Raw genomic sequence first — 56,010 nt, forward strand, 5'->3', positions numbered from 1 at the left:
GGACCGTTCTGCTGGTGGCCGACAGCCACGGCGGAAAGTCGACCCTCGCTTTGCAGGGCCTGCTGCGCGGCCATGGGGTCCTCGACGACAACATGACCTGGTTCGACCGCCGCGACCGCGCGCTGTTCATCGGCCGCCCGATCATGCTGCGGCGCGACGGCTGGCGCCAGTTCCGCGCCGGCGCGCGCGACCCGAACCTCGGTCCGGATCTGGTCCCCGATCTGGACTTGCGCGTCTTCTCCTATTTCGACGGCGGCGTGCTTGTGCGGGCGCCGCGCGCCGCACCGCTTCTGAGCCCGCACCCGATCGACGTGATCGCCTTCCCCTGGCGCCATCCAATCGATGCCCGCGCGCAGCCGTTCGGCCGGACCGACGGCCGCACCCGCGCCGACGATCTCTATCGCGCCCGCATGCGCCGTCCGCCGGATGCGCGGCAGGCGGCCCTGCTCGACGCCATTTTCGCGCGCGCGGCGCAGGTCGTGGACCTCGTCTATGACGAAGCCGGCGCGGGCATGGCCGCCCTCGCCGCCGTGGTCGACGCCGAGACGGCCGGCCGGCCGTAGCGTGTCGTATCGGCTGCCGCGCCTCAGGGCCGCGGCGCGCCGCCGTCGATACCGGCCCGGATGCGCTCCAGCACATAGGGGAAGAACGGGTTCGACGACATGCGCACCAGCATGTCCACGTCGACGATCAGCGACGCGTATTCCCCCCGCGCGGCGATATCCCCCAGACGGATTCCGAACGCGTCGGCCGGGTCCGGCTCAAGCCCGTAAAGGCCGTCCGAGAGGGGAAACGGCAAGGCGACGTGGGACAGCGAATAGACCTCGTCGGGGAAGGTCAGGCCGAGCGGACGCCGCACGTCGTCGAGCGCGTTCGGCGCGGTGACGCGCACCTCGGTCGCGTCGGTCCCTGGGGCGGCATTGGTCACCACCGCGACCCGGAACGGCCGGGGCGGCGGCGGCAGGAGCCGCTCGATCGCGGTGTCCGCCTGCCGGGTCAGCAATTGCTCGAACGTGGTGTTGCGGTTGATGTCGAACAGAACGAGTTCGCTGCTCGCGTCCGGCAAATGCGCGTGCAGGCCCTCGATCACCGCGCGGGTGCTCACCGTATTGTCGAGCACCGACTGGAAGGTCAGGATCGGCGCCAGCCCCTCCAGCCGCCCGCCCCTCAGATGGCGGCGGATATTGTCCTGCAGCGCCTGGGTCAGGCGATAGGATTCGCGCGCGGCATTGACCGGGAAGGAATTGTATTTGAACGGGTTGAATTCCGGAATGAGGCTGAGCCACGCCGCCTTGGCAAAGGCCGGGATGAAGGCCGGCCACGCCGCGAGCCCGGCGAAGCGCGCGAATTCGGTCACCCCGACCATGGGCGAGAGCAGGACGATGCGGTCCGGCCGGCCCAGCGCGGGATCGTCGAGCGCGTCGAGCGCATGCATCAGGGCCAGCGCACCGCCATTGGAATAGCCGACGATGTGGAGCGGGCGATCCGGCCCGGCGCGGCGGCGGGCTTCGCGCATCGCGAGCCGCGTCGCCGCGCGCCAGTCCTCGTAATCGGCCGCGATCAGCGCGCCCGGGACCGTGCCGTGGCCGGGAAGCCGGATCGACAGCGCGACGAAGCCGTGCTCGGCATAGAGCCGCGCGACATGCCGCAGGCTGTAGGGCGAATCCGTCAGACCATGCAGCAGAACCACGGCGCCGGCCGGCGGGCCGGCCGGCGCCAGCACGAAGGAGCGGTTGAAATCCTGCGCGAACCGGCCGGGATAGATCGGGCTCGCCGCATAATACCGGTTGACCGGGACGTGCTGGCGCGGGGCGAGCTTGTCGGTCACGTCGCGCCGGACCTCGGCGAAGACGGCCGCCTCCGCCGCGAGATAGGCCGCCCAATCCGCGCGGTCGAGCGCCGCTTGGTCGAGTTCCTTCGGCACGAAGGTGTGCCAGAGTTCGAGCGGCGGGCCGCGCTGCGAATCCACCACCCGCACCACCATCACGGTGACGAGCACGACGACGAGCGCCGAAACGAGCCATTTCGCGAGTTTCAGAAGGCGTTTGAGGGCCACGGGCGGGGATCCGGGAAAGCAGGCTTTGCCGGCTCTACAACAAACCCGCGGGCCGGTCGACCGGCGTCCGCCTTGCCGCTGCCTTGCCGGGCGCGTAACCATTTCGCCAAAGGAGACCGCCGCGATGACCGTGAACGCCGCCGTCGACGACGCCGAAATCGCCCGCTTCGACGCGCTCGGCGAGGATTGGTGGGATCCCAAGGGCAAGATGGCGCCGCTGCACGCCATCAACCCGGTGCGGCTCGGCTTCGTGCGGGACGTGCTGGTCCGCCATTTCGGCCGCGACCCGCGCAGCCTGCGCCCGCTGAAGGGGCTGCGCCTGCTCGATATCGGCTGCGGCGGCGGGCTGATGAGCGAGCCGCTGGCGCGGATGGGCGGCGAGGTCACCGGCATCGACCCCGCGCCCGGCAATGTCGATGTCGCGCGCCGCCATGCCGCCGCGACGGGGCTCGCCGTCGATTATCGCGCGGTCACCGCCGGCGAGCTCGACGCCACCGGCGCGCGCTTCGACGTCGTCCTGGCGCTGGAAGTGGTGGAGCACGTGCCGGACGTCGCGGGCTTCGTGCGCGAAGCCGGCCGGCTGGTCGCGCCGGGCGGGGTGCTCGTCGTCTCGACCCTCAACCGCACCGCCAAGAGCTTCGCCCTCGTCATCGTGGGCGCGGAATATGTCCTGCGCTGGCTGCCGCGCGGCACCCACCGCTGGGACCGCTTCGTCACGCCCGACGAATTCGAGGCCGTCCTCGGCGCCGCCGGCTTTTCCCCGACCGAACGGATCGGCCTGGTCTTCGACCCGCTGGGCGGCGCCTGGAAGCTCTCGCCCGACCTCGACGTCAACTATTTCCTCGTCGCCACGCGGGCGGATTAGGACGGGGGAGCGGCCTATCGGGCGCGGAGCGCAGGGGCGATCCGCCAGACAGGAGCGCAGACCCGCCGGCCGCATCAAACGCGCACGGCCCGAATGGGCGAGGCCATGCGGGCCGGCGATCACCCGTTCGCCCCGGGGGGCGGCGGATTTCGGCTATTTGCGCGGCGAGGGATCGTGCGCGTCGCCGCCATGGGAATCGGCCGGGGACATGGTCGTGCCGGGCTGGGCGCTGCGCGCCGGCTTGGCGTTGGAACCGGCATCCTGGATCGCGTCCGCGGCGCTCTTCGCGCCTCCGGTGATGCCGCCGCCGACCGCGCCGATGGCGCCGCCGACCGCACCGCCCACCGGGCCGGCCGCATCGCTGCCGATGGCGGACCCCTTCGCCGCGCCCTGCTGGGCACCCCCGACCACGCCTTGCGCCGCAACCGGGCCGGCGGACACAGCGGCGACGCCGATCAAGGCGGCAAAAATCTGAGCCTTCATGCTGATTTCTCCCTTTGAGGAGAAGAACCGGGGCGCGGCGCAAAGGTTCCCCCGCGCGCCTTCGGCCCGCGCCAAGGTTTCGCCCGCGCGAACACCTTGAGGCGCGGCGCGGCGGGGCCGCACGATCCCGAAAAACCCTCCCCTCAGCCGAGAAAACCGATCCAGCGCCCGGCGAACACCGCGCCGGCCCAGAGGAGGAGCGAGACCAGGGCCGCCGCCTTCAGCCGCAGCGAGACCGCGCCGCGCGCCATGAGCCGCCGCCAGTCCGGCCCGAGGCGCAGCAGGAGCGCGTTCGCGATGCCGAGCCCGACGAGCGCCAGCTTGGCGAGGAAGGCCGGGTTCTGCGCATAGGCGACCGGCCGCACGGAGAACAGAGCGAAGCCCGTGAGCACGGCGAGCAGCAGCCCGGCCGCCGCCACCCGCACCAGCGGCGGGGCGAGCACCGCCGGGCTCGCCGCCGGAAACAGGCCGAGCAGGCGCAGGTCCAAAGTCGCGATGGCGCCGACCAGCAGCGCCAGAGCGAAGATGTGGGCGGCGTTCACCGCCGCATAGAGCGCCACCTCCTCCCGCAGCAGCACCGCCCCGGGCCAGTCCGACAGCGCCTCCAGCCCGGCCATGGTCACTTCTTCTGGATGCGCTCGGGATAGATGTCATAGACCTTGGCGCCGACCGTGAGGCGCACCGCCTTCAGGCGCTTCTCGGCCGCATCCTGCGACCGGTTGCCCAAAGCGGTGACCGTGTCGCCGACCTTGGCCGAGCCCTCGACGAAGCCGGCCCGGCGGGTCTGGCTGGGATTGCCGAGTTCCACCGTCCAGACGCCGTCGGCGGTTTCCAGCTTCAGCGTGGGATGGGGCGGGCCGATATAGAGGTCGGCGATGCGGCCCGTCAGCTCGATCTGGTCGGCCGCCGCCCAGGACCAGCCGTGATGCGCCGCCGCGCCGCCCGCCAGGCCGGTCACCCCCAGAAGCGCCGCGCCGAACGCGGCGGGCGCCGCGCGTGACATACGTGTCGTCATGGTCGATCTCCTCGCTGACCGCACGCCGGCGGCGCCGATCATCGCGCGTTCAACGCCGGAGCGCGCGGCGGGGATCACGGAACACGCAGGTTTGACCGCGGCCCGCGCCGGCCGCCGCGTGCGGCGCGATGCCGCCAATGCGCGCGGCCGGCCGGCCCGGTAAGTTGGCCGCCGTTTCGACCGGCGCGAAAACTTCTGTTTTCACCCGGCGCCCCGCCCTCTAGAAGGCCGTCATGGCGCTCATCGACCTCGCCAATCCGACCCGTTTCCTCGCCTGGTCCGGGCGCGTCCTGCCCTGGCTCGCCGGGACGGCGGCGCTCGGCCTCGCGGCGGGCCTCGCCCTCGCCTTCCTCGCCCCCGCCGACTACCAGCAGGGCGACACGGTCAAGATCATGTACATCCACGTGCCCTTCGCCTGGCTCGGCATGTTCGGCTATGCGATGATGGCGGCCTCCGCCCTCGGCATCCTGGTCTGGCGCCATCCTCTGGCGGACGTCGCGCACAAGGCGGCCGCGCCCATCGGTGCCACCTTCACCTTTCTCTGCCTCGTCACCGGCGCGCTCTGGGGCCGGCCGATGTGGGGCACCTATTGGGTGTGGGACGCGCGGCTGACCTCGGTCCTGGTCCTGCTCCTGCTCTATCTCGGCCTGATCGCGCTGCGCGCGGCGGTCGACGATCCCGGCCGCGCGGGGCGGGCGGCGGCGGTGCTGACCCTGGTCGGCGTGGTCAATCTGCCGATCGTGAAATTCTCGGTCGACTGGTGGAACACCCTGCACCAGCCGGCCTCGGTGTTCCGCATGGACGGGCCGACCATCGCGCCGTCTCTGCTCTGGCCGCTCCTGGTCTGCGCCTTCGGCTTCACCGCTCTGTTCCTGGCCCTGCACATGCTCGCCATGCGCACCGAGATCCTGCGCCGCCGGGTCGAGGTGCTCGAGGCGCGCGCCGCGGCGGAGGCGACCGCGTGATGGCGCACGCGCTCTTCATCGCCGCCGCCTACGGCATCGCCGCGCTCGGCCTGATCGTGCTGACGCTCTATCTGATCGCCGACAATCGCGCCCAGCGGCGGGCGCTGGCGGAGCTGGAGGCGCGCGGCGTGCGCCGGCGCTCGGAAGGCCGGGGCGCATGAGCGGTCCCTCCGCAGACCGGCCGTCGCGCCACCGGCTTCTCCTGCTCGTCCCGGTGATGGTGTTCGCCGCTCTGGCCAGCCTGTTTTTGGTGCGCCTGTTCGCCGGCGACCCCTCGCGCATTCCGTCCGCTCTGATCGGACGACCCGCGCCGCAGCTCGATCTGCCGCCGCTGGCGGGCCTGGCTGTGGACGGGCGCCCGGTGCCGGGCCTGTCGCCGGGCGCCTTCGCCGGCCGCGTCACCCTGGTCAATGTGTGGGCGTCGTGGTGCGCGCCATGCCGCGAGGAGCACCCGCTCCTGATGGCACTCGCACGCGATCCCCGGCTCGCGGTGGTCGGCATCAATTACAAGGATTCGCCGGACAATGCCCGGCGCTTTCTCGGCCAATACGGCCTGCCCTTCGCGGCGGTCGGGGTCGATCCAACCGGCCGCGCGGCCATCGATTGGGGCGTCTATGGCGTGCCCGAGAGCTTTCTGGTCGCCCCGGACGGCACGATCGCCCGCAAATTCGTCGGCCCGCTGACGCCCGAGAGCGTGAAGGACGTCCTGCTCCCGCTGGTGGCCACGCTCAGCGCGGCGCCTCCGGCGCGGTAGCTCCCGCCGCGGGTTCGGGGTCCTTCAATTCGTAGCGCGCCATCAGGGGCGCCTGCGCGAAGGCGAACAGGAAGGTCAGCGGCAGATAGCCGAAGGTCTTGAAGCTGACCCAGGTGTCGGTCGAGAAATTGCGCCACACGATCTCGTTCAGCACCGCCATCACCAGGAAGAACACCCCCCAGCGCAGGGTGAGGATCCGCCAGCCCTGCGCCGTCAGCCGCATCATGCCGTCGAACACGTAGGGCAGGAGCGGCTTGCGCAAAGCGAGGCCGCCGAGTAGCGCCACGCCGAACAGCGCGTTCACGAGGGTCGGCTTGAGCTTGATGAAATGGTCGTCCTGGAGCACCAAAGTCAGGGTGCCGAACACCATCACCACGAGAGCGGAAATCAGCGGCATGACGGCGATGCGCCGCGCCAGCACCCACATCGCGCCGAGCGCCACCACGGTCGCCACCATGAACAGCCCGGTGGCGAAATAGATGCCGCCATAGGAGTTTCCGGCGAAGAACAGGACCAAGGGGCCGAGTTCGAGGGCGATCTTGAGGCCCGGGCTCATCGTGCGCGCGCGGGCGGGAACATCATGCGTCATGGAACAACCTCTGCCCTCTTCTGCCGGTCCGGCGCGGCGCGATCAAGACCAATCAGCGCCCGAGGCGGAGACAGGCGACGATGTCCGGCCCCTCCGAAACGGTGCGCGCCTCCAGCCGGTTGGCGAGCCGCCGGAGCCCCGGACCGGGCCGGCCGGCATCGCGCCGATGCGGGTTCGGCAGCATCACCGCGAGCAGCGCCGCCTGGTCGGCATCGATCTGTCCGGGATCGATGCGGAACGCCCGGCGCGCCCCCGCCGCGATGCCGAACGTGCCGTCCGGCCCCCATTCCGCGATGTTGAGATAGATCTCCATCAGCCGCCTCTTGCTCAAGACGAGGTCGAGCCAGAGCGCGAGCGGCAGCTCCAGCCCCTTGCGGATGAAGGAGCGCGAATTCCACAGGAACAGATTCTTGGCGGTCTGCATCGGGATCGTCGAGGCGCCCCGCGCCTCCTCGATCTCGTCGTCGGCGCGGGCGATGGCCGCCTGGATCTCCTGCAGGTCGACGCCCCAATGGGAGCAGAAGCGGGCATCCTCGGAGGCGATCACCGTCCGCACGAGCACCGGGGACACGTCCTCGATCGGCACCCAGACCCGCTCCACCCGCTCGCCCGTCACCCAGCGCCACAGCATCAGCGTCGAGATCGGATTGACGACGAGATAAGCGATGGTGAGCGCGAACGGCAGCAGCGCCACCAGAACCACTCCTGCCGCAACGATCCTGAGGCGCCGCATTCCGCGTCCTTCCCGTTTGCCTGATAACGGCCCAGCCGAAGCTCCGGTTCCATGGCCGCACGCACTGCCCTTGACCCGCGCGGGCGCTTGGGGCACGCCCAAGGTCGGGCTCAACTCTTCGTGACGACGCCGTGACCGAACCCACTTTCTCCGCACAGATCGGCGCCGCCGCAACCTTGACGGAGGCCCGTCTCGCGCGCGCCCTCGCCGCCGCCCCGCTGGCGGGCGAGCGGCTGCGCCCTGAGCGGCTGCTCGACGCCATGCGCCATGGCAGCCTGGCCGGCGGCAAGCGCCTGCGCCCGTTTCTGGTGATCGAGACCGCCGGCCTGTTCGCGGTCGCACCGGACGCCGCCGCGACCGCCGCGGCAGCGATCGAATGCGTGCATTGCTATTCGCTGATCCACGACGATCTTCCCGCGATCGACAACGACCTCCTGCGGCGCGGCCGGCCGACCGTGCATGCCGCCTTCGACGAAGCCACCGCGATTCTTGCGGGGAACGCGCTTCTCACCCTCGCCTTCGATCTTCTGGCCAGCCCCGAAGCGCATCCCGATGCCGAGGTGCGGATCGCGCTCGTTCGGACACTGGCGCGGGCCGCGGGGGTCGGCGGCATGGTCGGCGGGCAGATGCTGGACCTCGCGGCGGAGGGGCGGTTCGCCGCCGGGGCGCCGCTCGCCCTCGCGCTGTCGGAAATCCGCGACCTCCAGGCGATGAAGACCGGCGCGCTGCTCGCGGCCGGGGTCGAGATGGGCGCGCTGCTCGGACGCGCCGAGCCGGAGGCGCACGACGCCCTCGCCGCCTATGGACGGGCGATCGGTGCGGCGTTCCAGATCGCCGACGATATCCTCGATCTCGAAGGCAGCGCCGAGGCGATGGGCAAGGCGGTGGGCAAGGATGCCGGCGCCGGCAAGGCCACGATCGTCGCGGCCCTGGGGCGCCAGGCGGCCGGCGAACTCCTCGCCGCCTTGGTCGACGCGGCAGAGACGGCGCTGGCGCCGTTCGGCCCGCGTGCCGCCGTGCTGGCCGAGGCGGCGCGGTTCGTCGCCGCGCGGCGGAACTGACCGCCGCTTCGCCCCGCCGGCACCGGCGTGCTAGGCTTTGCAGGTTGGAGCGGACCGGATTTCGCCCCAGCGCATTCGCCCTCCCGTCGAGGGGAGAGGACGCGCCGGCGCGATCTGGATCGCCGCGCCGCCGCTTCTCTCGGGACTGAACGCCTTGCCTGGTGCGCCGTGACCGATCGCATGCTTCGCCTCCCGCTGGACCGCCGCACCTTCCTCGCCGCCGCGGCGCTCGCTCCGCTCGGCGCCGGGCGGGCGCTCGGCCAGGTGCCCGCCTCCGGACAGGTCGATGTCGTGATCGTCGGCGCGGGCGCCGCCGGCATCGCCGCGGCGCGGCGGGTCGCAGCGGCGGGCCGGACCTATGCGCTGCTCGAAGCGTCGAGGCAGGTCGGCGGCCGTGCCGTCACCGACACGGCGCTGTTCGGCCGCCCGTTCGATCTCGGCGCCTTCCGCCTTTATAACCCGCTGACCAATCCCCTCGTCGAACTCGGCAGCGCCGCGGGCGCGGATCTGGCGCCCGCGCCGGATTCGGCGCGGCTGTATGTCAATGGCCGCGAGGCCCGCGAAGGCGATTACGAGGATTTCGTCGCCAGCGTCCGGCGCGGCGAGCGCGCCATCGTCGCGGCGGGCGATGCCGGACGCGACCTTCCGGCGGGGCGCGTTCTGCCCGATCTCGGCCCCTGGGCCGCCACCGCCGGCTTCGTCCTCGGCCCCTATCATTGCGCCAAGGAACTCGACCAGGTGTCGAGCGTCGACGTCTCCCGGGCCGAAGCCCGCGACGGCAGCGCGGTCGCCCGCGACGGGGTCGGGGCGCTGGTGGCGCGGCTCGCGGCGCCGCTCGCGGTGCGATACGAGACCGTGGCGAACGCGGTGGATCTCGGCGCCCGCCTCGCCCAGGTCGCCACCAACCGGGGCACGGTATCCGGACGGGTGGTGATCCTCGCCGTGCCGCCCTCGCTGATCGCGGCGGGCAAGCCGCGGGTCACACTGCCCGCGCGTGCCCGCGCCGCGGTGGAACGCATCACGCTCGGCGCCTTCGACCACATCGCCTTCACGCTGCCGGGCAATCCCCTGCGCCTGCCGGACGACGAACTCGTCTACGTGAAGGCGCAGGAGGCCCGCGGCTTCGCTCTGGTGGCGCGGCTCGGCGGCTCCGACATCCACATGCTGGAAATCGGGGGCGCCTTGGCCCAGCAGCTCGCGGCCGGCCCGCCGCAGACCGGCGCCGCCTTCCTCACCGAGGCGCTCACCCGCGAATTCGGCGCCAGCCTCGCCGCCAAGGTCGGCAAGGTGCATCAGACCCGCTGGACCAAGGCACCGTTCGCGCTCGGCGCCTTCTCCTGCGCGCTGCCCGGCGCCGGCAATCTGCGACGCGCCTTCACGGAAGTCGTCTCCGGCCGCCTCCTGTTCGCGGGCGAGCACGCCCACGAGACCCAATGGGGCACGCTCAACGGCGCCTGGGCCTCCGGCGAGCGCGCCGGCGCACAGGCGCTCCGCCTGCTCGGGGTCGGCAATGCGGCGCGCCTGTCCCCCTGATCAGCCGGCGGGCTGCAGCGTCTCCAGGAAGCGCACCGCTTCGCCGGCGGACGGACCGGTCAGTTCGCCCTCCCACATCACCTTGTGGCCGCGCACGAAGGTCCCGACCGGCCAGCCCGTGACCTCGGTCCCGTCATACGGCGTCCATTTCGACCGCGAGGCGATCCAGTCATGGGTGATGGTCGCGCGCCGCTTGAGGTCGACCACGGTGAAGTCCGCGTCGTAGCCGACCGCGATCCGTCCCTTGCAGGCGATGTTGAACAGGCGGGCCGGGCCGGCGCTGGACAGGTCGACGAAGCGCTGGAGCGACAGGCGGCCGTGCGCGACATGGTCGAGCATCAACGGCACCAAAGTCTGCACCCCGGTCATGCCGGACGGGCTCTCGGGATAGGGCTTGGCCTTTTCCTCCAGCGTATGCGGGGCATGGTCAGAGCCGAGCACGTCGACCACGCCCTGCGCGATCCCGTCCCACAGCGCCGCCTTGTGCCGGGCGTCGCGCACCGGCGGGTTCATCTGGGCGCAGGTGCCGAGCCGGTCGTAGCAATCGGGCGCGGTCAGCGTCAGATGATGCGGCGTCACCTCGAGCGAGGCCACGTCGCGATGCCCGGCGAGATAGGCGATCTCCTCGGCGGTCGTCACGTGCAGGACATGGACCCGGGCGCCCAGTTCGCGGGCGAGGGTGACGAGACGCCGCGTCGCGATGAGCGCGGCCTGTTCGTCGCGCCAGACCGGGTGCGAGGCGGCATCGCCGGGAACGCGGAGGCCCTTGCGCTCGGTGAGGCGCGGCTCGTCCTCGCAATGGAACGCCGCGCGACGGCGGATCACTTTCAGGATCGCGCGCACGCCGGGATCGTCGGCGACCAGGAGCGAGCCGGTCGAGGAGCCGATGAACACCTTGATTCCCGCAGCGCCCGGCAGGCGCTCCAGTTCGGCGAGGTCGGCGACATTCTCGTGGGTCCCGCCGACATAAAAGGCGAAGTCGCAATGCATCCGCCGCGTGCCGCGCGCCACCTTGTCGGCCAGCGCCTCGGCATTGGTGGTCTGGGGATTGGTGTTCGGCATCTCGAACACCGCCGTCACGCCGCCCATCACCGCGGCGCGCGAGCCGGTCTCGAGGTCTTCCTTATGCTCCAGGCCCGGCTCGCGGAAATGCACCTGGGTGTCGATGACGCCCGGCAGAACGTGCAGCCCGGTGCAGTCGACGGTCTGCCCCGCTTGGGCCGCCGACAGGCTGCCGATGGCGCGGATCTGGCCGCCCGCGACGCCGACGTCGCGCACCGCCGCGCCGTCCGGAGTGACGACGGTGCCGCCTTTCAAGAGAAGGTCGAAGGTATCCGTCATATCCGAAGGCTCACTTGAGAGGGACCTTCCGGGGCTTTAAGTCTCTGTCTGGCTTCTGACAAGGACCGGACCATGCCCATCGCCGTTCTCGCCGACCGCGCCGTGCTCCGGATCTCCGGGCCCGAGGCGCGGCATTTCCTCCACAATGTGGTGACCTGCGACGTCGCGGCCCTGCCCGAGGGCGGCGCCCGCTTCGGCGCGCTGCTGACGCCGCAGGGCAAGATCATCGGCGATTTCCTGCTCTATGGCGCCGGCGCCGATCTGTTTTTGATCGACGCGCCGCGCGCCCTCGCCGCCGACCTCCTCAAGCGGCTCACGCTCTACCGCCTGCGCTCCAAGGTCGATCTGGCGCCCGCCGACGAGCTTGCGGTCGCCGCAATCTGGGGCGACACGCCGCCGCCGGACGGCGCGCCGGCCTTCGCCGATCCGCGGCTCCCCGCTCTGGGCGCCCGGCTCGTCCTGCCGCGCGCGGAAGCGGCGGCGCTGGACGGCGACGCCGACGCCTACGAGGCGCACCGGATCGCGCTCGGCATCCCCAAGGGCGGCGCCGACTTCACTTATGGCGACGCCTTCCCCCACGAGACCGACATGGACCAGCTGGGGGGCGTCGATTTCCGCAAAGGGTGCTATGTCGGCCAGGAAGTGGTGAGCCGCATGCAGCACCGCGGCACCGCCCGGACCCGCGCCGTGATGGCGCTGTTCGACGCGGCGCCCGAGGGCGGCGCCGAGATCCTCGCCGGGGAAAAATCGGTCGGGCGGATCGGCTCCTCGGCCGGGGGCACGGGGATCGCGCTCGTCCGGCTCGACCGTGCCGCCGATGCGGCGGCGGCCGGCGTGCCGCTCGTCGCGGCGGGGATCGAGGTCACGCTGAAGAAGCCGGACTGGGCGAGCTTCGACCTCGTCCCGGCGGAAAAGAAGGGGCCGGGACCGCATTCGGTCTGACCGCCCCGAGACAGAGAAAGAAAAGAGACGCCGCGATGCGCCCCGCTTTGCTCCACCCCGACGGCCTGCACCGCTGCCCCTGGTGCGGCACCGACCCGCTCTATGTCGCCTATCACGACGAGGAATGGGGGGTGCCGGAGCGCGAGTCGCGGGCGCTGTTCGAAAAGCTGCTGCTCGACGGCTTCCAGGCCGGCCTCGCCTGGATCACCATCCTGCGCAAGCGCGACAATTTCCGCCGCGCCTTCGACGGGTTCGAACCCGAGCGGATCGCCCGCTACGGCCCCGACAAGGTCGCCGCCTTGATGGCGGACGCCGGCATCGTGCGCAACCGCGCCAAGATCGAGGGCACGGTGCTGTCCGCCCGGGCCTATCTCGACCTGCGGGAGAAGGGCGTCGACTTCTCGCATTTCATGTGGGAGAGCGTGGACGGAACGCCGCTGGTGCGCCGGCCCGCGGCCCTCTCGGACATCCCCGCGGAAACGCCGGCCTCGAAGGCCCTCTCGAAACGCCTGAAGGCCGCGGGCTTCAAATTCTGCGGGCCGACCATCGTCTATGCCGCGATGCAGGCCTGCGGCCTCGTCAACGACCATCTCGCCGACTGCCACCGGGCGCCGCCGGCATGATGCGGCCCGGCCCCCGGCCGCCCTGCGCTGGACGCGGGGCGGAATCTGTGCCGATGCTCGCCGCACTTCTCGGGGAGAAGTGGGAATGCTGATTTGCGTGCTGGGATCCCAATCGCCGTTCGCGGTGTTGGGCGTGCATATCGTGAGGACCATCGCGGCCTTCGTCCTCAACGATTTCCACTATGTCCACGCGACCACGATGGCGCAGCTCAACGAGGCCTGGCAGAGCCGCAACGATCGGCCCGTCGTGTTGTATTCCGACTATCTCGAGCCGCGGCTGGTGGACATCCTGGTCAAGTCCGGGGCGCCGATGGTCTGGTTCCTCGACGATCTTCAGGATTGCGCGCTCTATTGCGCCAAGGCCCGCGACGTCGAACTGCGCCTCGGCGTGGTGTTCACCATCCAGAGCCTGTGCAGCTTCGCGCGCTTCATTCCCCAGCCCTTCATCACGCGGCTGTGGCGCCCCGGCCCGCGGGCGACGCTCGGCCCCCTGGTGCGCAAGATCGCCGAAGGCTACCAGCTCGACGCGACCGACGATCTGGTGGCGCGGGTCTGCCAGCACCTCACCGGCGGCGCGGAAGAGGCGGAGGCGGCTTTGGTCGAGGACCAGATCCGCAAGATCGTCGCGACCGCTCTGCCGATCGGCGCCCATGCGAGCCTGCCGCGCAGTGAGCAGATGATGTTGAAGGACGTGCTGGGGGGTTATTCCGCCCTGTTCGGCGATCATCCGACGAAATTTCGCTGGCCGGTGTCCTTCTTCATCAGCGGATCGCCGCCCCACGCGCCCGTTCTCGGCCCCATCGACATGACCGGCCCGGCGCGCTGTCTGCTGTTCGGGCCGCAGCTCAGCCTGCCGGAAGGTCGCTGGGTCGCCCATGCGGCGTTCGCCGTGAGCGAGAATTATTCCGGCAACATATTGAAAGTCGACGTGGTTTCAGCTGGCAAGGTGGCGGCCGAAGCGGTCGGCGACCTGCCCGCGGACGGGCGCTTCGCGGTGTCCATCCCGTTCGAGAACGTCTCGAACATGTTCCCCGTCGATCTGCGAATCATGATGATGTCCGGCGCCATCGAAGGCACGTTCGAACTGCTCCACGCTTGGCTTGAACCCTTGGCGCTCGCCGATCCGGCCCATGCCGAACCGCCCCAGCCGGTACGATCGCGCCGCCCCCGCCGGCGCGCGGACGGGCGGCGCTTTTGACAAAAACCATCCATCCGTATCATCTGCCGGTGCTGCGGGCAGCGACCGGAATGCCTCCGGTGCGGCCCGCCGGTCCGCTTTCACGTGCCGGCCCCGGCCGGCATCAGCAGTTTCGGGCGCCCGACGCCCCCCGGCGAAACGGACCGTCCGATGAGATCCAACCTGTGGTCAAGCATGCTCCATAAAGCGCTCCTGGCCGATAGCGGCCGTGTCCTGGATGTTCGGGTGTCGCAAGATATCGACGTCTATGCCTGGCAGAACGCCATTCGTCGGCGGGCCAAGGCGGTCCATCTCGGCGGAACCACCATGCTCGCGCGGTCCCTCGGCCGCTATCTGATGTTTCTCGACGCCGAGGATGTCGGCTTCGCCCCGCACATCCTGATGGACGGTTTCTGGGAAAGCTGGATCACCCGCTTCATGGTCTCGCGGATCCAGCCCGGCATGGTGGTGGCGGATATCGGTGCCAATTTCGGCTATTACACGCTTCTCATGGCCGACCTCGCCGGCCCGGGCGGCAAGGTCCTGGCGTTCGAGCCCAACACAAAGGTGGTCGCCGCCCTCGCAAAGTCGGTGGCGGTGAACGGCTATTCGGCCACGGTGCAGATCGAGCAGGTTGCGGTCTCCGACCGGAGCGGAGAGACCTGCCTGTTCGTCGTCCCGCCGGGCGAACCCAAGAACGGCTATCTCGTCCCCGCGACCGCACGCACCCGCCACCCGGACGCCACCGAAGTTCCGGTCCGCAAGCTCGACGATTATATGGCGGCGCACCCGCGCCTCGACTTCATCAAGATCGATGCGGAAGGCGCCGAGGAGCGCATCTTCGCCGGCATGACCGCCTTGCTGGAACGCGACAGGCCCGAAATCCTGCTCGAATTCAACGCCCAGCGCAGCGCCGATGCCGCGCTCTTCCTCGACCTCCTCGCGGGCTATTATGGCCGGGAATTCCAGACCATCGACCATCTCGGCAACCTCAAGCCCGTCACGCGCGAACAATTGCTGACCGAACAATACGGGGTGGATTGGATGCTGTTCCTGAACCCGAAGGGCGCCTGAGGCGATCGCGCTTTGTCTCGCCGCCGCCCGCCTTTGTCGCCGATCTGAGAGGATTCATGGCCGCCCGACGCATCCTGCTCGAAACCGACAACCTGACTTTGCCGACCGGGACCGGCATCGCGACCTATGCCCTCAACCTCGCGACCACGCTGAAGACCCTGGGATATGTGCCGGACGCGCTGATCGGCGTGCGTCAGTCGCTCTCCTCCAAGGACCCGGTGCTCAACCGGATGAGCTTCTATGATCCCCGCGCCGGCGAAAAGCCGCCGCTGGCGACCAAGATCAAGACCTATTTCCGCTACCGCTTCGGCGAGCCCTTCGGCGTCGGGGCCGTGCCCTTGATGCGGGCGCCCGCGGTCATCGATCCCAATGCCAGCCGCTTCGAGCCGTTCGACCGGATCCACACCGTATCCCGCCTCTCCGACCGTGCCCGCGGCCATTTCAAGATTCACGGCCGCACGCTGCTGGTGAAGCCGGACACGGCGCCGGACGTGTTTCACGCGACCCAGGCGATGCCGGTCCACATTGCCGGCGTGCCGAACCTCTACACGATCCACGATTTGATCCCGATGCGGCTGCCCTACACGACGCTCGACAACAAGAAATACATGCTCAAGCTGCACCGGCACCTGGCGGCCAAGGCGGACCACATCGTCACGGTCTCCGAGAATTCCAAACGGGACATCGTCGAATTCCTCGACATTCCCGAGGATCGCGTCACCAACACCTACCAGGCCGTCTCGCTGCCCGACCATCTGGTCCAGCGGCCGATCGACGAAGTCGCGGACGATCTCGAAAGCCTCTACGGCCTCGCGCCCCAGGGCTATTATCTGTTCGTCGGCGCGATCGAGCCGAAGAAGAATGTCGGCCGGCTGGTCGACGCCTTCGCCGCGTCCGGGACGCGCCGCCCGCTGGTGATCGCCGGCAATGCCGCCTGGATGGCGGAGGACGACATCCGCAAGATCGACGACGAGCGCTTCCTGCAGCACGTCATGCACGAACGCCGCATCACGCCGACACGGCGGGTCCGCCGCCTGTCCTACGTGCCGTTCGAACATCTCATTTCCTTGATCCGCGGTGCGCGCGGGCTGATCTTTCCATCGCTCTACGAGGGCTTCGGCCTTCCCGTTCTGGAGGCGATGCTGCTCGGCACGCCGGTCATCACCTCGAACGTCTCCTCTTTGCCGGAAGTCGCCGGCGACGCCGCCCTGCTGGTCTCCCCCCACGACACGATGGAATTGTCCAAGGCGATCCGCCGGCTCGACAAGGACGACGACCTGGCGGCGGACCTCGCGGAACGCGGCCGCAAGCAGGCGGCTTTGTTCGGCCCGGACGCCTATCGCAGGCGCGTTCAGGCGCTGTATGACCGCGTCCTGCGGGGCTGAGCGGAGTCGGCTGGGCGCAGCCCGCCACGCTTGAGCCCGATTCGCCGCGCAGGGTCATACCGCCGACAGCGAAATCGCATTTCAAGGGCGAACCGAATAAAGACAGGTCCACCGACCGCATGAGGCAGTTTTGGCGAGGGCGGCCGATAAGGGAGCGAACATGCGGTCTCGGGACGCTTTTCTGATGCTGCGCACAGGCTTCGCACGCCAGCGCAATATCTTCAGGGCCCTCCTGATCCGCGACCTGATGACCCGCTTTCGACGCGAAGGTCTCGGCTTTGCCTGGCTCGTGCTCGAGCCCGCACTCTTGATTGTCATCGTCATCGGAATCTGGAGCGTGCAGTACGGGAGCACGTCCCACGGGGTGGGGATCGTGCCCATGGTGCTGACTGGCTACGGCTTTCTCACCGTCTGGCGTCACATTCTCGGTCGATCCAATTTCGCGCTGCGCGGCAGCATCGACCTCAAATATCATCGCGAGGTCCAGTATGGCGACATCATTCTGAGCCGGTACCTGCTCGAAATCGGTGGCACATTCCTAGCTTTTTGGACCGTCTATCTCGCCTGCATGCTGCTCGGCATGACGGAACCAATTCAGGACCTCTTCACCTTTTGCCTGGCCTGGGTCCTGATGGCGGCATTCAGCATCGGCTTCGGTCTGAACATCGTTGCCATTACCGAGTTGTGGGAGACGAGCGAGCGTTTCATTCCGCCGCTCATGTATGCCACGCTGCCATTCACCGGCGTCTTCTTTTTGGTGGAATGGCTGCCCCAGAGGGCGCAGGACGTCGTGGTCTGGTCGCCTTTGGTCAATGCCGTGGAGCTTTTGCGCGCGGGATATTGGGGCCAGTCCTTCGTATCCCATGCCGATATCGGCTATCTCACCCGCGCATCGATCATCACCCTCGCTATCGGCTTGGGACTGATGGAAGTGGCCAAGCGGCGGATCAAGTCGCCGAGCTGACGCGGCAAACTGGAAGCGCCGGGCGCCCATCCGGCAAGATGCACCAGCGCCGAAACCATCTCGCAAAGTCGGGCGATCCTCGTTAGGAAAGCGCCGGATCCGGCCCGCACGGTCCGGACCGATCGAACCACCCGGAGCGCCCGAAGGCCGGCGGGAGACGACATGACGAACGTTGGACAGCTCTCGGGCGACGATCTCCTCGTCGTCACCGGAGGCGCGGGCTTCATCGGCAGCAATGTGGCGCGCCATTTTGCGCAGGCCGGCGCGCGGGTCGTGGTGAGCGACCGCTTCGGCACCTCGACGAAATGGAAGAACCTCGTCGGTGTCGAGCTGCACGACCTCCTCGCGCCGGATGCGCTCGGGCCGTTCCTGGCGCGCAACGCCGACCGCATCCCGCTGGTCATCCATATGGGGGCGATTTCCTCCACCACGGAGGCCGACGTCGACCGCATCGTGCGCGACAATGTCCGCGCCACGCTCGATCTCTTCGACTTCTGCCAGGCCAACGGAACGCGGCTGATCTATGCCTCGTCGGCCGCCACCTATGGCGGCGGCGAGCAGGGCTTCTCCGACCGGAGCGAGGCCTGGTATCTCAGGCGCCTCGCCCCGCTCAATGCCTATGGCTGGAGCAAGCAACTGATCGACATGCGGATCTGCAAGCAGATGGCGCAGGCCGCCGGGCCGCAATGCGCCGGGCTGAAATTCTTCAACGTCTATGGCCCGGGCGAGAACCATAAGGGCGAGATGCGCTCGGTGGTCACCAAGATCACCCCGCTCATCCGCGCCGGCGAGACGGTCGAATTGTTCAAGTCGTACAAGGAGGCCTATCCCGATGGCGGCCAGAAGCGCGACTTCGTCCATGTCGGCGATTGCGTCCGGGTGATCGACTGGCTGGCGTCCCATCCCGACGTGTCGGGTCTGTTCAATGTCGGCACGGGCACCGCCCGCAGCTTCGCCGAGCTGGCGGCCGCCACCTTCGCAGCCCTCGGGCAGGCGCCGCGCATCCGCTATGTCGACATGCCGGAAATCCTGCGCGGGCGGTATCAATATTACACGCAGGCCGATCTCTCGCGCCTGCGGGAGGCGGGGTATGACGGCGCCATGACCTCCATCGAAGACGGCATCGCCGCTTATATGCGGGTCTGGCGCCCGGACTGAGGGCGCCGATCCGTCCCGTCAGCCGCCGATCGCCGCGATCACGGCTTCGACGTCGGTCACCACCGCGACGTTCTGCAAGGCGTAATTGACCGACGCTGCGTGCCATTCCGCATTCATGGTGGAGCAGGCATCCTCCGGCACCACCATGAAATAGCCCTTGTCCGCGCCGGTGCGAGCGGTGTGCTCGATCGACATGTTGGTCCAGGCCCCGGTGACGATGACGACGTTGCGGCCGAGGGCCTTCAGCACGGTCTCGAGCCGGGTTCCCTCCCAGGCGCTCATGCGCTGCTTTTCGACGATGTGGTCGCCCGGCTGGGCCTCCAGACCCGGCACCGGCGCCGCGCCCCAGCCGCCCCGCACCAGGGCATTGGCATCCGCCAGCCCCTCGAAAAGCGGGGCGTTCATGGTCACGCCCGGCGCGCCCGCCTCGACGACGAACCAGACATGGATCACCGGAATGCCCCGCGCGCGGGCGGTCGCCGCGAGGCGCGCGGCATGGGCGACGGCGTTCTGCTGCCGGCAATGGGCGGGCGCGCCGGAGGCGGCGAAGGCGCCGCCCTCCATCACCACGTCGTTCTGCATGTCCTGGACGATCACGGCGCAGCGCGCGGGATCGAGCCGGTAGCCAGGGGCCGCCTTCTTCACCGGGCCGGCGGGCACGGCGGCCGTCGTGGCGGCCGTCGTGGCGGCCGTCATGGAGGCACCCGGCGCGGGGGGCGCCGTCATGTAGGGCTCGCGCCGCGGGCCGACCTTGGTCTCGACGGCATAAAGCGAGTGCGTCGCCGTGAGGAAGAGCGTGCGCCAGTCCGCCCCGCCCCAGGCGAGATTGCCGACGAGCTCCGGCACCCGCACCTTGCCGATCAGCACACCGTCCGCCGCATAGACCCACACCCCGCCCGGCCCGCACACCCAGACATTGCCCGCGGCGTCGCATTTCATGCCGTCCGGCACGCCGGGCGTGCGGGGGCAGACGATGTCGCCGGCGAAGAGGCGGCCATTGCCGAGCCGGCCATCCGCCTGGACGTCGAACACCCGGATCAGGTGCTGCACCGTGTCGTTGATGTAGAGCCGGTCCTCGGCAGGCGAAAAACACAGGCCGTTGGGCTGCTCGAACAGATAGCGGTCGACCAGAAGCTCGGGTTCGCCACCGCCGGGGGGGATCCGGTAGACGCCCTGGAAGCCGAGCTGGCGGGGCCGTTCGACGCCATAGACCGGCATGCGCCCGTACCAGGGATCGGAGAAATAGATCGCCCCGTCCGATTTCACGCAGACGTCGTTCGGGCTGTTCAGCTCCATGCGCTCGAAATGCGACGCGATCGTCTCGCGCCGCCCGTCCGCCCGCTCGCGCACCAGGCTGGAGGTGGCATGCTCGCAGACGATCAAATCGAGCTGCGCGTCATAGGTCATGCCGTTGCATTTGTTGGACGGGCGCATGACCTCGCGCACGCCGCCGGCATCCCAGCGCCGCCGCACGTCGCCCGGCATGTCGGAGAACAGCAGATACTGGTCGCGCGGATGCCAGACCGGCCCTTCCGTGAAGGTGAAGCCGGAGCCGAGCTGGCGCACCGGCGCCCAGAGGTCGATCAGAGCGGCGAAGCTCGGGCGAACCGCGACATGGGTGGTCATGGCGCCGCCCCGCTCAGGCCGCGAACCAGCTGCGCGCCGGCAGCGACTGCACGACCGGCCCCGGCACCGTCATGTCCATGCGGCCCACCACCTGGCCGTGCTCGATCTTCGCCGGCTTGTCGTGGATCGGCAGCAGGAAGCGCGAACTCCCCAGCAGCTTCTTGATCGCCGCCTTCTCCTGGCGCTTGGAGACGCCGTGATTGCCGGTGGTGCGCGGCTCGTTGGCGTGCAGTTCGTGGAAGGGCGAAACGATCTGGTCGTTGAAATCGTAGATCACGTCGCCGCAGATCGTGGCGCGGCCCTCGATCGTGTCGACATGCACGTTCATCGAGCCCTCGGTATGGGCACCGGCGGCCTCCAGATAGCAGCCCGGGAACAGCTCGACCGGACCCGACAGTTCGAGATCCTCCAGCCGCAGCGCGTCGCGGGTGTGCAGCCGGTCGATCAGATGCTTGATGTCCGGCGCCGGATATTGCGGATGCATCAGGCCCGAGACGGAATATTCCAGCTCGCGGCGATTGATGATCACCGTCGTGTTCATCGGGAAATGCTCGTCCTTGCCGGCATGGTCGATGTGCAGATGGGTGTGCAGCACGTGGCGCACGTCGCCCGGCCGCACGCCGAACTTTGCGAGCTGGTTTTCGATCATGTTCTCGTGGAACTGGAGCCCGCGCATGCCGAGGCTCTCCATGATCTGGTTGTTGCGGTAGCCGGTATCGACGACGATCGGCCAGGGTCCGCCGAGCACGAGAAAGCCGTAGACCGGCACGCGGCGGGTGCGGCCACAATCGCGTCCGAGCACCAGGAAGCTCGATTCCAGCTCGATGTCGCCATAGTCCAGAATCTTGATTTCGAGCGCCATGGGCGCCTCCCTTGGGTTATGCGTCGAGGCGGTAGACCCGTCGCGCGGTTTGCTGGAACACGGCGTCGCGGAGCCCTTCGGGCACCGCCGCGCGATGCGCGTCGATCAGATCGGCATAGGAGGTCCACAGCTTCTCGATCGGGAAATTGGAGCCGAACAGGCAGCGCTCGGCGCCGAACAGCGCCAAGGTCTCGCCGACCACCCGGGCGATATGGGCGGGATCGTTGCGGCGCAGGAAGGTGCCGAGCGCGGAGAGCTTGCTCATCACGTTGGGCTGCGCCGCGAGCCGCGCCATGCCGGCCCGCCACGCCGCGATCCCGTCCGGGGAGAGATCCTCCAGCATGCCGGCATGCTGGAGCACGAAGGTCACGTCCGGGCACGCCGCGGCGAGGCGTGCGGCGTGCGCCATCTGGCCGGCGAACACCTGGAGGTCGAAGCTGAAGCCATAAGCGGCAAGCCGCCCGACATTGGCGATCACCTGCGGGTCGCAGACGAGATCGGCCGCGGCGGCGAAGCGGTAGAGTGGGTTTTCGTGCCAGTGCAGCTGCATCCGCACGCCGCGCACGCGGGGATTTTGGGCGAGCCGGTCGAGCTGCGGGCGCACGTCGCCGACGGTCATGTCGGCATAGGCGACGATCGCGATCGGAAAGCCGCTCGTCTCCGAGGCCTGCGAAACATAGTCCACCTCGTCCATAAACCGGTCGGGCGCCCAATTGGCCTGGACATAAACCGCCTGGGTCGCGCCCGCCGGCCGGCAGTCCGCGAGATATTCCGCGACGGGATAGTCCCGCCGGATCGGCTCGTAGGGGCCGAAGATGCGCGGCTGCATCGGCCCGAGGAGCCAGGGCAGATCTGCCTGCCGCCAGATGTGGAAATGGGAATCGACGAAGCCGGTCATGCCGCTGTGCTGCCTCCGAGCGAGAGAATGTGCCGGCAGATCCGGCCGGTGCTGGCGCCGTCCGACAGGCTGGAGAGGTGCGGTGCGATCAGGCGCAGCGCCTCGGTCTGCGGGCTGAAGTCCGGGTCGGCGGCGAGCGGGGTCAGCCAGTCGATGCGGTGGGCATGGGCCGACAGGCGCGTCACCGCCCGCACCAGCGCCTCCGGATCGCCCCGCTCGAGTCCATCCGACAGCACCAGAACCACGGCGCCGCGCGCATAAGCGAGGAAGCGCGGCACGGCGAGAAACGCCTGCAGCGCGTCGCCGATGCGCGTCCCGCCGTCCCAGTCCGCCACCAGAGCGGAGGCCTCCGCAAGCGCCTGTTCGCGCCGCCGCCGGCGCAGCGCGGGCGTCACCCGCGTCAGCCGCGTGCCGAAGGTGAACACTTCGACGCGCGGCGCGGCGTGGACGAGGGTGTGGGCGAGGGCGAGATTGGCATCGCTGCGCTGCTTCATCGAGCCGGAAACGTCGATCAGCAGCAGAACCGGCCGCGGGCGGGTGACGCGCCGCAGCCGCTTGAGGCGCATCATTTCGCCGTCATGGCGGATCGCCGCCCGCAGGCTGCGGGCGAGATCGACCATGGCGCCGCGCCGCGCCGTGCGGTGCCGGTAGCCGCGCCGCCGGGGGAGCGCGGCCGGCAGCGCACGGCCGAAGCGGCGCAGCGTTTCGCTTTCGCTCAATGTCGCCAGCCGCCGCACGGAGAGAGCCTCGGCGCCGGTCGCCGCCTGCCCGGTCTCGTTGACCGCCTCGCCGATCAGGATTTCGCGCAGCCCGCCTTCGTCCTGCACCGACATCTGCGAATCGGGCTCGAACGTCTCCTCGCCGGGCTCGGCGAGGACGCCCAGAAAATGCTGGTCGAACAGCGCATCGAACAGCGGCCGCTGCTCGGGATGCGGCGCGAGGGTGGCGACCGCCGCGCGGCGGACATGCGCCATGCTGCGCGGACCGAGCAGGGCCACCGCGCTCAGAAAGGTCACGCTCTGCTCGGGCGCGACGGCGAAGCCGTTGCGCCGCAGGAGCGCCGGAAAGGCGAGGAAGGGCCGCGCGCCGGCGGGAAGCGGCCGGGTCATGCGGCGGCGCCCGGAAGCAGCAGAGCGAGGCGCGGGCGCAGATGTGCCATGTCCTCCTCGTCCTTGATGGCGGCGCCGAGCGCGCGGCGGAACGCCTCCGGCCACGGTGCACCGGTGCGCGCCAGAGCGGTCGCGGCCTCCGCCCAGTCGACCGCCTCGGCGACTCCCGGCGGCTTGGACAAAGGCTCGCGGCGCAGCAGGCCGACCGCATGGACCACCGCCCGGGCCGTCCCCTCGGCCACGGCGGACGAACGCAGCATGATGATCTGCGCCTCCCGCTCCGGCTCGGGATAGGCGATGTAGTGATAGACGCAGCGGCGGCGCAGCGCCTCGTGCAGCTCGCGCGTGCGGTTGGACGTGAGCACCACGACCGGCCGCTCGGCGGCACGCAGCGTTCCGCGCTCGGGAATCGAGATCGAGAAGTCGGAGAGGAATTCCAGCAGGAACGCCTCGAATTCGTGGTCGGACCGGTCGATTTCATCGATCAGCAGGACGGTCTGGTCGGGCCGGCGCAGGGCGGTGAGCATCGGCCGCTCGATCAGGAAATCGTCGCGATAGATGTCGAGCGCCTCGCCCTCGCGGGCCTGCCGGATCGCCAGCATCTGGCGCGGATAGTTCCATTCGTAGAGCGCCGCAGCCGCATCGATGCCCTCGAAGCATTGCAGGCGGATGAGCTGGCGTCCCAAAATGCCGGCGAGCGCTTTTGCGGCCTCGGTCTTGCCGACCCCCGGCGCGCCTTCCAAAAGGAGGGGCTTGCCGAGGGCGAGCGCGAGATAGCCGGCGGTCGCGATGCCGTCGTCGGCGAGATACATCGCCGCCTTCAGCGCCTCCGCCAGCCCCTCCGGGCTCGATATGCCGGCGACCGTGGTGCGCAGCGTCATGCCGGCACCGCGACGTCGCGGGGCCGCCAGGTCACGGCCCCGCCGCGCCGCGGCTGCGGACGCACCCCGCCATTGGCCTTGATGCCGCGCAGGATCTTCTCCGGCGTGATCGGCAGCTCGTCCACCCGCACCCCGACCGCGTTGTAGACCGCGTTGGCGATGGCCGGGAGGACCGGATTGGCGCACATCTCGCCCGGCCCCTTGCCGCCGAACGGCCCGTCCGGCGCCGGCCGCTCCAGGACCGTGACATGGTAGGGCGCGATGTCGCCGGGACCCGGCATGAGATATTCGTTGAAGTCGCGCGGCCCGTGCGCGGGATCGGGATAATAGGGCTCCGGCGTCTCGTAGAGGGCGTGGCTCATGCCCATCCAGGCGCCGCCGACCAATTGCTGCTCGACCATGCGCGGATTGATCACGCGGCCGAGTTCATACGCGCTGGTCATGCGCAGGACGGTCACCTCCCCGGTCTCGTCGTCGACCGCGACGTCGGCCACGAGGCAGGCATGGGCGAAGGCGGTGTTGGGGTTCATCTCCCCGGTCTCGGCATCGACCGCCGAAAGCGGCAGCAGGAAGATGCCGCGGCCCGCAATGGTCCGGCCCTGCTTGAACTGGGCGGCCTGCGCCGTCGCCTTGACGGTGATGCTGCGCGTGGGCGCGCCGCGCACATGGATGTTGCCGCGCCCGTCGGTGACGAGGTCGGCGGCATTGACCTCCAATTCCTCGGCGGCGGCTTCGAGCAATACGCCGCGCGCTTCGCGGGCGGCGGCGATCACCGCATTGCCCATGCGGTGCGTGCCCCGCGAGGCGAAGCTGCCCATGTCGTGCGGTCCGGTATCGCTGTCGGCGGTGTCGACATAGACGTCCTCGACGGGCACGCCGAGCGTCTCGGCCGCGATCTGCCGGCTCACCTGCTTCATGCCCTGGCCGAGATCGATGGCCGAAAGGGCGACGGTGAATTTGCCGTCCGGGTTGGAATGGATCAGCGCCTGGCTCGGATCGCCGCCGAGATTCATGCCGATCGGATAATTGACCGAAGCCATGCCGCGGCCTTCGTGACGGGCCATGTCAGCGCCTCCTTGTGCCGAAGACGGAAGAAAAGCGCATCGCGCCGTGCTGGGTCGGCGGCGCGGCGGGCGGGGCGACCGGCGGCGGCGCGACCGGCGCCGGGCTCGGGGCAGGCGGGTAGAATGGCGGGGCCGAAGAGGCCGGCGGCGCCGCCGGACGGCTCGCCGCGGCGGCGGGCGGCGGCCCCGCGGGACCCGGGGCTGGGGCCGGGGCGTAGCGCGGCACCTGGACCGGCGCGGCCCGCCCGTCCCGCGTCCCCTCCATCACCGGCTCCTTGGTGAGCGGGATGCGCATCGCACCGGCTGGAAGCGTTCCGGTCGCCGGCGCGCCGCGGCTCTCGGGGCGGCCGATCTGGCCGCGCTGGTCGAGCACGGTCGCCGGAATTTCGGCGCGCGCCCCGGTCCCGCCGCCGACCAGCGAGGATTGGCGGCGGGCCTGGTCCGACAGCGGCCAGTTCGCCTTTTCGGCCGCGACCTGGACGCACTCGATCAAAGCCGTGTTCTTGGCGACGCGCCGATGCGGCTTCACGTCGCCGTCGCGATAGGCGTTGAGGATGCGGAATTCCATCGGATCGAGGCCGGCGGCCTCGGCCAGCCGGTCCATCTGCACTTCGAGCGCGAAGTCGACCGCGGTGATGCCGAAGCCGCGCATCGCGGTCGAGGGGCAGCGATTGGTGTAGGCGACGTGAATGTCGGAGGCGACGTTCGGGATCCAATAGGGACCGGGAATATGGGCCGTGCACTTGATCGCCGCATAGCTCGACAGCCGGGTATAGGCCCCGGCATCGAAATAGCTGCGGACATAGCGGGCGACGATCCGCCCGTCCCGCATCAGGCCGTCCTTGATATAGATCCGCTCGGCGCCGCGCGGCGAGCCGTAGAGCATCTCCTCCTCGCGATCGAGGACGAAGCGCACCGGCCGGCCGGTAAGCATCGCGCCGAGGACGGCCAAAGGTTCGGTCAGCGAATCCACCTTGCCGCCGAACCCGCCGCCGACCGTGCCGCCGATGAAATGCAGCCGGTTCGATTCCAGATTGACGATCTTCGCCGTGGTGCCGAGCGAGAAGAACAGGCCCTGCGCGCAGGTGTGCACGACATAGCGGTCATTGTGCTCGGGCGCGGCGATCGAGCCGTTGGTCTCGGTCGGCGCGTGCTCGATCGGCGACATCTGGTAGCGATGTTCGATCACTATGTCGGCGCGGGCGAAGGCGGCCTCGACATCGCCGAAGCGCAGCTTCTGATGGTCGAAGCGCTCGTGATATTCGAAATAATTGTTCGGATAGGTCGGATTGACCACCGGGGCGCCGGGCTTCAGCGCCTCCTCGACGTCGAACACCGGCGTCAGCGGCTCGTACTCGATCCGCACCAGGTTGCGCGCGGCGAGCGCGGCGGCTTCGCTCTCGGCGATCACCGCGACCACCGGCTCGCCGACATAGCAGACCTTGTCGACCGCCAGCGCCGGCTCGTCGTCCTTGCCGAAATTGATCAGGCTGAGCAGGGTGTTCTTGTTCACTGGCACGTCGGCGGCGCGCAGCACGCGCTTGACCCCCGGCGCCCGCGCGGCGGCCGAGACGTCGATGGACCGGATCCGGGCATGGGGGTGCGGGCTGCGCACCACCTTCAGGTGCAGCAGGCCGTCGAAGGCGTGGTCGTCGAAGAAGCGGGTGCGGGCCGTGACATGCCCCGGCATGTCCTGGCGCTGCACGCTCTTGCCGACAACGTTGAGCGTGTCGTCGCGCTCGTCGGCGAACAGGTCCTTGCGCAGTTCCAGCATGGCGCGGCTCCTTCAGGCGCGCCGCGCGCCGGGCGCGGCGGCGGCGGCGAGAATGGCGAGGATGATCGGCTCGTAGCCGGTGCAGCGGCAGATATTGCCGCTGATCGCCTCGACCACCTCCTCGCGCGTCGGGTGCGGATTGTGCGCCAGAAGCGCCCGCGCGGCGGTCAGCATGCCGGGCGTGCAGAAGCCGCACTGCGCCGCGAAATGCGCCATGAAGGCGGTCTGCAGCGGGTGCATGTCCGGCCCGTCGGCGAGGCCGGAGGCGGTCTCGACATGGCGCCCGTCGCAAGCCACCGCGAGGGTCAGGCAGGCGAGCTGCGGCTCGCCGTCGACCAGCACGGTGCAGACCCCGCAGGTGCCCTGCCCGCAGCCATATTTCGGCGCGAAATCGCCGAGCCCGCGGCGCAGCGTGGTGAGCAGCGGCTCCGCCGGATCGACGAAGGTGGCGCGATCGGCGCCGTTGAGGCGGAGCTGGACCGGAAGCTTGGCCATGTCGTCTCCTCAGCGGCCGTCGCCGGCGAGCAGCCGGGCGAGATGAACGGGCAGGACTTCGCGGCGATACCATTCGCTGGCGATCGCGTCGGTCGCCGGCCGGCAGCCCTCCAGGGCCGCCTGGGCCGCGGCCTGGAGGCTCACCGCGTCGAGCGGCTTGCCCTCCAGCGCGCGCTCGACGCCGCGGGCGCGGATCGGCGTCGGCGCCATCGCGCCATAGGCGATCCGGGCCTGCGCGATGCGTCCGCCGGCGCGCGGCAGATGCGCGGCGAGGGTCATCACGGCGATCCCCTTGGGGCGGACCCGGCTGATCTTGCGGAACCTGAAATCGCCCGGGCTCTGCGGCCGGGCGAACTGGATCGCGGCGACCAGCCCCTGGCCGCCGCGGGCGCGGGCGGCGAGGAAATCCTCGAGCGCCACCGCCCGTCCCCCGCCATAGCCGGCCTGCAGCACCACCTGGGCGTCGAGGGCGAGCAGCGCGACGGTGAAATCGCCATAGGGCGGTCCGGCGAACAGATTGCCGCCGAGGCTCGCCATGGTGCGCACCGCCGGCCCGCCGATGCTGCGCGCCGCCGGATGGAGGAAAGCGAGCTCCCCGCGCGCCAGCACCATCGCCATAGTGACGCCGGCGCCGAGTTCGATCCGCGGGCCGCCGAGATTCATCTGCCGGAATGCCGGGTCGGTGACGCGCACCAAAGTCCCCTCGGTCAGCCGGCCCTCATTGACCGCGCGCATCACCAGCGTCCCGCCGCCGATGAGATGCGCCTGCCGGTCGGCGGAGAGCAGGCCGGCGGCTTCGGCGAGGCTCCCGCAGGTGCGCACGTCGAGCATGGTCAGGCCCCTTCCCGCACGAGTTCCGGCAGGCGGCGGACCGCCTCGATGCCGTTGGTGTAGACCTCGTCCCCGACCAAGCGGGCGAGTTCCGCCTCCCGGCCGGGCGGCGTGGTGAAGCGGCTCTCCCAGTGCCAGAAGCTGCGGTTGCCGTCGGTCACCGGCAGCAGGCGGACATGGGCGACATAGTTGAAAAGCGGAATCGGCGTATCGAGCAGGCAATAGCTGAAGGTCATTTCGAGATCCGAGAGGGTGAGGAGCTGCTCGCGCAGCTCGCTGCCGTCGCGCAACGCGAAGCGGCGCACGCAGCCCACCCGGTCGGACGGCTGGGCGCGCTCGATCTCGCTCCGCGCGACGATCGGATGCCAGCGCTCGTGGCCGTTGAAGTCGCGCAGGACCGACCAGAGCCGGTCGACCTGGGCATCGATGATCGTGCTGCGGACGACATGGGGCACGGCATCATCCCCCGAAGGCGCGCTTCAGGGCGTCGAAGCCGCCCTGGAAGACATTGGTCCCGATCCCGCCGACCAGTTCGCCCTCGCGCTCCGGCGCGCAGTCGAAATCCGCCGACCATTCGATGAAGGTGCGCTCCTGATCGGTGATCGGCGTCAGCCGCAGCGTGGCCACGTAATTGGTCAGCGGCATCGGCGAATCGAGGATCGCATAGGTGCAGAACATGTCGTAGTCCGACAGGCCGAGGAGCTGCTCGCGCAGCCGGTCGCCATTGCGCAGGGAGAAGGCGCGGATGCAGCCGACTTTGTCGGCCGGCTCGCCATTCTCGATCCGGCTCTCGGCGATCGCCGGGTGCCAGTTCGGCAGGCCGTTGAAGTCGCGCACCCGGGCCCAGACCCGGGCGGCGGGAGCGGAAATGACGCTGGACACATAGACACGGGCCATGATGCTCGCCCCCTCACGCTGTCTCGGCCGGGCCGGAGCCGCCGGAGGACCCACCCGAAGACCCACCCCCGCCCGACGCGCCCCCCGCACCTCCGCCGCCGCCCTTGCCCTCGCCCCGCGGCTTGGCGGGGGCCGCGTCCTTGGCGACGCGCTGCATGTCGGACGCCTCGCGCATCAGCCCGCCCATCCGGGCGAGATTGCCGCCCTCGATGCCGATCTCCTTCAGCACCTGGTCGATCATCGGCGCCTGGACCCGGTAGCGCAGCGCGGATTCGATCACCTCGTCGGTCGGCGAGCGCGATCCGCCGCCCCCGCCGCCGCCGGCCCCGCCCAGCCCGTCCACATGCAGGATGCGGATGCCCTCGATCCGCTCCATCGGCTTCACGCTCTCGCGCACGATGCCCTCGATCCGGTCGAGCAGGCGGCGGCGGAACAGGCCCTGGCGGGCGCCGTCGCTGAGCACGTTCTCGGCCTCGTAGAGCAGCTTCTGCGCCTGCGCCTCGACCGCGCGGCGGATCTGCTCGGCCTCGGCCGCGATCCGCGATTCCTCGGCGGCCTTCTCGGCGAGCAGGACCTCGACCGTCCTGCGGCGCTTGGCGGTCTCGCTCTCGCGCACCGTCTTGACCTGCTCCTCGGCCTCCACCGCCTTGGCGCGGGCGATCTCGGCGCTGGCCTGGGCCGCCGATTCCTCCAGCGACTTTGCGTAGAGCGCGATCGCCTTCTCCATCGCCGCGGCCTCGACGTCGCGCTCGCGCTCGATCTCCAGCTTCCGCAGATCGCGCTGGCGGCCGACCCGGGCCTGGTCGAGCCCGCGATCGGACGAGATGCGCGCCCGCTCGATCTCCTCGTTGGCCGCGATCTGCGCCTCCTGGAGCGCCTGGGTGCGGGCGATTTCGAGCTGTTCGAGCGCCCGGCGCCGGTCGATCCGCGCCGCCTCCAGGGCCTGTTCGCGGCCGATATCCACCGTCTCCACCTGCTGGCGGGCCGCGATTTCGGCCTGGCGCAGCGCGGTGTCGGCGTCGGTGCGCTCGACCTTCTTGGCGGCGAGCACGATGGCGCGGTCCTCTTCGGCGACCTCGATGTCCTTCTTCTGCACGATCTGCAGCATCTCGCGGGTCTTGGCCGAGGTGATCCGTTCCTGGTCGAGCGCGAGTTCGGTGGCGATGCGCTGGCGCTCCACGCTGTCGCGCCGCTTCAGCTCGGCGGATTCCAGGCCCGCATTGCGCTGGATCTCCAATTCGCGCGTCGCGAGTTCGGCGGCGATCCGCTCGGCGGCGAGCACCTTTTCCTGGACGATCCGGGCCGCCTCGGTGGCCTCGCGGGCGGAGATTTCGGCCGCGTCGATCGCCTGGTTGCGCGCGATCTCGAGGTTCCGCACCTCCTCGTCGCGCCGGATCCGCTCGCTGGAGACGGTCTTCTCCTGCTGGATCCGCGCGGTCTCGATGGTCTCGCGCGATGCGATCTCGGCCGCCTCGATGGTCTCGCTCCGGCCGATCTCCAGCAGGCGCTTGTGCTGTTCGAGCGCGATGCGGTCGGCGGTGAGCGCGTCTTCCTGGGCGATCCGCGCCTTCTCCACCGCCTCGCGCGCGGCGATCTCCGCCTCGTCCAGCGCGCGGTTTCGGGCGATCTGCAGCGCCCGCACCCGTTCTTCCTGCGCGATCCGCGCGGTGTCGACGGCCTCGCGCGCGGCGATGTCTTCCTGCTCCAAAGTGCGGGTGCGCGCGATCTCCTGGTTGCGCACCTCCTGCTCGCGGGCGATGCGTTCCGCGCTCACCGCGGTCTCCTGGAGGATGCGGGCCTTTTCCGTCGCGGTCCGCGCGGAGATTTCGGCCGCTTCGAGCACCTTGGTCCGCTCGATCTCCTGTTCGCGGATCTGCCGCTCGGAGGCGATGCGCGCGGCATTGATGACCTGGTCGTTGGCGATCCGCGCCTTCTCGACATGTTCGTGGGCGGCGATCTGCGCCTCCTCCACGGCGCGGGTGCGGGCGATCTCCTGCTGGCGGATCTCCTTGTCGGCGGCGATCCGCGCCTCGCTGATCGCGCGCTCATTGGCGATGCGGGACTTCTCGATCTCCTCGCGCGAGAGGATCTGCGCCTGTTCGGCCTCGGTGTCGCGGGCGGCGCGCTCGCGGGCGACTTCCGCGCGCTGCACCGCGCGCTTGATCTCGATCTCGCGCTGCTGCTCCAGCCGCGCCGTTTCGCTGTCGCGCTCGATGTCGAGCGCCAGGCGCTCGGCGGCCAGATTGCGGGTGCGGATCAGGATCATCGATTCCTGCTCGATGTCGTTGCGCAACTTCCGCTTGTCCTCGATCTCCTGGATGATCCGGGTCAGGCCGGCCGCGTCGAAGCGGTTGGAGGGGTTGAAGAATTGCAGGTCGGTCTGGTCGAGGTCGGTGAGCGCGACGGATTCCAGCACCAGACCGTTCTGGTCGAGGGCCTCGGCGGCCGCGTCCTTCACCCGCTGCACATAGGTGCCGCGCTGCTCGTGCATCTCCTCCATGGTCATTTCGGAGGCGACGGTGCGCAGCGCCGAAATGAACTTGCCCGAGAGCAGCGCGTGGAGCTGGTCGGGCTGGAGCGTGCGGCGGCCCAAGGTCGCCGCCGCGATCGAGACCGCGCCGCGCTCCGGCCGGACCCGGACATAGAATTCCGCGTCGATATCGACCCGCATCCGGTCCCGCGTGATGAGGGCGTCGTTATTGGCCCGCGTCACGGCGAGTTGCAGCACATTCATGTTGACCGGGGTGACGTCGTGGATGATCGGCAGCACGAAGGCGCCGCCATTGATCACCACCTTTTCCCCGAACAGGCCGGTGCGGACGAAGGACACCTCTTTCGAGGAGCGGCGGTAGAGCCAGTTCACCAGATAGACGACGATGGCGATGACGATCACCGCCACGATCAGCCAGAGGATCAGCGCTCCGATCAGCTGTCCCGTCATGTCCTCATCCTCCCCCCGTCTCCGGGTTGCTTTGCTTTGGCGGCGGGTGCGCCGCGCTTTCGAGGCGAAACCGATCGGGCTGCGTCGGCCCGATCGGGCAATTGCCCCTGGACTGCGACCGAAACCGTCACCCCTGGGGCGACACCTCCGGGTCCGGCATGCCTTTGGCTTCGCTCTGCCGGCCGATGCGCTTGAAGGCGCGGGTCTGGTCCCGGATCGCGACCTCGACCGGCAGACGCTCCATCGAGGACGCGCCGTAGAAGCCGTGGCAGTGCGCCGTGTTCTTCATGATGAAATCGGCGTCGGCCGGCTCGGCGACCGGGCCGCCATGGACCAGGACCAGCACGTCCGGCTTCACCGCCCGCGCCGCCAGCGCCCAGCGATCGACCAGAGCCGGGCAATCCGCGAGCTCGAGCGCGGTTTCGGCACCGATCGACCCGCCCGTGGTGAGGCCGAGATGGCAGACCACGATGTCGGCCCCCGCCTCGGCCATGGCCCGCGCATCCGCCTCGCAGAACACATAGGGCGTGGTCAGAAGGCCCTTGGCATTGGCGGTCGCCACCATGTCGACTTCGAGACCGTAGCCCATGCCGGTCTCTTCGAGATTCTGCCGGAACGTGCCGTCGATCAGGCCGACGGTGGGGAAATTCTGGATCCCGGAAAATCCCGCCTGTGCCACCTCGTCGAGGAAGCGCGCCATGTTGCGGAACGGATCGGTGCCGCACACCCCGGCGATCACCGGGGTATGCTTGACCACCGGGAGCACCTCGGCCGCCATCTCCATGACGATGGCATTGGCATCGCCATAGGGCATCAGGCCGGAGAGCGAGCCGCGTCCGGCCATGCGGTAGCGGCCGGAATTGTAGATCACGATGAGGTCGATCCCGCCGGCCTCCTCGCATTTGGCGGACAGGCCCGTGCCGGCCCCGCCGCCGACGATCGGCTCGCCGCGCGCGGCCATGGAATGGAAGCGGTCGAGGAGGCGCGCTTTGTCGAAGGAGGGCATGGCGGGCCTATCTCTGTGCGGTCCGCTCGCGTCGGCGCCCGGCGTGCAGCGCCCGGAAGTGCTGCACGAGGGAGGCCGCGAAGGCGGGATCGTTGATGTGATGCGGGAGGCGGACGAGCTGGCGGTTCGGGGTCGTCCGCACGGTCTGGGCGAGCGCCTCGAACAGCGCCGCATCCGCGGCGGGGTCGTGGAACGGCTGGCCGCGCGCGTCGAGCGCCGAGACGCCGGCCTCGGGCAGGAGGAACCGCACCGGCCCCTCCATCAGGTTCAGCCGCTCGCCGAGCCAGCGGCCCATCCGGGCATTTTCTTCCGGGGTCGTCCGCATCAGCGTGATCTGCGGATTGTGCGGGTAGAAGATGCGGCCGCGATAGCGCTCCGGGACGGTGTCCGGCGCGGCGAAATTCACCATGTCGAGCGCGCCGACCGAGCCGACATAGGGGATGCGCGTGCGGATCACGGCGCCGAGCCGGTCCTGCGTCGCCGGCAGGAGGCCGCCCATCATCATGTCGCAGATCTCGGTGGTGGAGACGTCGATCACCGCGCCGACGAGGCCGGATTCGACCAGCTTCTCCAGCGCGCGCCCCCCGGTCCCGGTGGCGTGAAAGACCAGCGGCTCCCACTCGTCCCGCAGCAAGGCGCAGACCTGCTGCACGCAGGGTGTGGTGACGCCGAACATGGTCAGGCCGACGAGCGGCTTCTCCGCCGCCGGCCCGCCCCGCGCCGGCGCGGGACGCGAGAGATCGGCGAGCCGCGCCTTGGCCATCGCCGCCAGCGCGCGCGCGCCGTTTCCGAGGATCAGGCGCGACACCCGGTTGAGACCCTGAACGTCGGTGACGGCGGGCATCATGATGACGTCGCTCGCCCCGACATAGGCGCGCATGTCGCCGCCGGCCAAAGTCGAGATCATCACCTTGGGCAGGCCCACCGGGAGCGCCTGCATCGCCGGGGTCACCATCGCGGTCGCGCCCGATCCGCCGGCCGAGATGATGCCGAGAAGGCCGGTCTGGCGCGGCAGCCAGGCGGCGAACGCCTCGGTCATGGCGGCGACCGCCGTGCCGCGGTCGCCGGAGGACAGTCCCGCCGACCCCTTGGGGTGGGCCAGCGCCACTTCATTGGGCGAGACGTCTCCCCCCGCGCTGCGGCCCGAGGTGGACAGATCGACCAGCCGCGTCCGCAGCCCTTCGGCCCGGATCAGGTCGCGCAGGAAGCGCAATTCCTCGCCCTTGGTGTCGAGCGTGCCGGCGATCATCACATAGGGATCCCCGGCGGCGGCCGCGGCGAGCGGCCGGACCGCGCCGAGGGCGTGGCCGTCGCGCGTGGCGAGGGTCGGCCGCGAGATCGTGCGCGCCTGCGCCTCGATTCGCGCCGCCGGCACCGGCTGCGACCAGCGGGTCGGAAGGGCCGGATTGGAAACGAAGACGCGGGTCGGGCCGGTCGGCGCGGCGGTCCGGTCCGCGGCCGCCGCAGCACCCGGCAGGTCTTCGGGCGCCCCGTCCGTCTCGTCGTGCCCGTGGCGCCCGACGCCGAGCAGCCGCTGCTGGAGGTCGCGGTCGCCGGCCAGCGTGGCGGAGGCGATGATGCGGTTGATCCGGCCATTGACCATGATCGCCACCGGGTCGGACATCTGGGTCGCGACGCCGATATTCTGCTCGATCACCAGGATCGCGACGTCGCCCTGCTCGGCGAGCCGCACCAGCATCTCCTCGACATGGGCGACGATGACCGGGGCGAGACCCTCGGTCGGCTCGTCCATGATGAGAAGGCGCGGATTGAGCAGGAGCGCGCGGCTGATCGCCAGCATCTGCTGCTCGCCGCCGGAGAGCTGCGCGCCGCCATTGTTGCGGCGCTCGGCGAGGCGGGGAAACGCCGCATAGATCCGCTCCGGCGTCCAGGCGCCGCGCTTGCCGCGCTGCATCAGCCGCAGATGCTCGTCGACGGTGAGCGAGCGCCACAGCCGCCGGCCCTGCGGGACATAGCCGATGCCGAGGCGCGCGATGTCCGCCGGGGCGCGGCCCGCAATCTCCTCGCCGAACAGGCGGATCGAGCCGGAACTGGCGGGAACCAGCCCCATGATCGCCTTGCACATGGTGGTCTTGCCCATGCCGTTGCGGCCGACCACGGAGAGCACGCCGTGCTGCAAGGTGAGGTCGACGCCCTGCAGGGCATGGGAGCGCCCGTAGAACACGTTGAGGCCGGAAATCTGGAGCACCGGCACGCCGGCGCCGGGCGGGGCTTTCAGCCGCTCAGCCATGGCCGCCCCCGAGATAGAGGTCCTGGACCTCGGGATCGGCCTCGATCTCGTCCGGCCGGCCTTCCTTGAAGATCCGGCCATTGTGCATCATCGTCACGCTCTCGACGACGCGCAGCGCGACGTCCATGTCGTGCTCGATGATGATGTAGCCGATATGGGCCGGCAGGCCGGTGAGGATGTGGACCAGATCGCGCCGCTCGGTCGGCGACAGGCCGGCCGCCGGCTCGTCGAACAGGATGAAGCGCGGCGCGCCGGAGAGGGCGAGCGCGATCTCCAGCTGGCGCTGCTGCCCGTAGGCCAGCTCGCCGACCAGCTGGTCCTTGACCGCGGTCAGATGCACCGCGTCGATCAGGCCCTCGGCGGCATGGACCAAGGCGTCGTCGCGGCGCGGCCGCAGCAGGGAATAGCGGTTCCGCGAGACGCCGCGGCAGGCGAGATAGACATTGTCGAGGACCGGCAGGCCGGCGAACAGCGAGGAGATCTGGTAGGTCCGCCGCAGGCCGCGGCGGATCCGCTCATATGGCGGGAAGGCCGTAACATCTTCCCCGAAGAAGCGAATTATGCCCGAGCTGGGGGCGAAATCGCCCGTGATACAGTTGAATAAGGTGGTTTTTCCCGCGCCGTTGGAGCCCAGCACCGCCCGCCGCTCGCCGGGCTGGACCGACAATGTGATGTCCGACAGCGCCGCCAGCGCCCCGAACAGCCGCGAAACGCCCCGCAATTCCAAGGCATTGGCCGAGCCCGCGGAGGCCGGTCGCGCGCCCCGGCTCATGGCTGCCCCCCCGGCCCGCCCATCTCGGCCGTCCGCGCCTCCCGCCCCCGCCGGTACCGCCCTTTGACCCGCTCAGCGATCCCGATCAGCCCATCCGGCGAGACCAGGACGATGACCAGGAAGCCGAGCCCGATAAGCAGTTGAAAACGCTTGCCGTCCAGCCCCACGAGTTCGAGAAGATCGAGCGAGAACGTGCGCAGCAGGACATAGACCAGGGCGCCGATGAACGGGCCGATCGGCCGGCTCAGCCCGCCGACGACGGCGATGATCAGGATGTCCACGACCGGCCCGACCCCCGCCGTGCCGGGCGAGATCTGGCGCTGGTACCAGACCAGAAGCACCCCCGCGAACGCGGCGATGACGGCCGCAAAACCATAGGCGGCGATGCGGTGGGCGGTGACGTTGAAGCCGAGCGCCGCCATCCGCCGGGGATTGTCGCGCGTGCCCTGGAGCGCGAGGCCGAACGGCGCGCGCGACACATAGATGACGGCGGCATAGGCCAGCGCCGCGCTGCCGAGGGTGAGATAATAGAACGCCACGTCGCCGCCCCAGTCGACACCCAGGAAGACCGGCGGCAAGATCCCGTTGAACCCGCTGAAACCATTGAAGATCGTGTAGTTCTGCAGGCTCAGATAATAGAAGGCCGAGGCGATCGCGAGGGTGATCATGATCGTGTAGATCCCCTCGGTGCGCACCGAGAGCGCCCCGCTCAGAACGCCGAACAGGCTCGCCAGAACGACCGCGACCGGCACCGTCGCCCACCAGGGCCATTTCAGGCTGATCTGGGTGATCGCACTGTCGCCGAGGATCGCGACGAGATAGCCGGCGAAGGCGGCGACGGTCATCTGCACCAGGCTGACGATCCCGCCATAGCCGGCGAGGAACATCAGGCTGAGCGCGATCATGCCCAGGATGATCGCGTAGGCGATGATCTGGACCAGCCAGAACGGCGTCGCGATCAGCGGCATGACCAGGAGCAAGGCGGCCACGATCCAGAAGGCGGTGCCCTGCCGCGCGATCGCCTCGCGCAGCCCGATCCGGGCGCCGGCATCGATCGAGGGGGAGCGGGTCTCGAGCGTCGCCATCGTCAGCGCCTCGCCGCCAGACCTTCGGGCCGAACCGCGAGGACGGCCACCATGATCAGGAAGGTCAGCATCACGGCATAAGTCGGCATGTAGACCGAGCCGAACTGCTCCGCGAGGCCGACGATCAGCGCGCCCATCGCGGCGCCCGGGATCGAGCCCATGCCGCCGACGATCACCACCACCAAAGAGGACAGGAGGATCTTGACGTCCTCCCCCGGCTGAAGCGACTGGAAGGTGCCACCGACCACGCCGGCAAGCCCGGCAAGCCCGGCGCCGAAGGCGAACACCATGACGAACACCAATTGCACCCGGACGCCGGTGGCGGAGAGGATGTCCCGATCGTCGACGCCGGCGCGCACCAGCATGCCGATGCGGGTCCGGTTGAGGGCGAGCCACATGGCGAACCCGACGACGATCGCGCCGAACAGAATGGCGATGCGCACGAAGGGGTAATTCATCATCACCGCCTCGCCATTGCTGCGCAGGGCGACGACGAACGGCAATTGGATCGGCCCGGCGAGCCAGTCCGGGGTGGTCACCTGGAAGGTGTCGCCGCCATAGCTCCACAGAAGGAGGTCGGCGATGATGATCGACAGGCCGATCGTCACCAGCGTCTGGCGCAGATCCTGGCCCTCCATCCACCGGAACAGCAGGACCTGCATCAGGATCCCGGCCAGGGCGACGATCAGAAAGGCGAAGAGGAGCGCCAGAAGCCAGTAGCCGGTGAGCTCGCCGATGCTGTAGCCGAGATAGCCGCCAAAGAGATAAAGCGAGCCGTGCGCCAGATTGACGTTGCGCATGAGGCCGAAAATCAAAGTAAACCCGCTGGCGACGAGGAAATAAAGCCCCCCCAGCGTGATGCCGTTGAACAGCGCGCTGAGGAACACGCGCTTGCGGCCGAACGTGGCCTCCATGCCGGGCGACCAGACGGAGAAGATCAGCCAGAGCAGCACCGCGGCTGCGAGCAGGATCAGGACGGAGCGGATCGGCCGGCGGGTGACGAAATCAGCCATGGGCCACCTTGAGGTTCAGCGGCCCGACCTTGCGCAGCGCCCGCCGGTAATCGCTCGGCGCCATGCCCATATGGGCGGTGAAGAAACGGGTGAAGACGCTCTGACAGGAAAAGCCGAGCCGCTCGCTGATGGTCGTGACCGGATCGCTCGACATCACGATCCGGTCGAGCGCGGCGTCGAGCCGGACGGTGTTGGCGAACACGCTCGGCGTGACGCCGACCTGCTGGCGGAACAGCTTGAAGAAATGGGCGCGCGACAGCCCGGCCTCGCGGGCGACGCTCGACAGCGCGCCTTCGTGCGAGGGGTGCTGTTCCAAGAGGCGGCAGGCGCGCTGCACCCGCCGGTCGATCGTGCCCTCCGCCGAGAGATGCAGCAGGGAGGACGCGAGATCCGTGCCGATCGGCTCGCTCGACGCCTGCGCCAGCGCCATCAGGACCGGGTCGAGATGAAGGTCGCGGTGGGCGGACAGCAGCATTTCCACCGCCTTGTCGCGCCAGGCCGCAATCTCGCGGGTGATGACGAGCGCCGAAGAGGGGAAAGCGCGCGCGCCAAGCGGCGTCATGGTCTGTGCCAGCAGCCATTCGGGCTTGAGATAGACCACGAGGAACAGTCCCGCCGAGCCGTCGCGCTCCGGGCGGAAATTGTGCGGCTCCCAGGGATTGATCGCGGCCCCCATGAACGGGTCGACGCGCACCTCACGACCGCTGGCCGAGACCAGCCCCCGCGCGCCCTCGAGGAAGAAGATCAGATGGGCCTCGCGATGGGCGTGCAGCACCAGCGGGCGATCAAGTCCGTAGATGGACACGCGGCCGAAGGGACCGTGGCAGACCGCAACTGCGCGACTCATGGTTCCTCGCTTGAAAAGACACGGCCGGCCCGGCGCGCCGCGTCGGGCGAACCTGCCCGATCCCGCAGCCCGGGGGCGGCGACATCGGGGACCGGAACGAAGTGCGATCGAAGGGGGCGCCCGTCGTCCCCATCGGAATCCGGTCAGCGACATGCCGGCGCCGGGCGCCGTGAGGCTCGATGTTCCCGGCCAGACACTCTGGTCACGCAGACGACCCGGTTCGTGTCATGCCCCGGCCGGGTCGCGCCCCATCCGACCGCCGCCTCACGGCTGATCGGATCGAACAATCCCGATCTGGTCAGGCTGTGTTCTGACCGGTCGCCTCGCGTGCTTCAGCGTTTGCACTCGGGATTGGTGCGCGACGGCAATCCGACCGCTTTGAACTCGGCAAGCGGCAGACCGAGCGTCTGGTTGACGTTCGGCACGGTCTTGACGAATTTGTTGGTGAGATCGCCGTTGGGCAGTTCCGCAACCTCGGTGATGAAGGTCGTGGCGATAGCCTGACGGTTGTCGTCCAGCTTGATTTTGCCGTTGGGCGCGTCCAGCTCGGTCTTGGCGAGTTCGGCCCGGAACTTGGCCCCGCCGTCGGAGAGATCGCCTTTGACCTTATCGAGAGCCTTCGCCATCGCATTGTAGGCATTGTAATAATTTGTGGCGAAGAGCGAGGGGCTCGCGAACCTCTTATCGGCCGGGAAGGCGTCCTGATATGCCTTCACGAATTCCTTCCAGCGCGGATCATCCCAGGAATCGGCAACCGCGCCGGACGAGGGCGTTCCCGCCAGAAGGCGCTTGGCGGCGCCGCGGGACGACAGAACGGTCTGATCGACCATGATCGAGCCGCCGATGAACTTGGATTTGCCGCCGGTCTGGCTGTACTGATTGAGAAAGTTGACGGCATCTCCGCCGCCGAGACCGAGGAAGACCGCATCGACATCATCGGGAATGTTGGCGATGACGGAGCCGAAATCCTTGGTGCCGAGCGGCACCCATTGGCGCTGCACGATCTCGCCGCCCGCGCGGCAATAGCCGAGCGCGAAGCCGAACACCTGGGTGTAGGGGAAGGAATAGTCCTCGCCGATCACGGCGACCTTCTTGTAGCCCTTGTCCTTGAACACATATTCCCCGAGACCCGCCATCCATTGCGCTCCATCGCTGTTGAAGCGGAAGAAGTTCGGGGACGGATTGACGAACGTTGTCTCGAGCGCGCCCGACGAGCCGTTGACGAAGGTCACGTTCGGCACCGTCTTGCTGTAGTCGCGCATCGCGATGCCTTCGGACCCGGACAGCGGCCCGATGATCAATTGGACCTTGTCTTGTTCCACCAGCTTGCGCGCCGCCCGAAGCGCGGAATCCGGACTTGCGTCGGTCGCCACGACGATGAGTTCGACATCGCGGCCGGCCATTTTGTTGCCCGCCTGTTTGGCCGCGAGCTGCACGCCGCGAACGCCGTCTTCGCCACCCGAGGTCAAGGCCCCGGAAAGCGTCGCCATAACGCCGACCTTCAGCTTTTCCTGCGCCTCGCTCGCTCCCGTCGCAGCCACCAGACAACAGGCCGCAAGCGCGGTCCGAATTACCTTGTGCATAGCATAGACCTCCCTGACCGGAACCGCCGAGGTTCAGCGGCGGCGCCACGGGCAGATTTCTATTGTTCTGCCTCAAGGTAAGGCTACCACAGGCCGCCGCCCTGCCAAGATGACGCGCATTGCCGAGGGTCTGCTTTTTCAAACCTGCACTTGCTGCGCTGCAATAACAACGGAACAGCTTTTGAGGGGGAAGAGCTCTTCGCCTTCCGCATCTTGGATGCTGAGGCTGGAAAAATAGATAGTCTTATGTATTTTTGAGCTCGGCCCTATGACGACTTTGTGGCCGACAGGATATCGTGGGCTCATCGGCAGGGATTTCGCGCGTATTGCGCGCTGCAACTCTCGCCTGCAAAATCAAAAATTAGAGCCGCTTCAACCCAAGCGCGACCGGCGGCTGCTCCATCAAGCCTGCCGCCCGAAAAAATCCGGTTCCCTACACAGGAGACAGTGAGAGGAACTACAGACCGCGCACGTCAAAGATCCTTCAACGCGATCTTGGCCGCCTGCTCGATATGATGCTGCGACAGGCGATAGGCCTCCTCAGCATCGCGACGCTTGATGGCGGCGAGCAGGCTGCGGATCTCACGGATGCTCTGCCGCGCACGGGCGGGCGAGGCCAAAGTGAGCCGGCGCAGCATGGTGATGCGGTCATTCAGCGAGCGCAGCAGGGACCGGATGACATTGTTGCCGGTGCCGTCGAGCAGCACGTCGTAGAAGACCTGCTTGGCGGCGAGGATCCGCTCCACGTCCTGCGCGCGATAGGCGAGCGCGAGATCGGCGACGGCGCGGCTCAATTGCGTCACCTGATCGTCGCTGGCGCATTCGACGAACAGGCGGGCGGCGAGCGCCTCCAGCGCAGCGCGCACCTGATAGACGCTGGCCGCATCGGCGGGGGTGAGGCTGCGCACCGAAGGGCCGCGATTGGGGATGATCTCGATCAGCCCCTCGCTCTCCAGCTCGCGCAGAGCCTCGCGCACCGAGGGGCGGCTGACCCCGAGCAATTCGCAGAGATCCTTCTCCACCAGTCGCTGACCGGGTGCGAAGCGGCCGCTGGTAATGGCGCCGCGCAGCACCTTGGCCACCTGCCGGCGGACCGGCGCGGCGACCCCGGTCACGCGCATGGATTGGTCGTTCGCTGCTTCGGTCATGATCGGATCCGACATGTCTGCCGAATGGATTAGGACGATTCCGTTCAGCTTTGCATCCCCCAGCGGCGAATGGTCCGCTGCTCCAGCACCCGGAAGACGAAATTGTCCACGATCAACCCGAAAATGATCACCATCAAAAGCCCGGCGAAGACGTTTGGAATGTCGAGAAGGTTCTTGTTCTGGAAGATGTACCAGCCGAGCCCACCGCCGCTCGAGGAGACGCCGAACACCAGTTCGGCCGCGATCAGGGTGCGCCAGGCGAAGGCCCAGCCGATTTTCAGCCCCGTGAGGATGCTCGGCAGCGCCCCCGGGATCAGGATCTTGGTCACATAAGCGAGGCTGGAGAGGCCGTAATTCTGTCCCACCATCCGCCAGGTCGGGCTCACCGAGCGGAAGCCGGCATGGGTGTTGAGCGCGACCGACCACAGCACCGCGTGAACAAGGACGAAGATGATGCTGCCCTCGCCGAGCCCGAACCAGATCATCGCCAAAGGCAACAGGGCGATCGAGGGGAGCGGGTTGAACATCGAGGTCAAAGTGTCGAGAAGGTCGGCCCCGACCCGCGTGGTGATGGCGAAGGCGGTCGCGGCGGCGGCGAAAGCGAGACCGAGGGCATAACCCTTGAGAAGCAGCCAGACCGAATGGAAAGTCGCCTCGGTGAGCGCCCCCGAGCGCATGCCCTCGTAGAAGGCGTAGCCGGTCTCGGTGAAGGTGGGAAACAGAAGCGAATTGCCGAGCCAGAGGGCATAGGCCTGCCAGATCAGCGCCAGCACCGCGAGCAGCACGCTCTTGCGGAACACGCCGTTGTCGGCGATCCGCGCCCAAAAGCTGAGCGGCTTCGCCACCACGCCGAAGCCTTCGGGCAGGGTCTCGTAGATGCGGTCGGGCCGCGGCGGGGCGGCGGCGGGCTCAGCCATGGGCGTTGCTCCGGGCAGTCGGGTGCCGGTCGAACAGGAGGGAGTCGATGCGGGCCGAAAGGGTGAGCCCGTCGGGGCCGACCAAATCGGTGCCGGTGCTGCCGAGTTCGGCCTTCGCCCGACCGGGATGGGGGGTCAGAAGCAGGATCCGGTTGCCGATCCGGACGGCTTCCGGAATCGAATGGGTCACGAACAGCAGGGTGACCTTGGTCTCGTCCCACAATTGCAGCAGCTCTTCCTGCATCTTGCCGCGGGTGAGCGCGTCGAGCGCGGCGAACGGCTCGTCCATCAGCAGGATCTGCGGTTCCATCGCCATGCCGCGGGCGATCGCCACGCGCTGCTTCATGCCGCCGGACAGCATGTGGGGATAGCTGTCCGCGAAGCCCGTGAGATTGACCTTGGCGATGTAATGGTCCGCGCGCTCGGCCGCCTCGCGGCCCTTCAGGCGGCCGCTTGCGACCAGAGCGAAGAGAACGTTCTCCCGCACGGTCTTCCAGGGCAGGAGCTGATCGAATTCCTGGAACACCAGGACGCGATCCGGACCCGGCTTGGAGATCTGGGCGCCGGCGAGGGTGATCGAACCCTCCACCGGCCGGATATAGCCGCCGACCGCCTTCAGCAAGGTGGATTTGCCGCAGCCGGAAGGGCCGAGGATGACATAGCGGTCGGACGTGAAAACGTCGAACGAGACGCGGTACGTGGCGGTGACGATGCTGTCCCGCGTGCGGTATTGCAGGGTCAGCCCATCCACCGCCAGCAGCGGCTTCGGGTTCGGATCGGTCATGGCGTGGCCGCTCCCGGCGATGCAGAGAGAACGGGGCGCGGCAGCGCCGCGCCCTCCAGGATGCGGGCGTGCCCGCCAGATCGGGAGACGGTCAGTTTCCGCCCCCGAGATCCTTCGGCTCGAAGAACAGATCGCCGAGCCCGGCGGGCTTCGCCTTCAGCGATCCGATTTCGTGCATGAAATTGGCGTATTTGAGCACGTTCTCCGGCTTGATCGTGTATTTGGTGCTGGGGTCGTTGAGAATTCCCACCAATTCGTCGATGGCCCACCCCTTTCCACCCATCGACGCGAGAAGGACTTCGGCCGCGGCCTTCTTGTCCTCGCCGATCATTTCCTGCGCCCGCTTCAACGCCTTCACCACCGCACCATAGACCTTGGGATTCTCGGTCTGGAACTTGGTCGTGGTGGACATCATCGTGAAGGTGGTGGAGCCGCCCATCACATCGTCGGAATTCATGATCGTGCGGATCGCCGGATCCTTCAGCTCGCGCTGGTCGAACGGCGCCGAGGCCCAGTGGGCAACGATGGTCCCGCTGCCGGACAGGAGCGTGATCACCGCCTCAGGATGCGACATGGTCACGGTGAATGGATCGAACCGGAACACCTGATCCTTGCCGTACTTCTTCAGCGCGTACATCTGCATAATGATGGAGGGGATCGACACCTTGACCGAGGTGACGGCGATCTTCTGGCCGCCGGAAATGTCGTCCAGCGCCTTCAGATCGGCGACCCTTGCATTGAGGTGCATCGGCATGGACGAGATCGCGCCCACCGACTTCACCGCCATATTGCTGCGGGTGCGGTCCCACATGAACAGAAAGGCGGGAGGCCCTGCGGAGATGAAATGCGCCGATCCCGAGAGCAGGGCGTCGTTCATCACCGCCGGACCGCCGATATTGGACCAGTTGACGGTGACCGGGTTGCCGGCCTCCTCGGCATATTTCTCGATCAGCTTGTGCTTCTGCATCATGTGAAGCGGCAGGAAGCCGAACCCGCCGGCCCCGAGCGGAATGCGCAGCTCGCTGACTTCCGCCCGGGCCGCCGACGGCACGCCGGCAAGCATGAGGGCGGCGACAAGTGCGGAGAGGATGCCGCCCGCGCGGCGCCTCGTAAACCCGTTGGTCATGGCGTTCTCCCTTGGGTGTTTTTGGTTTCGGTCCTCGGTGGTCACGCGGGAACGGCGGCGGCGACGAGGTCGCCGGCATCGGCGAGCCCGTCTATGCCCCAGCAGGCCGCCATGGCGGCTTCGATCCGCGCCGGCGACAGGACGCCCGCCTGGTCGCGGAACTTGTCTTCGAGCTGGGCGTCGCTCAGCGGCCGTTTGAGGTTGCCGAGCGAGGCTTCGAGATGCAGGTCGAGCGCACGCCCGTCGGCGAGGCGGACGGCCACCTTCACCCCGTCCTCGCTGACGGCGGGATCGCCGGTCGCCTCGGTCAGCAGGCGGATGCGCTTCAGCGCGGGATCGTTGACCGCCGCGTCGGTGAATTCGCCGAGCCCACCTTTGCCCCGCCCGAGGCCGATGGCGGCGGCGTGGTAGATCGAGAACTTGCCCTCGAGCCCGGCCGCGATCTCCTTCTTGTTGCACAGATCCTTGACCAGCGGCGCCACGCGCAGCTCGACCGCGACGACGTCCGCCGCGTCGAAGCCGTGGGCGGCGCGCAACTGGCTGCAGGCATCGATGGTCGGATGGATGACGATGCCGCAGGCGAACGGCTTGTAGGTGTTCTCCCGCAGATCGAAATCGGTGCCGAGCCCATCCGTGACCTTCGCGAGGTCGTAGCGCGCCGCGGTCACCGCCGCGAAGCCGCGCGGCGCCTCGAGCGGGAAGCGGCCCGAGGTGAAGCCCTTCTGCGCCAGCAGCGCGGCCATATAGCCGCTCTGCGCCGAACGGCCGGGATGGAAGCCCTTGCCCATCGAGCCGAACATTTCGCGGATGCCCGCGGCCTGGGTCGCGGCGAGGCCGATCGCATAGGTCATGCGCTCGGCGTCGAGGCCGAGCAGCTTGCCGATCGCTACCGCGGCCCCGAAAACGCCGATCGAGCCGGTGCTGTGCCAGCCGGCATCGTAATGGGCGGGATAGGTGGCGTTGCCGATCCGCGACACCACCTCGAAGCCGAGGATGAAGGCATTGAGAAAATCTTCGCCCGAGACGCGGTTCACGCTGGCATAAGACAGCAGCGCGGAGGCGACGGGCGAGGAGGCATGGATATAGTTCTTCGGCAACGTGTCGTCATAATCGTGGACGTGCGAGGCGATGCCGTTGAACAAGGCGGCGAGGAGCGGATCGAACCGCTCGCGCCGTCCGATCACGGCGGCATTGGCCGGTCCGCTGAACGGGCCGAGCGCCGAAATGGCGATCTCCGTCGCCGCCTCCTCGGCGCCGCCGAGCGTGCAGCCGACGATGTTGAGCAGCGCCCTTTTGGCCTCGTGCCGCACGTCCTGCGGAACGTCGTCGAGGCGGCTTGCCAGAATGTGCGCCACCAGTGTCTTCGTCACGTCCATCGCCCCACATCTCCTCCCAGATCCGGGGATCTCGCCCCGGGACCGGCCGCGCGCCATCGGCGTTCGCGGACCGGCACGATTTCAGGTTTTCGACTCGAGCGTGCTGCCGGCCAGGGTCTCGCTGAGCCGGGCCACGGCGGTATGGTCGGCACGCGGGCCGAGCATGGCGGCGGCACCCGCCCACAAGTCCCGGCACAAGCCGGAGAAGGGCGCATTGACCCCGCCCGAACGCGCCACCTCCATGGCGGTGGTCAGGTCCTTCACCATCAGTTCGATGGGAAAACCGGAATCGAAGCTGCGCGACAGCACGAACTGCTTGAACTTCTTCTGCGTGCTGTTGTTGACCCCGGTGGAGACGTTGAGAATGTCCACCATCGTCTCGGGGTCGAGGCCGAAGCGCGCGCCGATCAGAAGCGCCTCGATGCCGATCAGGAAGCCGCCTGCCGAGACCAGATTGTTGAGTGCCTTCATGGCGTGGCCCGAGCCGAGACCCCCGGTTCGGATTACCGCGCCCATCGTCAGCAGCACCGGCATCGCCGCCTCGATCAGGGCATCGGGACCGCCCGCCATGATGGTCAGTTCGCCGGTGGCCGCGCGGGCGACGCCGCCGGACACCGGCGCGTCGAACAAGGCTGCCCCCTGCCCTTCCAATGCCTCGGCGAAGCGCACCGTCTGATCCGGAACGCCCGACGTCATGTCGATCACGACAGCACCCGCCCGCAGGCCGGAGGCGACGCCGTCGGGGCCGAAAAGCACCGTCTCGACCACCTTGCTGGTGGGCAAGATGGTTATCACGACGTCGCTCGCCGCGCCCAGCGCCGCGAGCGAGCCGACGCGCGTCCCGCCGACCTCGGCCAGGAAGGCCTCGACCTGCTCGGGCCTGGCATCGAACGGCAGGACCTCGTAGCCGGCCTTCAGCAGGCACGCGGCCATCGGCCATCCCATCGCACCGATCCCGATGAAGCCGATGCGCGGCTTCGCACCCCCGCTCATGCCTGCCTCCGGATCGCTGCGATGGACCGGGCATCCGGCGCCGGACGGCGCGCCTGAACAGACGGCAGGCAGGCACTTGCTCGCGCAATATCGGGGGGCTGCATCATGCCGGCTCCTTTTCTCGTCAGCGCGCCGACGGGACGGCGGATCGAGCCCAAAGTGACTGGCTAGCAGATTGTCTGTCAATGTTATCGGAAGATAATTCACTGCTGCGCCGCGATATCGCGGCGCAGCACGCACCTGCCCGCTTCATAAGTAGAATCAAAGATCTGCGCCTGTTGACGGGGGCTGCCGGCGCATGACAGCTTGCCGCCCGCGCCGGCGCCAAATTCCACGAGCCCCCATGACAGACCGCAGCGAACCTCCCTACGATTTGTTTGCCATCCGCTACGCGACCCATTCCGGGCGCCGCGCCGTCGACAATTTCATCGGCGGCGACCCGCACGAGACAGGTTCGGATCTCGCTTATTACGTCTGGGTCGCGCGCAATCCCGAGCGCACCTTCGTGATCGATACCGGCTTCGGGCCGGAGGCCGCCACGGCCCGCGGACGCACGCTCCACCGGCTGCCGGCGGAGGGACTGGCGCTGCTCGGCATCGAGGCCGGCGCCGTGGATCATGTCATCCTCACCCATCTTCATTACGACCATGCCGGCACGCTCAGCGCCTTCCCCCGCGCCCGCTTCCATGTCCAGGACGCGGAAAGTGCTTTTGCGACCGGACGCTGCATGTGCCACGCCCATTTGCGGCAGGCCTACGACGTGGAGGACGTGGTGGGCTTCGTGCGCTGTCTCTATGGCGGGCGCGTCGCGTTCCATGACGGGGTCGACACGCTCGCCCCGGGCCTCACGCTGCACCGCATCGGCGGTCATTCGGCGGGGCTCCAGGTGGTGCGGGTCCGGACCCGGCGGGGTCATGTCGTCATCGCGTCGGACGCCTCGCACCTCTACGGAAATATGTGTGGGCGGATCCCCTTTCCGATCGTGCACAATGTCGGCGAGATGCTGGAGGGGCACGCGCTTATCCACCGTCTGGCCGAGTCCCCCGACCACGTCATTCCCGGTCACGATCCGCTCGTGATGGCCCTGTATCCGCCGCCTGCGCCCGAATTGGCGGGCATCGTGGCGCGGCTCGACGTCCCGCCGCGCCCGCTATGAGGGCTCCTTGAAGGGCTGGCCAAAGCGTCGGCGCGTGCCGCCCCGGGGCGCCTCAGCCCGAGGGGTCGTCCGCGCCGGATGACAAGGCCGCGGCGGCCCAGAAGGCGCAGGCCATGAGGACGCATCCTGCCGCCATGGCGGAGAGGACCGTGCCATAGGATTGGGTCTGCGCCCAGAGCAAAGCTGCCCCGGCCGGCGCCGCGGCACGGGCCAGCATAGCGGGCGCCGCCAGGGCGCCGTTGACCGCGCCATAGGCGTGCCGCGTCAGCATTTCGGGCACGACGAGGCCGCGCACGATGGTCATGATCCCATTGGCACTGCCATAAAGCGCAACGATCGCGGCGACCAGGGCGAAGCTGGGCGGCAGCCAAGCGAGGGCGAAGATCGCCAGCGGAAAGGCGAGGACCACCCAACTGCCGATCCGTCGAACCGATGCCCGAGGGGCGAACACCGAAATGGCGACGCGCCCGGCGACCTGGGTCGGTCCGATGATCGCCATGGCTGCGACCACGCTCGCAGCCTCGAAGCCCCGCTCCAGAAGCAGCGGATAGAGGTGGAAGGTGAAGGCGGAGAAGACGGCGGCATAGGCCGTGAACGCCAAAGCGAGCGCCCAGAAGGCGGGGCGCCGCGCGACGCGACGCAGGACCTGCGCCAGCGTGACGGCCGCGGCCAACGGGCGGCCGACGCCGGCCGCGGCGCCATGGTCCGCCGCCGGCCGGATCACCGCGGCGTAGAGCGGCGCGCAGACGAGCAGATTGACGGCACCGAGCGCGATCAGCGCCCCGCGCCAGCCGACGCCGTCCAGCAGGGCCTGGATCAGCGGGACGAACACGGTCGAGGCGAAACCGCCCCACAAGGTCAGAGCCGTTATGCCGGCCCGCGCTGCGCCGGCACCGGTCCGCCGCGCCACCACAGCGAACGCCGGTTCATAGAGCGTCGCGGCCTGGAGCACGCCGATCGCCGCGACCAGAACATAGAACAGTGCGATGTCCCGAACCTGCGACCAGGCCAAGAGGGCAAGCCCCGCCAGGATGGATCCGCCCGCCATCACCCATCGCCCATTCCCTTTGTCGATGGCCGCGCCCACCGGAAAAGCCGCCAGTGCCCCGAGCGCGAGGCCGAGGCTCGCGGCACCGAACAGATGCGGCTTCGACCAGCCGAGATCCCGGCCCATCGCCTCGGCGATCAGCGGGAAGCTGTAATAGAGCGCACCCCACGAACAGATCTGGCCGATGCCGAGACCGGTGATGAACAGGCTTCGGCCGCTCACAGGGAGGTCGGACGCGGCTGCGGGCGGCCTGTCGCTCATGGTGCGGTATCTTCGCGGGACGTTGGGGGAAGAGGGACCATCGTGAAAGTCTGGAGGGGAGCCGGCCTGTCTGCCCCGGAGGCCTGGCACCAAGGGCTACCGGCCCGCGCGCATGGACTTCAGCACGGCCTCGCTCGGCCAGCAATCCACTTTCAGCCCAGCCGATTTCTGATAGGCCCCGAGCGCGGCACGGGTCAGCATCCCGGCCTTTCCGTCGATCCGGTCGGTATAGAGCCCCATCTGCGCCAAATGACGCTGCATCGCCTCCACCGCCTGCGTCCGCAACTGGGTCGAGGCCGACCAAGGCGTCGCGAAAGGCGCGGGATCGGCCATGCGGTCGGAGAGATGGCCGACGAACAGCACGTAGAGATCGGAAATATTGTAGGTCTTGATCACGAAATAATTCCTCGTCGCGAGGAATGACGGGCCGTAGATTCCCTCGGGCTGCAGCAGCGAGGCCGGCTGCGCCTGATCGGTCGCCGGTGGCGTCTGCACCGGCACGAAGCCGGCGCGCCGCCAGTCCGAAATCGGCCGCTGCACCTCCGGGACCCCCAGCGTGCAGTCGGCATTCTCCGGCACGCGGACCTCGTAGGCCCAGCGCGTGCCGGGCTGCCAGCCTTTGTCGGCAAGCTGCTTGGCGGCGGACGCCAAGGCATCGGGAACCGAACGCCAGATGTCGACGCGGCCGTCGCCGTCGAAATCGACACCGTGCCGATAATAATCCGACGGCAGGAACTGCGTGAGACCGGTCGCGCCGGCCCAGGAAGACCGGAACGCCTTGCGCGTCACCACGCCGTCGTCGAGAATCTTCAGCGCAAGAATGAATTCCGTGCGGAAAAGCTCTTTGCGGCGACCCACATAAGCCTGGGTCGCCACGACCCGGAGGGTGTCGTAGCGGGGGGTATAGCGGCCATAATCGGTCTCGCGCCCCCACAGCGCCAGGACCATCGTCGCCGGCACGCCGAACGCGGCTTCGATCCGCGCGAGCGCGGCGCGATGGGCCTGCATCAGCCGGCGCCCCTCGGCGGCGAGGCGGGCGATGGTCGCCTCCTTCACATAATCTGCAGGGACCTGGACGAACTCCGCCTGCGCCGCTGCGCCGGTCGCCGGCCGCCCGGGCAAGACCAGATCGGGCAGCTTGTAGTCAGGCGTGAGGTTTCGCGTTTCCCGGTCGAACGTCGCGCGCGAAACGCCGGCCGCCTGCGCCTCGGGCCAGAGCGCGGCCATGAATCGCTCGAAACCGGTATCCGCCGCGCGCGCGGGACCGTTCAGCGCCAGCCCCGAGATCATCAAAGCGAGTAAAAAGATACCGTATGCCGATCGCAAGGAGCTGCTCACGCTTCGATTTCGCCAGGGGACGCGGGGCGCGCGTGCGACCGCCGCACATCGATCGGGACGATCTTTATCAAATCCCGTCGCCCGATGCATCGCAGGCGCTCAATCGATCGGAGGGGCGGTCGAACCTCTCTCGCGCACCGAGCAAGCCGAACGCCACGTTTTTCCGGGCCCGCATCATGTCCCGCCATCGGCCGCGCCAATGCCGAGACGGGCGCGCAGCGCGGCATTTTCGGCTTCGAGCCGAGCGAGGCTGGCGCGCAGCGGGCCGACGGCCTCGTCGATTTCCGCCGTGGTGAAGCGCGGGGTGATGTGTTGGGGGCAATTCCAATCGAAAGCGTCCAGATGCAGGATCAGGACCCGTTCGAGCTTGGCGCGGTAAGCTTGGGGGCTGACGCGCTCGGTCAGCTCCGGGTCCGCGTCAAGAGCGCGGGCTTCGACGTGGCCGTAGATCTTGAGGCGCGCGCGACGCGGATAATCCATCAGGAACAGACATGCGCGTGAGTCGGCAGCGAGGTTTCCCACGCTGATATATTGGAGATTGCCGCGATAATCGGCAAACGCCAGGGTCCGATCGTCGATCACTTTCAGAAAGCCACGCGGCCCCCCGCGATGCTGGACGTAGGGCCAGCCGGTTTCCGACACGGTCGCCATGTAGAAGCTGTCGCGGTCTGCGATGAACAGCGCTTCGTTTTCGGTGAAGCGGTCGAAAGCGCGATCACCCTTGAAGTCCCGCCAATGATGCTCGACGCCCATCGCGGCTTGTGCCGCACGGACGCTGGGCGTCGTCGCGATGTCGAGGAAGCCATAGGTCATGTGGACCTCCGTGCGGGATGCCGTCCCCGTGCGGTCTGGATTGGTTGAGACCATGCCCGGCGCGACTCCGGACGGGTCGGGTTGCAAGCCCTATCGCAGACCGGAAGTCAGGCCGATGACGGGCGATACAATGACCGTCTGGGGCGTCGCGGAGAAGGCCCCGCGCCGCCTCTCCGCGCGCAATGAAACTTTTTGGGGGCCGGCACCTGAGGCGATTACCCCTTCTCCCGCTTTCCGCTGTCGAAAGTGGCCCATCCCGCCGACGTTCCCGTGGGCGGGAGGCGGCCACGTTCGCCTTGCGCGCGCAAGATATGCGCTTTTGCCATCATGTTCGCGCTCACAGGCGCGGTGAGGAAGAGGAACAGCGTGATGAGAAGCTCGTGGATCGAAAACGTCTCGTGCACGCTGGCAAAATAGATCATGGACGCGATCAGCAGCGCGCCGATACCGAGCGTCGTCGCCTTGGTCGGACCGTGCAGGCGCCGCATCAGATCGGGCAGCCGGACGAGGCCCAGCGCCCCCACGAAGAGGAAAAACGCGCCGATCAGGATCAGCCCTGCCACCAGGGCCTCGACGAAGACAGGCATCGGCCGCTCCTATTCGATGACGTTGCCGCGCAGGAGGAACTTGCAGAACGCGACGGTGGTGACGAACCCCACCATGGCGAACAGCAGCGCCGCCTCGAAATACATCGCCGTGCCGTAGGCGATTCCGCCGAGCACGATGAGGGCGATGGTCTCGATCACCAGCGTGTCGAGCGCCAGCACCCGGTCGGTCGCGTCCGGACCGACCGCGAGGCGGTAGAGCGTGAGCAGGATGGCGAGGCAGATGGCGCCCCCTGCAATGGCGATGGCGGTCGAGATCATTCGAAGATCCTCTTCAGCCGGCGTTCATAGCGGGCCTTGATGGACGCGGCCGTCGCCTCCGGATCGCCGGTATCGAGGCAATGGACCAGCAATGCCTTTCCATCGGCCGACAGGTCGGCACTCACGGTGCCCGGCGTCATCGTGATGGTGCCGGCGAGCATGGCGATGGCCTCGGGAGTTCGCAGGTCGAGCGGCACGCGGATAAAGCGCGACCGCAGGCTCTCACCGCGCCGGAACAGGATCAGCTTCGCCACCTCGATGTTGGAGACCACGATGTCCCACATCACGATCAGCATGAATTCGGCGATGACGAGCGGCGCCTTCAGCTGCGGCCGGCCGGGCCAGAACGGCGCCGTGAGAAGGGGAATTGCGAGGCCGAGCACCAGTCCCAGCACCACGACGCCCGGCGTCACCTCGTTCATGAGGAAGACGAAGACCAGCGTGACCAGAACGGTGAGCAAAGGATGGGGGAGAAAGCGCGCGCGCATGTCAGTCTCCCGCCGCGAGGCGTGCATCCGGGCCCAGCACCGCGCCGATATAGACGGAGCGGTCAAGGGCCTGGTGCGCGGTCAACTGGAGCGCATCGGCGACAGGGCCGGCCGCCAGCGTCCAGGCGAGGGTAAGGGCCAGAAGCGCGAGGACCGCGCCGAGCGGGACGATCGGCAGCCGCGGCCCCGTGCCGGAAACTGGCCCGCTCGCCCAGAACAGGGCGGAGCCGGCCCGGGCGAAGCCGAAGGTCATAAGCAGGCTCGCGGCGAGGATCAGGGCCCAGATCCAGGGCCAGAGCCCGGACGCGCGCGCCGCTTCCAGGATCATGACCTTGCCGAGGAAGCCGGAGAGCGGCGGCAGGCCCACGAGGGCGATGGCGCAGAGGAAGAACAGCCCGCCGAGCAGCGTTTCCCCGACCATGGCCGGGGCCGGCACGAGACGGTCGCCCGCCGGCCCACGCCCCTCCTGCACCAGCCCTGCGAGCAGGAACAGCGCCGCGCCGGCGAGCGTCGAGTGGACGAGGTAATAGAGCCCGGCCGAAAGCCCGTCGGCATCGAACAGGCCGACGGCCACGAGCAACGTGCCCATGGAGGCGATCACCGCGAAGGCGGCGAGGTCGCGCAGAGTGCGACTGCCGAGAAGGCCGGCGGTGCCCAGCACCAGCGTCAGCAGCGCAGCCGGGATAACCAGCGGCGCCGCCGCCATCGCCAGCGGCCCCGCGCCATCGCCGAACACCAAGCCGTAGACCCGCACGATCGCATAGGCCCCGACCTTGGTCATGATCATGAACAAGGCGGCGACCGGCGCCGATGTGCCGGCATAGGTGGCCGGCAGCCACCAATGCAGCGGCACCAGCGCCGCCTTGGTGGCGAAGACGAGAAACAGAAGCAGCGCCCCGGCCTTGAGCAGCCCCGCATCGGCCGCGGCCACCTGCGGCACCTTCACCGCGAGGTCCGCCATGTTGAGTGTCCCGGTGACGGCATAGATGAGCCCGACCCCGACCAGGAAGACGACCGAAGCGAGCAAATTGATCGCCACGTATTGGAAGCCCGCCTTCAGCCGCGCCGGCCCGCCGCCGTGCAGCATCAGCCCGTAGGAGGCGATCAGCATCACCTCGAAGAACACGAACAGGTTGAACACGTCGCCGGTAAGGAAGGCGCCGTTGATGCCCATCAGCTGGAATTGGAACAGGGGATGGAAGTGGCGCCCGCGCCCGTCCACCCCGCCGGCGGCATACACGACGACGCACAAAGCCAGCACGGCAGTGAGCAGAAGCAGGGTGGCTGAAAGCCGGTCGAGCACCAGGACGATGCCGTAGGGTGCCGGCCAGTCGCCCAGCCGGTACGCGCGGACCGTGCCGTCGGACGCCTGGGCGAAGAGCCATGCGGCGACCCCCACCAGCAGCGCGGTGACCACGATGGAGACCATGCGCTGCCGGCGCAGATGATGGCGCAGGGCGAGGACGAGAAACGCCGCCGCCATGGCCGGCAGGATAACCGGCAGGATCATCAGATGGTCGATCGGCGCGATCATGCTCCGTCTCCGTCTTCGGTCCGGCGGGCGGCGTCGAGCGTGGTGCGGTCCGATCCGGTCTCCAGATAGCCGCGCAGCGCCAAGACCACGATCAGCGCGGTCATGCCGAAGGAGATGACGATGGCGGTGAGCACGAGCGCCTGAGGCAGCGGATCGGTATAGGCCGGTGCATCCGGCGAGATCACCGGCGGCCGGTCGATGACGAGCCGGCCCATGGCGAACAGGAACACGTTCACCGCATAGGACAGGAAGGTCAGGCCGAGGATGACCGGGAAAGTGTGGGCCCGGAGCACCAGATAGATGCCCACCGTGGTCAGGATGCCGATGACGCCGGCGACGAGGAGTTCCACGGGTCAGCCCTCCCTGCCGGGGCCGCCTGGCGGCGCGCCTTCCAGCAGCACGTCCATCGGCTCGCCGGTCTCCGGCACGGGATCGATGCGCTGGGCCACACGGGAGAGCTGTGCCAGCGACAAAACCATCACCCCTACCACGGTCAGGAACACGCCGAGATCGAAGGCCATCGCCGAGGCCAGTTCGAACGTGCCGACCACGGGCCAGTGCTGGTATCCGAACGTCGAGGTGAGGAACGGCCGGCCGAAGACGAAGGCGGCGAGACCGGTGAGGCCGGCAATGGCGACGCCCGCGCCGATCATGGATTGGGAATCCACCCGCATGCGCTCCGCCGCCCAACCGTAGCCGGAGGCGATGTATTGCATGATGAGAGCAATCGCCACCACGAGGCCCGCGACGAAGCCGCCGCCCGGCAGATTATGGCCGCGCAGGAAGATGTAGGCGCCCACCGCCAGCGACAAGGGCAGGAGAACGCGGGTCGCGACCACGAGGAGGAGGGGGTGAGCGTCGCGGGATTCCTCGCGGGGCAGCATGGCCGCGATGCGGCGCACGGCGGCCCCCTTCAGCGCCGGATCGAGGAGGGCGTAGATGGCGAGCGCGGCGATGCCGAGCACGATGATCTCCGCGAAGGTGTCGTAACCGCGGAAGTCCACCAGGATCACGTTCACCACATTGGTGCCCCCGCCACCAGGCTTGGACTGGGCGAGATAGAAATCAGAGATGGACGCACCGCTGCGGGTCATGACGGCATAGGCCAGGCCCGCCGCGCCCAGCCCGGCAAGACCAGCGACCACGCCGTCGCGCCAGCGCACCGCCCGGCTTGTCTCCACGGGCGTCGTCTTGGGCAGGAGGTTGAGGGCGAGCAGCATGAGGATGGTGGTCACGACGTCCACCGAGATCTGCGTCAATGCGAGGTCCGGGGCGGAGAATTGCAGGAAGACGAGGGCCACGACGACGCCCACCACGCCTGTGAGGATCAGCGCCGTCAGCCGCTCTCCGTGAAAGAGCAGCGTCCCGCCGCTCGCCAGGACGAGCGCGGCAAAGACGGTCACGGCCGGCGCAGTCACGGGCAGCATCGGGCGGGTGCCTGCGGCGTGCGTCGCGCTCCAGAAGCCGTATCCGCCGACGGCGACGAGGGTGGCCACCGTCACGCCCATA

General features: G+C 68.7%; 56 protein-coding genes (2 of these 56 only partly in view). 15 read left to right on the forward strand and 41 right to left on the reverse strand.

Going from position 1 to position 56,010, the window contains the following annotated elements; translation table 11 throughout:
* Nucleotides 1–563, forward strand: partial view of a hypothetical protein gene (locus EDC64_RS09765; protein WP_132031106.1) — the 3' portion only. The gene continues 223 nt to the left of window position 1, outside the view; 563 of the gene's 786 nt are visible here — the last part of the coding sequence; the start codon falls outside the window, past its left edge; it ends in the stop codon at nt 561–563.
* A 23-nt stretch (nt 564–586) separates the two neighbouring features.
* Here the strand turns inward: EDC64_RS09765 and EDC64_RS09770 are convergent, their stop codons facing one another.
* Nucleotides 587–2,056, reverse strand: a complete 1,470-nt coding sequence (locus tag EDC64_RS09770; RefSeq protein WP_245504635.1) for an alpha/beta hydrolase — start codon at nt 2,054–2,056, stop codon at nt 587–589.
* 124 nt (nt 2,057–2,180) lie between these two features.
* On the opposite strand from EDC64_RS09770, the gene ubiG reads away from it, so the two are divergent.
* Nucleotides 2,181–2,921, forward strand: a complete 741-nt coding sequence (ubiG, locus tag EDC64_RS09775) for a bifunctional 2-polyprenyl-6-hydroxyphenol methylase/3-demethylubiquinol 3-O-methyltransferase UbiG (RefSeq protein WP_132031108.1) — start codon at nt 2,181–2,183, stop codon at nt 2,919–2,921.
* A gap of 153 nt (nt 2,922–3,074) precedes the next feature.
* Here ubiG and EDC64_RS09780 read toward each other — a convergent pair whose 3' ends face one another.
* The 3 genes from EDC64_RS09780 to EDC64_RS09790 form a co-directional block, all read right to left on the reverse strand.
* Entirely contained in the window at nt 3,075–3,404 is a 330-nt protein-coding gene (locus tag EDC64_RS09780; protein ID WP_132031109.1) for a hypothetical protein, read from the reverse strand.
* Nucleotides 3,405–3,547: 143 nt separating this feature from the next.
* Nucleotides 3,548–4,021 (reverse strand): DUF2214 domain-containing protein, encoded by a 474-nt coding sequence (locus EDC64_RS09785; RefSeq protein WP_132031110.1) that lies wholly within the window; start codon nt 4,019–4,021, stop codon nt 3,548–3,550.
* A gap of 2 nt (nt 4,022–4,023) precedes the next feature.
* Complete coding sequence (locus EDC64_RS09790) at nt 4,024–4,407, reverse strand: DUF6152 family protein (protein WP_132031331.1); 384 nt, start codon at nt 4,405–4,407, stop codon at nt 4,024–4,026.
* 245 nt (nt 4,408–4,652) lie between these two features.
* On the opposite strand from EDC64_RS09790, the gene EDC64_RS09795 reads away from it, so the two are divergent.
* From EDC64_RS09795 to EDC64_RS09805, 3 genes are read left to right on the forward strand one after another with little or no spacing between them, the layout of a single operon-like run.
* Nucleotides 4,653–5,384 (forward strand): heme ABC transporter permease, encoded by a 732-nt coding sequence (locus EDC64_RS09795; RefSeq protein WP_132031111.1) that lies wholly within the window; start codon nt 4,653–4,655, stop codon nt 5,382–5,384.
* Entirely contained in the window at nt 5,384–5,545 is a 162-nt protein-coding gene (gene ccmD / locus EDC64_RS09800) for a heme exporter protein CcmD (RefSeq protein WP_132031112.1), read from the forward strand. The genes EDC64_RS09795 and ccmD overlap by 1 nt, the downstream gene beginning before the upstream one ends.
* Complete coding sequence (locus tag EDC64_RS09805; protein ID WP_132031113.1) at nt 5,542–6,138, forward strand: DsbE family thiol:disulfide interchange protein; 597 nt, start codon at nt 5,542–5,544, stop codon at nt 6,136–6,138. Before ccmD ends, EDC64_RS09805 begins: the two co-directional genes overlap by 4 nt.
* Here the strand turns inward: EDC64_RS09805 and EDC64_RS09810 are convergent.
* Nucleotides 6,113–6,727 carry a septation protein A gene (locus EDC64_RS09810; protein WP_132031114.1) on the reverse strand — a complete coding sequence of 205 codons (615 nt, stop codon included), beginning with the start codon at nt 6,725–6,727 and terminating at the stop codon, nt 6,113–6,115. The two genes, EDC64_RS09805 and EDC64_RS09810, sit on opposite strands and share 26 nt — an antisense overlap.
* A 52-nt stretch (nt 6,728–6,779) precedes the next feature.
* Nucleotides 6,780–7,460: a monofunctional biosynthetic peptidoglycan transglycosylase gene (mtgA, locus tag EDC64_RS09815; RefSeq protein WP_132031115.1), complete on the reverse strand. Its 681-nt coding sequence runs from the start codon at nt 7,458–7,460 to the stop codon at nt 6,780–6,782.
* Nucleotides 7,461–7,591: 131 nt separating this feature from the next.
* Here mtgA and EDC64_RS09820 point away from each other — a divergent pair, with 131 nt between their 5' ends.
* Nucleotides 7,592–8,521 (forward strand): polyprenyl synthetase family protein, encoded by a 930-nt coding sequence (locus EDC64_RS09820; protein ID WP_245504636.1) that lies wholly within the window; start codon nt 7,592–7,594, stop codon nt 8,519–8,521.
* A 180-nt stretch (nt 8,522–8,701) separates the two neighbouring features.
* Entirely contained in the window at nt 8,702–10,054 is a 1,353-nt protein-coding gene (locus EDC64_RS09825; protein WP_245504637.1) for a flavin monoamine oxidase family protein, read from the forward strand.
* Here EDC64_RS09825 and EDC64_RS09830 read toward each other — a convergent pair whose 3' ends face one another.
* Nucleotides 10,055–11,395 (reverse strand): dihydroorotase, encoded by a 1,341-nt coding sequence (locus tag EDC64_RS09830; protein ID WP_132031117.1) that lies wholly within the window; start codon nt 11,393–11,395, stop codon nt 10,055–10,057.
* Nucleotides 11,396–11,467: 72 nt separating this feature from the next.
* Here EDC64_RS09830 and ygfZ point away from each other — a divergent pair, with 72 nt between their 5' ends.
* From ygfZ to rfaD, 7 genes are all read left to right on the forward strand, one after another.
* Nucleotides 11,468–12,337, forward strand: coding sequence for a CAF17-like 4Fe-4S cluster assembly/insertion protein YgfZ (gene ygfZ, locus EDC64_RS09835; protein ID WP_132031118.1), 870 nt, complete (start codon nt 11,468–11,470; stop codon nt 12,335–12,337).
* 35 nt (nt 12,338–12,372) lie between these two features.
* Nucleotides 12,373–12,960, forward strand: coding sequence for a DNA-3-methyladenine glycosylase I (locus EDC64_RS09840; RefSeq protein WP_132031119.1), 588 nt, complete (start codon nt 12,373–12,375; stop codon nt 12,958–12,960).
* 85 nt (nt 12,961–13,045) lie between these two features.
* Nucleotides 13,046–14,158, forward strand: a complete 1,113-nt coding sequence (locus tag EDC64_RS09845) for a hypothetical protein (RefSeq protein WP_132031120.1) — start codon at nt 13,046–13,048, stop codon at nt 14,156–14,158.
* Nucleotides 14,159–14,383: 225 nt separating this feature from the next.
* On the forward strand, nt 14,384–15,211 hold the full coding sequence (locus tag EDC64_RS09850) for an FkbM family methyltransferase (protein WP_165933708.1): 828 nt from the start codon (nt 14,384–14,386) through the stop codon (nt 15,209–15,211).
* A 56-nt stretch (nt 15,212–15,267) separates the two neighbouring features.
* Nucleotides 15,268–16,596, forward strand: coding sequence for a glycosyltransferase family 4 protein (locus EDC64_RS09855; protein WP_245504638.1), 1,329 nt, complete (start codon nt 15,268–15,270; stop codon nt 16,594–16,596).
* Nucleotides 16,597–16,780: 184 nt separating this feature from the next.
* A complete protein-coding gene (locus EDC64_RS09860; RefSeq protein WP_165933709.1) occupies nt 16,781–17,560 on the forward strand; it encodes an ABC transporter permease in 780 nt (259 codons plus the stop codon).
* A gap of 162 nt (nt 17,561–17,722) precedes the next feature.
* On the forward strand, nt 17,723–18,718 hold the full coding sequence (gene rfaD / locus EDC64_RS09865) for an ADP-glyceromanno-heptose 6-epimerase (RefSeq protein WP_132031123.1): 996 nt from the start codon (nt 17,723–17,725) through the stop codon (nt 18,716–18,718).
* An 18-nt stretch (nt 18,719–18,736) separates the two neighbouring features.
* Here rfaD and EDC64_RS09870 read toward each other — a convergent pair whose 3' ends face one another.
* From EDC64_RS09870 to EDC64_RS09990, 25 genes are all read right to left on the reverse strand, one after another.
* Nucleotides 18,737–20,344, reverse strand: coding sequence for an isochorismatase family protein (locus EDC64_RS09870; RefSeq protein WP_132031124.1), 1,608 nt, complete (start codon nt 20,342–20,344; stop codon nt 18,737–18,739).
* Nucleotides 20,345–20,357: 13 nt separating this feature from the next.
* Complete coding sequence (locus tag EDC64_RS09875) at nt 20,358–21,206, reverse strand: MBL fold metallo-hydrolase (protein ID WP_132031125.1); 849 nt, start codon at nt 21,204–21,206, stop codon at nt 20,358–20,360.
* A 16-nt stretch (nt 21,207–21,222) separates the two neighbouring features.
* Nucleotides 21,223–22,104, reverse strand: a complete 882-nt coding sequence (locus EDC64_RS09880) for an amidohydrolase family protein (protein ID WP_132031126.1) — start codon at nt 22,102–22,104, stop codon at nt 21,223–21,225.
* Entirely contained in the window at nt 22,101–23,213 is a 1,113-nt protein-coding gene (locus EDC64_RS09885; protein WP_132031127.1) for a vWA domain-containing protein, read from the reverse strand. Before EDC64_RS09885 ends, EDC64_RS09880 begins: the two co-directional genes overlap by 4 nt.
* On the reverse strand, nt 23,210–24,094 hold the full coding sequence (locus tag EDC64_RS09890; RefSeq protein WP_132031128.1) for an AAA family ATPase: 885 nt from the start codon (nt 24,092–24,094) through the stop codon (nt 23,210–23,212). Before EDC64_RS09890 ends, EDC64_RS09885 begins: the two co-directional genes overlap by 4 nt.
* Nucleotides 24,091–25,158 (reverse strand): xanthine dehydrogenase family protein molybdopterin-binding subunit, encoded by a 1,068-nt coding sequence (locus EDC64_RS09895; protein ID WP_132031129.1) that lies wholly within the window; start codon nt 25,156–25,158, stop codon nt 24,091–24,093. The genes EDC64_RS09890 and EDC64_RS09895 overlap by 4 nt, the downstream gene beginning before the upstream one ends.
* Before the next feature lies 1 nt (nt 25,159).
* Nucleotides 25,160–26,932 (reverse strand): xanthine dehydrogenase family protein molybdopterin-binding subunit, encoded by a 1,773-nt coding sequence (locus tag EDC64_RS09900; RefSeq protein WP_132031130.1) that lies wholly within the window; start codon nt 26,930–26,932, stop codon nt 25,160–25,162.
* A 12-nt stretch (nt 26,933–26,944) separates the two neighbouring features.
* Nucleotides 26,945–27,427, reverse strand: a complete 483-nt coding sequence (locus EDC64_RS09905; RefSeq protein WP_132031131.1) for a (2Fe-2S)-binding protein — start codon at nt 27,425–27,427, stop codon at nt 26,945–26,947.
* Nucleotides 27,428–27,436: 9 nt separating this feature from the next.
* A complete protein-coding gene (locus tag EDC64_RS09910; protein ID WP_132031132.1) occupies nt 27,437–28,258 on the reverse strand; it encodes an FAD binding domain-containing protein in 822 nt (273 codons plus the stop codon).
* 2 nt (nt 28,259–28,260) lie between these two features.
* Nucleotides 28,261–28,713 carry an SRPBCC family protein gene (locus tag EDC64_RS09915; protein WP_132031133.1) on the reverse strand — a complete coding sequence of 151 codons (453 nt, stop codon included), beginning with the start codon at nt 28,711–28,713 and terminating at the stop codon, nt 28,261–28,263.
* 4 nt (nt 28,714–28,717) lie between these two features.
* The gene (locus tag EDC64_RS09920) at nt 28,718–29,155 is read right to left on the reverse strand and encodes an SRPBCC family protein (protein WP_132031134.1); all 438 of its coding nucleotides are present in this window, start codon (nt 29,153–29,155) and stop codon (nt 28,718–28,720) included.
* Nucleotides 29,156–29,168: 13 nt separating this feature from the next.
* Complete coding sequence (locus EDC64_RS09925; protein ID WP_132031135.1) at nt 29,169–32,096, reverse strand: flotillin family protein; 2,928 nt, start codon at nt 32,094–32,096, stop codon at nt 29,169–29,171.
* 127 nt (nt 32,097–32,223) lie between these two features.
* Nucleotides 32,224–33,102: a phosphoenolpyruvate hydrolase family protein gene (locus tag EDC64_RS09930; protein ID WP_132031136.1), complete on the reverse strand. Its 879-nt coding sequence runs from the start codon at nt 33,100–33,102 to the stop codon at nt 32,224–32,226.
* A 7-nt stretch (nt 33,103–33,109) separates the two neighbouring features.
* Nucleotides 33,110–35,353 carry an ABC transporter permease gene (locus EDC64_RS09935; RefSeq protein WP_132031137.1) on the reverse strand — a complete coding sequence of 748 codons (2,244 nt, stop codon included), beginning with the start codon at nt 35,351–35,353 and terminating at the stop codon, nt 33,110–33,112.
* Nucleotides 35,346–36,125: an ABC transporter ATP-binding protein gene (locus tag EDC64_RS09940; RefSeq protein WP_132031138.1), complete on the reverse strand. Its 780-nt coding sequence runs from the start codon at nt 36,123–36,125 to the stop codon at nt 35,346–35,348. The genes EDC64_RS09935 and EDC64_RS09940 overlap by 8 nt, the downstream gene beginning before the upstream one ends.
* Nucleotides 36,122–37,210 (reverse strand): branched-chain amino acid ABC transporter permease, encoded by a 1,089-nt coding sequence (locus EDC64_RS09945; RefSeq protein ID WP_132031139.1) that lies wholly within the window; start codon nt 37,208–37,210, stop codon nt 36,122–36,124. Before EDC64_RS09945 ends, EDC64_RS09940 begins: the two co-directional genes overlap by 4 nt.
* Nucleotides 37,211–37,212: 2 nt before the next feature.
* A complete protein-coding gene (locus EDC64_RS09950; protein ID WP_132031140.1) occupies nt 37,213–38,223 on the reverse strand; it encodes a branched-chain amino acid ABC transporter permease in 1,011 nt (336 codons plus the stop codon).
* Complete coding sequence (locus tag EDC64_RS09955) at nt 38,216–39,070, reverse strand: helix-turn-helix transcriptional regulator (protein WP_165933710.1); 855 nt, start codon at nt 39,068–39,070, stop codon at nt 38,216–38,218. Before EDC64_RS09955 ends, EDC64_RS09950 begins: the two co-directional genes overlap by 8 nt.
* 332 nt (nt 39,071–39,402) lie before the next feature.
* Nucleotides 39,403–40,653 carry an ABC transporter substrate-binding protein gene (locus tag EDC64_RS09960; RefSeq protein ID WP_132031142.1) on the reverse strand — a complete coding sequence of 417 codons (1,251 nt, stop codon included), beginning with the start codon at nt 40,651–40,653 and terminating at the stop codon, nt 39,403–39,405.
* A gap of 473 nt (nt 40,654–41,126) precedes the next feature.
* On the reverse strand, nt 41,127–41,801 hold the full coding sequence (locus EDC64_RS09965) for a GntR family transcriptional regulator (RefSeq protein WP_165933711.1): 675 nt from the start codon (nt 41,799–41,801) through the stop codon (nt 41,127–41,129).
* Between the two features lie 44 nt (nt 41,802–41,845).
* On the reverse strand, nt 41,846–42,718 hold the full coding sequence (locus EDC64_RS09970; protein ID WP_132031144.1) for an ABC transporter permease: 873 nt from the start codon (nt 42,716–42,718) through the stop codon (nt 41,846–41,848).
* Nucleotides 42,711–43,502 (reverse strand): ABC transporter ATP-binding protein, encoded by a 792-nt coding sequence (locus EDC64_RS09975; protein WP_132031145.1) that lies wholly within the window; start codon nt 43,500–43,502, stop codon nt 42,711–42,713. The genes EDC64_RS09970 and EDC64_RS09975 overlap by 8 nt, the downstream gene beginning before the upstream one ends.
* 91 nt (nt 43,503–43,593) lie before the next feature.
* On the reverse strand, nt 43,594–44,628 hold the full coding sequence (locus tag EDC64_RS09980) for an ABC transporter substrate-binding protein (RefSeq protein ID WP_132031146.1): 1,035 nt from the start codon (nt 44,626–44,628) through the stop codon (nt 43,594–43,596).
* A gap of 41 nt (nt 44,629–44,669) precedes the next feature.
* Nucleotides 44,670–46,004, reverse strand: coding sequence for an MmgE/PrpD family protein (locus EDC64_RS09985; protein WP_132031147.1), 1,335 nt, complete (start codon nt 46,002–46,004; stop codon nt 44,670–44,672).
* Between the two features lie 81 nt (nt 46,005–46,085).
* Entirely contained in the window at nt 46,086–46,997 is a 912-nt protein-coding gene (locus tag EDC64_RS09990) for an NAD(P)-dependent oxidoreductase (protein ID WP_132031148.1), read from the reverse strand.
* A gap of 343 nt (nt 46,998–47,340) precedes the next feature.
* Here EDC64_RS09990 and EDC64_RS09995 point away from each other — a divergent pair, with 343 nt between their 5' ends.
* Entirely contained in the window at nt 47,341–48,153 is an 813-nt protein-coding gene (locus EDC64_RS09995) for an N-acyl homoserine lactonase family protein (protein WP_132031149.1), read from the forward strand.
* 52 nt (nt 48,154–48,205) lie between these two features.
* Here the strand turns inward: EDC64_RS09995 and EDC64_RS10000 are convergent, their stop codons facing one another.
* From EDC64_RS10000 to EDC64_RS10040, 9 genes are all read right to left on the reverse strand, one after another.
* Nucleotides 48,206–49,462 carry an MFS transporter gene (locus EDC64_RS10000; protein WP_132031150.1) on the reverse strand — a complete coding sequence of 419 codons (1,257 nt, stop codon included), beginning with the start codon at nt 49,460–49,462 and terminating at the stop codon, nt 48,206–48,208.
* A 96-nt stretch (nt 49,463–49,558) separates the two neighbouring features.
* Nucleotides 49,559–50,752 (reverse strand): lytic murein transglycosylase, encoded by a 1,194-nt coding sequence (locus EDC64_RS10005; protein ID WP_132031334.1) that lies wholly within the window; start codon nt 50,750–50,752, stop codon nt 49,559–49,561.
* Nucleotides 50,753–50,974: 222 nt separating this feature from the next.
* Nucleotides 50,975–51,613, reverse strand: coding sequence for a pyridoxamine 5'-phosphate oxidase family protein (locus EDC64_RS10010; protein ID WP_132031151.1), 639 nt, complete (start codon nt 51,611–51,613; stop codon nt 50,975–50,977).
* 215 nt (nt 51,614–51,828) lie between these two features.
* Entirely contained in the window at nt 51,829–52,200 is a 372-nt protein-coding gene (locus tag EDC64_RS10015) for a Na+/H+ antiporter subunit G (RefSeq protein ID WP_132031152.1), read from the reverse strand.
* Nucleotides 52,201–52,209: 9 nt separating this feature from the next.
* Nucleotides 52,210–52,479 (reverse strand): K+/H+ antiporter subunit F, encoded by a 270-nt coding sequence (locus EDC64_RS10020; RefSeq protein ID WP_132031153.1) that lies wholly within the window; start codon nt 52,477–52,479, stop codon nt 52,210–52,212.
* Entirely contained in the window at nt 52,476–52,967 is a 492-nt protein-coding gene (locus EDC64_RS10025; protein WP_132031154.1) for a Na+/H+ antiporter subunit E, read from the reverse strand. Before EDC64_RS10025 ends, EDC64_RS10020 begins: the two co-directional genes overlap by 4 nt.
* 1 nt (nt 52,968) lies before the next feature.
* A complete protein-coding gene (locus EDC64_RS10030; protein ID WP_245504639.1) occupies nt 52,969–54,501 on the reverse strand; it encodes a monovalent cation/H+ antiporter subunit D in 1,533 nt (510 codons plus the stop codon).
* Nucleotides 54,498–54,851, reverse strand: a complete 354-nt coding sequence (locus EDC64_RS10035; protein ID WP_132031155.1) for a Na+/H+ antiporter subunit C — start codon at nt 54,849–54,851, stop codon at nt 54,498–54,500. The genes EDC64_RS10030 and EDC64_RS10035 overlap by 4 nt, the downstream gene beginning before the upstream one ends.
* A gap of 3 nt (nt 54,852–54,854) precedes the next feature.
* On the reverse strand, nt 54,855–56,010 hold the end of the coding sequence (locus EDC64_RS10040; RefSeq protein ID WP_132031156.1) for a monovalent cation/H+ antiporter subunit A. 1,700 nt of this gene lie beyond the right edge of the window; the window shows 1,156 of its 2,856 coding nt (coding positions 1,701–2,856); the start codon falls outside the window, past its right edge — the gene reads right to left on this strand; the stop codon is at nt 54,855–54,857.

This window comes from Aquabacter spiritensis, from assembly GCF_004346185.1.
GTDB lineage: Bacteria > Pseudomonadota > Alphaproteobacteria > Rhizobiales > Xanthobacteraceae > Aquabacter > Aquabacter spiritensis.

Coding starts and splice junctions, on each gene's coding strand:
- ubiG (WP_132031108.1), top strand. CDS start 2,181: ATGACCGTGAACGCCGCCGTCGACGACGCCGAAATCGCCCGCTTCGAC.
- EDC64_RS09780 (WP_132031109.1), bottom strand. CDS start 3,404: ATGAAGGCTCAGATTTTTGCCGCCTTGATCGGCGTCGCCGCTGTGTCC.
- EDC64_RS09785 (WP_132031110.1), bottom strand. CDS start 4,021: ATGGCCGGGCTGGAGGCGCTGTCGGACTGGCCCGGGGCGGTGCTGCTG.
- EDC64_RS09790 (WP_132031331.1), bottom strand. CDS start 4,407: ATGTCACGCGCGGCGCCCGCCGCGTTCGGCGCGGCGCTTCTGGGGGTG.
- EDC64_RS09795 (WP_132031111.1), top strand. CDS start 4,653: ATGGCGCTCATCGACCTCGCCAATCCGACCCGTTTCCTCGCCTGGTCC.
- ccmD (WP_132031112.1), top strand. CDS start 5,384: ATGGCGCACGCGCTCTTCATCGCCGCCGCCTACGGCATCGCCGCGCTC.
- EDC64_RS09805 (WP_132031113.1), top strand. CDS start 5,542: ATGAGCGGTCCCTCCGCAGACCGGCCGTCGCGCCACCGGCTTCTCCTG.
- EDC64_RS09810 (WP_132031114.1), bottom strand. CDS start 6,727: ATGACGCATGATGTTCCCGCCCGCGCGCGCACGATGAGCCCGGGCCTC.
- mtgA (WP_132031115.1), bottom strand. CDS start 7,460: ATGCGGCGCCTCAGGATCGTTGCGGCAGGAGTGGTTCTGGTGGCGCTG.
- EDC64_RS09825 (WP_245504637.1), top strand. CDS start 8,702: ATGCTTCGCCTCCCGCTGGACCGCCGCACCTTCCTCGCCGCCGCGGCG.
- EDC64_RS09830 (WP_132031117.1), bottom strand. CDS start 11,395: ATGACGGATACCTTCGACCTTCTCTTGAAAGGCGGCACCGTCGTCACT.
- ygfZ (WP_132031118.1), top strand. CDS start 11,468: ATGCCCATCGCCGTTCTCGCCGACCGCGCCGTGCTCCGGATCTCCGGG.
- EDC64_RS09840 (WP_132031119.1), top strand. CDS start 12,373: ATGCGCCCCGCTTTGCTCCACCCCGACGGCCTGCACCGCTGCCCCTGG.
- EDC64_RS09845 (WP_132031120.1), top strand. CDS start 13,046: ATGCTGATTTGCGTGCTGGGATCCCAATCGCCGTTCGCGGTGTTGGGC.
- EDC64_RS09855 (WP_245504638.1), top strand. CDS start 15,268: ATGGCCGCCCGACGCATCCTGCTCGAAACCGACAACCTGACTTTGCCG.
- EDC64_RS09860 (WP_165933709.1), top strand. CDS start 16,781: ATGCTGCGCACAGGCTTCGCACGCCAGCGCAATATCTTCAGGGCCCTC.
- rfaD (WP_132031123.1), top strand. CDS start 17,723: ATGACGAACGTTGGACAGCTCTCGGGCGACGATCTCCTCGTCGTCACC.
- EDC64_RS09870 (WP_132031124.1), bottom strand. CDS start 20,344: ATGACCACCCATGTCGCGGTTCGCCCGAGCTTCGCCGCTCTGATCGAC.
- EDC64_RS09875 (WP_132031125.1), bottom strand. CDS start 21,206: ATGGCGCTCGAAATCAAGATTCTGGACTATGGCGACATCGAGCTGGAA.
- EDC64_RS09880 (WP_132031126.1), bottom strand. CDS start 22,104: ATGACCGGCTTCGTCGATTCCCATTTCCACATCTGGCGGCAGGCAGAT.
- EDC64_RS09885 (WP_132031127.1), bottom strand. CDS start 23,213: ATGACCCGGCCGCTTCCCGCCGGCGCGCGGCCCTTCCTCGCCTTTCCG.
- EDC64_RS09890 (WP_132031128.1), bottom strand. CDS start 24,094: ATGACGCTGCGCACCACGGTCGCCGGCATATCGAGCCCGGAGGGGCTG.
- EDC64_RS09895 (WP_132031129.1), bottom strand. CDS start 25,158: ATGGCCCGTCACGAAGGCCGCGGCATGGCTTCGGTCAATTATCCGATC.
- EDC64_RS09900 (WP_132031130.1), bottom strand. CDS start 26,932: ATGCTGGAACTGCGCAAGGACCTGTTCGCCGACGAGCGCGACGACACG.
- EDC64_RS09905 (WP_132031131.1), bottom strand. CDS start 27,427: ATGGCCAAGCTTCCGGTCCAGCTCCGCCTCAACGGCGCCGATCGCGCC.
- EDC64_RS09910 (WP_132031132.1), bottom strand. CDS start 28,258: ATGCTCGACGTGCGCACCTGCGGGAGCCTCGCCGAAGCCGCCGGCCTG.
- EDC64_RS09920 (WP_132031134.1), bottom strand. CDS start 29,155: ATGGCCCGTGTCTATGTGTCCAGCGTCATTTCCGCTCCCGCCGCCCGG.
- EDC64_RS09925 (WP_132031135.1), bottom strand. CDS start 32,096: ATGACGGGACAGCTGATCGGAGCGCTGATCCTCTGGCTGATCGTGGCG.
- EDC64_RS09930 (WP_132031136.1), bottom strand. CDS start 33,102: ATGCCCTCCTTCGACAAAGCGCGCCTCCTCGACCGCTTCCATTCCATG.
- EDC64_RS09935 (WP_132031137.1), bottom strand. CDS start 35,353: ATGGCTGAGCGGCTGAAAGCCCCGCCCGGCGCCGGCGTGCCGGTGCTC.
- EDC64_RS09940 (WP_132031138.1), bottom strand. CDS start 36,125: ATGAGCCGGGGCGCGCGACCGGCCTCCGCGGGCTCGGCCAATGCCTTG.
- EDC64_RS09945 (WP_132031139.1), bottom strand. CDS start 37,210: ATGGCGACGCTCGAGACCCGCTCCCCCTCGATCGATGCCGGCGCCCGG.
- EDC64_RS09950 (WP_132031140.1), bottom strand. CDS start 38,223: ATGGCTGATTTCGTCACCCGCCGGCCGATCCGCTCCGTCCTGATCCTG.
- EDC64_RS09955 (WP_165933710.1), bottom strand. CDS start 39,070: ATGAGTCGCGCAGTTGCGGTCTGCCACGGTCCCTTCGGCCGCGTGTCC.
- EDC64_RS09960 (WP_132031142.1), bottom strand. CDS start 40,653: ATGCACAAGGTAATTCGGACCGCGCTTGCGGCCTGTTGTCTGGTGGCT.
- EDC64_RS09965 (WP_165933711.1), bottom strand. CDS start 41,801: ATGACCGAAGCAGCGAACGACCAATCCATGCGCGTGACCGGGGTCGCC.
- EDC64_RS09970 (WP_132031144.1), bottom strand. CDS start 42,718: ATGGCTGAGCCCGCCGCCGCCCCGCCGCGGCCCGACCGCATCTACGAG.
- EDC64_RS09975 (WP_132031145.1), bottom strand. CDS start 43,502: ATGACCGATCCGAACCCGAAGCCGCTGCTGGCGGTGGATGGGCTGACC.
- EDC64_RS09980 (WP_132031146.1), bottom strand. CDS start 44,628: ATGACCAACGGGTTTACGAGGCGCCGCGCGGGCGGCATCCTCTCCGCA.
- EDC64_RS09985 (WP_132031147.1), bottom strand. CDS start 46,004: ATGGACGTGACGAAGACACTGGTGGCGCACATTCTGGCAAGCCGCCTC.
- EDC64_RS09990 (WP_132031148.1), bottom strand. CDS start 46,997: ATGAGCGGGGGTGCGAAGCCGCGCATCGGCTTCATCGGGATCGGTGCG.
- EDC64_RS09995 (WP_132031149.1), top strand. CDS start 47,341: ATGACAGACCGCAGCGAACCTCCCTACGATTTGTTTGCCATCCGCTAC.
- EDC64_RS10000 (WP_132031150.1), bottom strand. CDS start 49,462: ATGAGCGACAGGCCGCCCGCAGCCGCGTCCGACCTCCCTGTGAGCGGC.
- EDC64_RS10005 (WP_132031334.1), bottom strand. CDS start 50,752: ATGATCTCGGGGCTGGCGCTGAACGGTCCCGCGCGCGCGGCGGATACC.
- EDC64_RS10010 (WP_132031151.1), bottom strand. CDS start 51,613: ATGACCTATGGCTTCCTCGACATCGCGACGACGCCCAGCGTCCGTGCG.
- EDC64_RS10015 (WP_132031152.1), bottom strand. CDS start 52,200: ATGCCTGTCTTCGTCGAGGCCCTGGTGGCAGGGCTGATCCTGATCGGC.
- EDC64_RS10020 (WP_132031153.1), bottom strand. CDS start 52,479: ATGATCTCGACCGCCATCGCCATTGCAGGGGGCGCCATCTGCCTCGCC.
- EDC64_RS10025 (WP_132031154.1), bottom strand. CDS start 52,967: ATGCGCGCGCGCTTTCTCCCCCATCCTTTGCTCACCGTTCTGGTCACG.
- EDC64_RS10030 (WP_245504639.1), bottom strand. CDS start 54,501: ATGATCGCGCCGATCGACCATCTGATGATCCTGCCGGTTATCCTGCCG.